A 57,671-nucleotide genomic window follows, 5' to 3' on the forward strand; every position below is an offset into this window, starting at 1 on the left:
TAGTGTAAAGACCAGATGTATGACCGATACCACCAATTTCAACCATTGTTACTGCTTGAGCAACTGCGTTCTCGAAAGAAGACGCACGGAACATACCTAGAGTTGGAGACAGTTTCTCATGAGCGAATTCGTCATCGTAAGATACTTCGCCAAGGCCTTCACCAACAAGAATCTTAGTATCAGCTGGAACTTTAACACCCGCCATTTCAGCGATTGCAGTTGCAGGTTGACCAACGATTTTTGCGTTTAGGTTGCCGTCGATAAGTAGAACTTTACGAACTTTATCTGCGTCAGCTTTGCTTAGTACGTGACCTTTGTGAGATGCGAAACGCTCTTTCACTTCGTCGTATACTTCGTCCATTACGATGACAGCTTGCTCAGAAGCACATACTACGCCGTTATCGAATGTTTTAGACATCAGGATAGATGCTACAGCACGTTTAACGTCTGCTGTGTCATCGATAACTACAGGAACGTTACCAGCACCAACACCGATAGCAGGCTTACCTGAAGAGTATGCTGCTTTAACCATGCCTGGACCACCAGTCGCTAGGATAAGCGCGATACCGTCGTGCTTCATAAGCGCGTTAGAAAGCTCTACAGATGGTTGGTCGATCCAACCGATGATGTCTTTTGGTGCGCCCGCTTTAACAGCAGCGTCTAAAACAAGTTTAGCAGCGTCGTTAGTTGAGTTCTTTGCACGTGGGTGTGGCGAGAAGATGATGCCGTTACGTGTCTTAAGAGAGATTAGAGATTTGAAGATTGCTGTAGAAGTTGGGTTCGTTGTTGGAACGATACCACAGATGATACCTACAGGCTCAGCGATAGTCATCGTGCCTAGGTTGTCATCTTCTTCTAAGATGCCACATGTTTTTTCGTCTTTGTATTTGTTGTAGATAAATTCAGATGCAAAGTGGTTTTTGATAACCTTATCTTCAACAATACCCATTCCAGATTCAGCAACTGCTTGTTGTGCTAGTGGGATACGAGCATGGTTAGCCGCAAGAGATGCTGCACGGAAGATTGCGTCAACTTTCTCTTGAGAGAATGTTGAGAATTCTTCTTGTGCTGCTTTAACGCGTGCTACCAGAGCATCTAGTTCAGCTAAGTTAGTTACAGGCATGGTGGATCTCCTAAAATAATAAATATTAAAAACTTTTTATTAAATTCGCTGCTTGCCTTTAACCTTAAACATCAGCGTTCTTAGTAAATTGCTTTCAGGACTGAGTATATTATTTCACAGTGTGAAAAAAATTGACCCAGATCAGTTAGCCAAAAAGAATTAACCAGAAAGTAGTAAGGCAATCGCAAAAATCAACTTAAGAGTATGATTTACATAGATTAAAATCACACTTTTCGTTCGAACAAAAAACAAGCAAACAGACAGCTTTTTTATACATAGCGTCATAAACTGTAAAAAAGTTTCATTTTTAGTCCGTTAAATTACATGTATACAGCTATATTCGTGCTACTGAGAGTATATCCATACCGTTGCAACGGGCTAGATTTAGACATAATTTTTATTAAAAGCGTGCGTAGGTTAACAATTGGTCAGAAAATAATTACAACATGAAACACTAATAATCAGCTCGTAACATGACGGAAGTCAGCATTTGGATTCAATTAGTTTTTCTATAAAAAAGACCCTATTTCAGGTTAGTTTTTTTCATTCGTGCAATTTAGATTTGTCACTTACATTACGCGCTCTGACTATTGACAGATCAACCCCTCTTCCTTAAGTACGCTATTTGGAGATCACCCACATGCAAGGTTTAGAAATCGCAATCTTTATGCAATTCTTCCTTGGGCTTGTTGCTGCCGTAAACCCTATCGGCATCATGCCTGTCTTTGTTTCTCTTACGGCCCATATGCCGCCAGAAGAGAGGAACAGGACCGCATTACAAGCCAACATTGCTGTTGCCGTTATATTGATTGTTTCTCTAGTTGCAGGACAATTGCTTCTCGACATGTTTAGCATTTCGCTAGATTCATTTCGTGTTGCAGGTGGATTGCTATTACTGAGCATCGCGTTTTCAATGATGAGCGGTAAACTTGGTGAAGATAAGCAGAACAAGCAAGAGAAGTCTGAGTACGTTAGTAAAGAACAAATCGGTGTTGTTCCTTTGGCGATGCCATTAATGGCAGGCCCGGGTGCCATTAGTTCAACGATTGTTTACGGCTCTCGTTATCCAGCCGCAATCGACACGGTAGGCATTGGCATTAGTATCATCGCTTTCGCAACATGCTCTTGGCTTCTGTTCCGTTCAGCGCCCGTTATCGTTCGCTTTCTAGGTCAAACTGGGATCAACGTTATCACGCGTATCATGGGCTTGATTCTTGGTGCACTAGGTATCGAATTTATAGCTAACGGGCTTCGCAACTTGTTCCCTGGCTTGGCATAAGACTCAGGGGCATTTAGCCCATTAAAAAAGTGAAACTAAAACTGATTATTGTGAGGCGAGTAAAGCAAATAGGCTTTCACTCGCCTCGTTATTATCAAGCTTGTATAATGACTGTTAATACCTTTAATAGAAGATGAACTTCTCCTTATGTCACGCAAGCCACTCAAGCATCATTTATACGTCATTATCTTTGGTACTCACACGCCGGCCGGCCGTGCATTTGATATATCACTGATCGTTGCAATCTTGGCTTCGCTGTTGGTACTTATTCTAGAGTCCATCCCAAATGTCATGACCGAATGGTCACAACAGCTGCGTTATATCGAATACACTTTTACAGCCCTCTTCACTGTTGAGTATTTGTTGAGGCTCTATTGCTCTCCAAAACCCAAATCCTACGCCACCAGCTTTTACGGTGTCGTTGATCTATTAGCGATTCTTCCAACCTACCTTGCGATCATCTTCCCTGGCGCTTCGTTTATGGGCGTGGTGAGACTGCTTCGTGTCATGCGTATCTTCCGCATCCTAAAATTAGTTCGCTACTTACAAGATTCCAATATCTTGCTGCGTTCACTATTAATGGCAAGACGAAAGATCCTCATCTTTTTCAGCACAGTAGGCATATTGGTCGTTATCTTTGGCGCTCTGATCTTTGTTATTGAAGGCCCAGAAAATGGCTTCACCAGCATTCCCCACAGTATTTATTGGGCAATAGTGACCATTACTACGGTCGGCTACGGTGACATGATCCCTCAAACCGCGCTGGGTAAAGCGATCGCTTCGCTTACCATGTTGTTGGGTTACTCCATCTTAGCGGTGCCAACAGGGATTATTACGGCAGAACTGAGCAATGAAATGAACTCTCATAAAGAGTTGGTTAAATGCCCAAACTGCAACCGCGCTGGCCATGATTCAGATGCGATGTATTGCAAGCACTGTGCAAGTGAATTGGCCGATCCGGACAAGCGTGTCGTCACTGAAGAGAAATAAAAGCAGATGCGAGATTAGAGTAGCGAGATGCGAAAAAGATTTAAGAGCAGTTTCGTGATTTGAGTATGAAACACAAAAATACTTAAAGGGTGGCGTTTATCGTCACCTTTTTTGATGTTGGTTCACTGAGCCAAAACGAGATTCCCGACTACGCTCCTTCGTCGTTATCGGGAATGACACAATTTAAGTTAGGAGAAAAACGTCATCCTCAAGAGTGAGGAACGAACGAGTTGGGGATCTCTTCCTTGTCCCATTCCAATGAGAAGATTTAAGTGAAGTCGCGAGTGAAATTAATCAACCTTCCGCGAACAAAAAAGCCGATGTATTAACACCGGCCTTTGTCTCTCACGAAGCTAAGCATTCACAAAGAGTGGCGCCTGCTTTAACTTCTGAATAGAAAGAGCTTTCGATTACGCTTTCTCAGCAAGGATAATACGCAGAGTACGACGTAGTGGTTCTGCAGCACCCCAAAGTAATTGGTCACCAACAGTAAACGCGTTTAGGAAGTCGTTACCCATAGACATCTTACGTAGACGACCTACTGGTACAGACATCGTGCCTGTTACTTTCGCTGGTGTCAGCTCTTGAGCAGTAATGTCACGGTCATTAGGAACCACTTTAACCCAATCATTGTGCGTCGCGATGATCTCTTCGATTTCGTCCATTGGAACGTCTTGCTTAAGCTTAATAGTGAGTGCTTGAGCATGACAACGCATCGCACCGATTCGAACACAAGTACCATCGATAGGAATTGGCTGACCATCTAGGCCAAGAATCTTGTTCGCTTCAACGCCCGCTTTCCACTCTTCTTTGCTTTGACCGTTTTCACGCTTCACATCGATCCAAGGAATCAATGAACCAGCAAGAGGAGCGCCGAATTGGTCTGTTGGGAATGAAGATGAACGGATCGTGTCAGCGACTTTCTTATCGATATCAAGAATAGAACTTGCTGGGTTCGCTAGCTCAGAACTGACGCTGTCGTTAATAACACCCATTTGAGAAATCAGCTCACGCATGTTCTTAGCACCAGCACCAGAAGCGGCTTGGTAAGTCATGGCACTCATCCACTCAATCATGCCTTTTTCATATAGGCCACCTAATGCCATTAGCATCAAGCTCACCGTACAGTTACCACCAACGAATGTATTGGTGCCACCGTGGATGCCTTGCTGGATTTGAGCCAAGTTAACCGGATCTAATGTGATGATGGAGTCAGCATCCATTCTTAGCGTAGAAGCTGCATCAATCCAGTAACCTTTCCAACCTGCTTGACGCAGTGCTGGGTAAACTTTTGAAGTGTAATCGCCACCTTGACAGGTAATAACGGCATCAAGTTGTTTTAGACTATCAATATCAAAGGCATCTTGAAGCAGACCCGCCTCTTTACCACCTAAAACAGGGGCAGGGATACCAATTTGAGATGTGCTGTAATAAACAGGCTCGATCAGGTCGAAGTCTTTTTCTTCAACCATACGTTGCATCAGTACAGAACCAACCATACCGCGCCAACCAACTAGACCTACTCTCATCTCTCACTCTCCATGTATAAATTAAAAATTGCTCTCCCCCATCTATAAGTTTTTCAGAAACAGAACTCAAGTGCTTTTTAGCAAAAAGTGTAACTTTTTCGTTTCTTTTAAGTGAACGCGATGAATAGTGCAGTTATCTATGAATCGCATTCGTCGCTTTTGCCACTGATAAAGCACGCAATATGGTTAGCATCAAAGGTTTAGCCAATAAAAACGCTCCAATTTCCATCCTGATAGAACCAAGCCTTAACAGCAATTACCACTATTTAACAATGGTTAATCAGAATAATATTTTACACAACGAAAACAACGTGCGACAAAAATCAACATGTAACAATCATGAATTTAACAAAATTTCAGACAATGAAACCATGGTTCATTGACTTAATAGTCAAATATCACAACTTAGGTGTATTTTTTCGATATAATAATCTAATTACTGTAGTGTCCACGTCGTACCCCAAACTATAACGAAGCACTATAAATGCTCGAAATAACCAGAGGCTTATATGAAGCAGAGTAAAACTCGCCTACCGAACCTATTGCAGGTAATCATCGCGTTAGGACTATTTCTATCCCTTGCTTTTTCATTTACAGCAAAGCTTGATCTTCCAATCCAACTTGCCTTGTACATTGGCTGGTTCATTATCATGGTGCTTGGTATTCGCCTTGGCCACGAATACAAAGACTTAGAAAAAGCAGCACTCAAAGGAATATCTAATGGCTTAGGTGCAGTTTTAATACTTTTAGCGGTTGGCGCTCTTGTTGGTACGTGGATCTCGGGCGGTATTGTACCCACTATCATTTACTACGGTCTGAAAGCTATCCACCCTTCTATCTTCCTTTTAGCGACTATGATCATCTGTTCTCTAACCGCTCTGGCAACAGGCACCTCTTGGGGAGCTGCTGGTACCGCCGGTATTGCGATGATGGGTATTGGTCAAGGCCTAGGTGTTCCAGCACCAATCACTGCTGGTGCAGTACTTTCGGGCTGTTACTTCGGTGACAAGATGTCTCCACTTTCTGATTCAGTGATTCTGGCTTCTTCAATGTCTGGTGTTGAAGTGGTTGAACATATCAAGGGCATGCTTCCAGTTGCGTTAATCAGCTACGTGATTACGGGCATCATGTTTACCGCGTTTGGTTTCCACTACGCGGGCAACGTTGACATGAGCCAAGTTGACTCTGTAATCAAAGCAATGGAAGTTCAGTTCTACATTACGCCTTACTCATTTGTACCAGTATTGATCGTGCTTGGCCTATTGGCTTTCCGCATGCCGTCATTCCCAGTGATCAGTTTTGGTTCTCTGCTAGGTATTATCTGGGCAGTGATGATCCAAGAGATCGACTTCCTTACTGCATTTAATACAGCATGGGCACCGTTCTCTATCTCATCTGGTGTCGAGTTCATTGATTCAATTCTTAACCGTGGCGGCATGTCTTCAATGCTTGGTTCGGTGGCGGTTATCGTGTTTGGTTTAGGTTTCGGTGGCTTGCTGGACAAAGTAGGCGTGCTAGAGACGATTGCTAAAGTGTTCGAGCGTCGTGTAAACAGCGCAGGCTCACTAGCAACCAGCACAATTGGTACAGCTTTCATGGGTAACGTGTTTGGTTCAGCAATGTATGTATCACTCATCCTTACACCAAAAATCTGTGCGAAAAACTACGACCGCTTAGGCTACAAACGTAAGAACCTGTCTCGTAACGCTGAGTTCGGTGGCACGTTGACGTCAGGTATGGTTCCTTGGAGTGATAACGGTATCTACATGGCGAGTATTCTGGGCGTTGCTACACTGTCTTACGCACCGTTCATGTGGTTAAGCTTCATCTGTATCATCGTGACTATCGTGACGTCTTACATGGGTTGGTTCGTTGATAAGTGTGAACCGACAGCGCCTGCGTTTGAAGCTGAAGAAGCGACAGAGTTAAGCAAGCAGCAAGCGTAAGTCATTAAAACGTTAATCATTTAAATACAAAAAGAGCGCCCTAGAGCGCTCTTTTTTTGATCTGCTTAGTTACTGAATTAGTAATTTACTTATTTGTTGGCGGTTCGTTTACCCAACCAATAACCGATGCCTAACGGTGCAAAGAACACCACCAAGATAAACAGGATGAAGTAGATAATCACACTTTTGATTAGCTCCATCAGCTTATCAATCGCAAGCACAACCACTTCTTGAGAAACACGGTCTAGATCTTGAGTGAACAACTCTCTTTCTGAAGTCACAATACCGGCAATCTCGATGCGCTCTTTCTCAACCATCTGTACTAGCGCTTCTCTCTCACGCGTCACCATCTTTTCTAGTGCCACACGTTCATCGCTCAGCATCGCTAATTTTTGGTCTGTCTTATCGCTAAGGTCGTTTAGCAAGGGCTGCATTTCTGTCGACATAATAGAAGCCAGCGTTTGCATGTACTCAGGATTGTTTTCGATAAAGTCCTGCATGCTTGCTGATGTTTGACGAAGGCTTTCCAGCGTCTTAGACAGGTCTTCACCCGTTAAAGAGCTGTTCAAAGCAACCAACTCAGCTTTCCACGACATTAGCTTTGGCGTCTGATCAGCCATTACGCTTAAACGGTCTGATGCATCACTCATTGCTTCTGGCATGGTTCCCAAATTTTGCACGATTTGAGATTCATCTTTCCCTAAGTAAGTTAACCAATCGCGGTAAGCTGGTGTACTTCTGAATGCGAGATCTTTAAATGGGTGGCTAGCGGCAAACTGCGCGACGAACGCTTGGCTCTTCTTAAAGTCACCAGAACTCAATACGCCTTTTGCCAGTTTTTCTACTTCTTGAGTAAGCTCATGAGCGGTTTCTACTGCATGGCCAGTTACGAATAAGTCAGCACCGTCGCCTTGCGTATAAAACTGGTCCATTTGAGCGGTAAACACCCACGAATCAATTAACGCTGACATTGGAGAAGTTTGGTAAGCCGCTTGTTGAAGTCCCTGCTCTGCGTGGATCTTCCAAAGCAGTACATAAGATTGATGTAGGGTATCGTCAGCAGGATAAGATTGAGCGATAAAATCAGCCGAATCTTCTACGCGAGTAAAGAAAATCTTAGCGTATTCACGCGTCATAATCCGAGCATTCAGCTCTTGTTGAGTCAATGGTGTTGTTTGGCTATCTAACTTAACTTCTAAGAGAGAACAACCACTTAGAACAATACTAAGTACCCACACCATCAAACACTTACTAGAAACACGCAACATATACACCTCTGACAAAGACTAATGGCGCGGATTGTATGAGCACTTCGTCAGAGTATTGTCAAAACTCTCGCAAAATTAGTGCGATAGATCTAAATACGCCATGGCAGATTCGACCGAAGCCTGGATTGCCTGTTCTAACTCTTCAAGATCGTATTCACTGATCGCTCGTGATTGCTTCATTGTCATCTCAATACTGGCGGCAATAATCGCCAATCTCGATGCTTTAATGCTTCCGGCAACGCCTTTTAAGCTATGTACGATTCGAGCAGCAGACGTCTCGTCTTTTGTCAGCAAGGATTTGAATTTTGCATAGTCATCAGCATGGTCTTGCACAAACACGCCTAATAGCAATCCTACAGATTCAGCATCACCATCAAGAGTCTCTAGCATCTCTTCGATATCAATAGCAGGCTTTGAATCCGTCACACTTGCGATGTGTTTCTCAGCTAAATGAGCCTCTGTCTCTTGATGATTTGTTGATATCGCTTGAGGTTCATTCATTACTGGATGCTGGATCGATGGCGCTCTTTCTGGAACTGCGGCAACATCATGGTTAGCCTGTTTTACATCAGCGAGCGTGTCCTTTGAATCTGTCGTTTCTACTTGGTTCGCCGTGGCGTTCGAACCGTTTGCTCGTTTTCCTAAGTTGCTCTCTAGTTCATGGTCCGGATCACCTTCAGCTTGTGATGCATTCTTTCTAAAACTCACTCCCCATAAAATCAGCGCGATCATAGCAACCAAACTCAAACCTAAAGCTGCGAGTAGTAAATTGAACTGACTCTTATGGAATTGAGCTTCAAGCTTGATGATCTGCTCATTGACTGAATTTTTCTTAATCTTATCAACTAAATAATTAAGCTGGGCATAATCACCTAACAGCGTAGAAGCATCAGCAAGTAACTGTTGAATGGCTTCCTGCTCTTTGGTTTTTAACGAATAAGATCGTTTGAGAATAGAGTCAAAAGAACGATACGTCGCCGAGGAACTTTGATTGTCAGAATACATGGCTTCAAACACCACGACGCCAAATTCGTTTAACAGAGGCTTTAACTTAGAAGAGGTCTTCTTGTCAGCGCGCAATGCCTTGATGTTATCGACTATCGCCTGCACTTGGCTTTCTATCGGGATAAATTCATCGAACTTTTCTAAGAATTGGTCTGCGACATACAGCAGTTGGTTGACGTCAGGGCGGAAAAACGCATGCTCAAAGTCCGATTCAATCTGCAATCGAATCGAATACACCAACTGCGCATCAAGGGCTAGGTCATTAATACGAGAGACTCGGAGCGGTTCAGAGAAGTAAAGCGACTGCCTTAACTCGTTAACACGAATACCAAGCTCTTCAATTTGAGCTAGGGAATTATTGTAAGAACGGCTGAGCTGAAGGATGGCCAACGAAGGAAGTAACCATAGAGCCAGAAGTACAACCAAGAAAGTTGCAGGCTTTTTAAAGCGATGGGGCGTTGCCACTGATTGTTCCATCAATATTCCTTGTGCATGTCAGCCTCACACCGGTTCAGTTTTCGAGAGTGTAAAGCAGAAAATAAGCGACAACATCCCGCTGCCGCTATTATCCGTTAACTTCGGACTATGACTTATTGCGAGTCAATTGGTCACGCAAGTTCGGCGGCGTTCCTTTAATCGTTAGTGTATCTGTCTCCGGATCGTAAAAAATACGCTCACCAAGAAGCAGACTATCAAAACTAACATTCAAACCACCACCCGCACCAACAAATTTTGTTAGTTTACGCATAGTTGCGCGATCGGCTGGGAAGCTATCTTCTAACTCATAGCCCTGCTCACTAGTATAGTCAAAGAAGCTAGTGCCATCAGTGCTTGCTGGTAATTCACCAGAAAGTTCACGAACTTGAACTTCATCGCCCGCTTTTAGCTGTTCGTTACAGTAATCTGCAACCTGCTTTTTATAGCTGATCGCTTCTTCTTTCTCTAACTTAGAATCAGAAACGAAATCTTCAACCGCTTGCATCAGCACTTGGTTTTGTTGCTTAGCATCCAAGCCAACTTCTGCTTGAAGGAAGTCTAAGAAGAAATCAGCAACTTTACGGCCAACACGTCCCTTAATATATGTAAGGTAACGGTTTGACTCTTTGTCTGTGTCGTATGTTGAAAGATCAAGGCGCGCCACAATATCCATCTTAGAGATATCAAGGTAATCAGTCGCACTGATGTCTAGCCCTTCTGTCACTTTCAAACTTTGGTTCGAAGGCAGTAAACCGATGAAAAGGTAATCTGTCGCCAATGATTGATATTCAGCAAGTACCAAAGTGCCTTCATCAGCAAAAGGATACTTTGAAAGCTCATCTTTTAGACGTAGCGCACTTTTTTGAGAGAAATCATAAAAACTTTGCTCTCCCGCTCGAAATTCATGCAACGACTGCTGGAATTCGCTGTCGGATTTGAAAGAACCAAACCCTTTACCTGCTTTTGAGTTGAACACTCGGTGAAGCTCAGCCACGAGGCTTTCAGACGAAGCATCGTTTTCTAGAGATTCAGCACGGTAGTTAACAATCAGTTCTTCCTGATCGTTCTTGCTTAACTGGTGTAAAATTACGTTGGAAAGGTGAAGGCTCATAGTGAAAATATTACCGTTCAGGTTTCAGTTGTCGTGCATAGTAGGTTATCATAAGCCGCTTTTACTATCATTATTAGAGTCCTTATGCCGATTATATCTAAATACACAGATGAACAAGTTGAAAAAATCCTAGCTGAAGTAGGTGCTGTATTAACAAAGCACAAAGCTTCACCAGAACTTTCACTGATGATCGCTGGAAATATCGCAACCAATGTCTTAAATCAGAACGTTGCTGCTTCACAACGCAAAGGAATTGCTGAAAAATTTGCCGAGGCGTTGGTTTCTTCTCTTGAAGACAAACAGTCTCACTAAATTTGATTGACGGAAAAAAGAATTATAAATGGTAGACAGCGCAAACTCTTATAGCGATCGTGTATCTCGACTGGTTGGTTGGGGTCACTGGTTTGCATTTTTCAACATCATTGCTGCGATGTTGATAGGTACTCGTTATATTACTCAATCTGCTTGGCCAGAAACCTTGCTGGGTCAATTCTATTTGGCTGCATCTTGGGTTGGTCATTTTGGCTTTTTAGTGTTCGCGCTCTATCTATTAGTGCTGTTCCCGCTCACTTTTATTCTTCCGTCGAGGAAGTTATTACGTTTGGTTGCCGTTATCTTCGCGACCATAGGTTTAACTGTCCTACTGATTGATACCCAAACGTATCAAAATATAAACCTCCACCTGACACCTGTCGTGTGGGAGGTTTTATTCAGTGGAGAGGAATCTGCATTTACTTCTGATTTGCAGCACCTCTTCATTGTTATGCCGTTTATCTTCTTATTACAGCTCGGCCTATCTGAATGGGTTTGGCGTAAACAGCGTAAACTGTCTCATAAACACATTGGCCGTCCGATTACTGCCGTCTTCTTCTTGTGTTTCATCAGCAGCCACTTGACCTACATGTGGGCTGATGCGTATTTCTATAACCCAATTACTAGCCAGAAAGCGAACTTCCCACTGTCTTACCCAATGACAGCGAAAAGCTTTATGGAAAAACACGGCCTATTAGACCGTGAAGAGTACCTTGAGCGTTTAGAAGCGAATAAAGAGAACGCAAACCTAGTTAGCTACCCGCTAGAAAAAATTCAATACAACCGCCGCAGTGATGATCTTAATATCCTGATGGTGAGTGTGAACAATCTTCGCTCTGATGCGCTTAATGCCACAGCGATGCCAAACAGCTATGCCTACGCACAGCAATCGATCAACTTTACCAACCACTACAGTTCAAGTAACGATATGTTTGGTATCTTCGGTTTGTTCTACGGCCTTCCGAGCAGCTACGCAAGCAGCATCGAAGCTCAAGGTTCAAGTGCAGTACTGTTGGATGTTTTAGATAATCACAATTATAAGTTTGCGGCTTTCAGTGGCGATAACTTTGACGATGCTCTTTACTCGGAAATCATCTTCCGAGGCCGTGATGTTATGCCAGAGCAAGCAACTTATGATGACAAAAGCGCGATACAAGCTTGGTCTAACTGGATTCAATCACCGCAAGCTAAACGCCCTTGGTTTAACTTCATAGAACTGACCACGCTGGATAACTTCGCTGGCTACGATTCTAGTTCAGAGTCTGACTCTACATTAAGCACAGCAGAACGCTTTGCTGCAGACTATCAAAAGTCAGCTCAAGCGGCTGATGCTCAGCTTGCGACAATTTATGCAGAATTAGAACGTCTCGATCTAAAAGACAATACTGTGGTTATCATCACGTCGAACCACGGTACTGAATTTAATGAAACCAAGACCAATAGCTGGGGTGCAAACTCCAACTACAGTCGCTACCAGTTGCAGGTTCCGCTGTTTATCAGCTGGCCTGGTAAGTCTGCTTCTGAATATACGCATCGTTCGAGTCATTTAGATGTATCCGTAACACTGATGCAAGAGTTATTAGGTGTATCTTCGAACCCGACTGATTTCAGTAGCGGTCGTAGTCTGTTTAACGAGCGTAAGAGAAAATGGATCCTAGCGGGCGACTCTCGCGAATTGGCTCTTGTTACTGATCAACAAACAACGGTGCTAGATAAATTTGGTAACTACAAATTGTACGACCAGAATTATCAACGCCTGAAAAATGTAAGTCCTCGCTTACCTGTGTTGATGCAAGGTCTAACTGAACTACAGCGTTTCTACACAAAAAATGACTAATTAGTCTCCAAACAAAAAAGGGAAGCATGCTGCTTCCCTTTTTTATTGCCGCGAATGACCAGAAAACAAGCAACCAAACAAGATTATGATAATTAAGGGTTTACAAGGCACTCTCCCCCTTATATTATTCACGCCACTGGAGGGATGGCTGAGTGGTCGAAAGCACCGGTCTTGAAAACCGGCAACCGTTAATAGCGGTTCTAGGGTTCAAATCCCTATCCCTCCACCACATTCGAAAAGCCGCTGAGAAATCAGCGGCTTTTTTCGTTTCTGGTGTCTCGTAAATTTTTAAATACTGCTATTTCTGAGATATTCTATTTCTGCGTTACATAAGCCTTTCGTTCGCCGTTCTTGGTCATCGTTCTCAGTGAGTTCTCTTCTGTCTAGAACCAATACCAATCAACACACTTATTGTTACGTGAAATTTTCATCAATATAGATAAAAAACGACCAAACCGTTCATAAACAAAGCAAACAGTGTTTGTGGGGGTTTACAAGCGAATCACACCACTATATTATTCGCGGCACTGGAGGGATGGCTGAGTGGTCGAAAGCACCGGTCTTGAAAACCGGCAACCGTTAATAGCGGTTCTAGGGTTCAAATCCCTATCCCTCCACCACATTAAAGAAAGCCGCTGAGAAATCAGCGGCTTTTTTGTATCTGAAAATCACGCAGCTCAACGGTTCAGCTATTCAAAGCCAATGCAGCGTTTAGTAACTGCATGTGGATCGGCACCAGGTCTTTATGTTCCGACCGATAACCACCGCCCACAACACACGCCATTGGAATCGCTTTACTCTTTGCTAAATTGAGCATCAAGCAATCGCGTTCAAATATCCCTTGTGTAGAAATATTCAAATACCCCAATTCGTCATCTTGATGAATATCGACACCCGCATCATAGATAATCAAATCCGGTTGATGATGCGCAATCGCCAGCTTGGTGACTTGTTCAAAGCAACGCAGAAACTCTTCATCTTCTGTTTCACGGCTTAGTGGCACATCTAAATCAGATAGAGGTTTTCGTGCGGGGAAGTTTTTATCGCAATGAAACGACAGAGTAATAATGTCGTCATTATTTTGGCAAAGAGTTGCTGTACCATCGCCATGGTGAACATCACTGTCGACGATCAGCACTTTATCTATATGCTCAAAGGTTAATGCGTGCTTGGCCGCCAAGACCAGATCATTCAACAAACAGAAGCCACTGCCAAAATCTCGGTGCGCATGATGATAACCACCGCTGAGATGAATCGCTAAACCACTTTCGATGGCCATTTCTGCAGCCAAGCAGGTTCCACCACTTGAATAGAGTGTTCTTTCTATAAGTTGTTCACTCCACGGAAAGCCGATACGTCTCATTTTTGCTGCAGGCAAATTTCCAGAAACCAGCAAATCGACATATTCACCATCGTGTACCTGCTTTACTTGTTCTACCGAAACGGGCATTGGCTGGAACATTTCGAATGCATTACCCCATTTTGGATCGCTGTCCATGTGGTGCTTCACCGCACTGTGCAACAGTTGGTATTTATGGATTGGATAACGATGCCCTTCTGGTAAAGGCAACTGAGAATAAATTGGATGGTAAATTAAAGGAGTCATAGATCGGGCGTATTACGTATCAGTCTCAAAATCATAACAGTCTCAGACTTGGCGACAACCTTAATTAATGATAATAATTATCATTACCTTTAATTAATTCCAGAGACAACAATGAAAAACGTAATACTCATCTGTGGTGTGATCTGCGGCTCTGTCGCAGCAGTAATGATTTTCGTGAGCATGCTGATGGTCAGTTGGTGGAGCGTTGATTTTCTCGCGTTAACCCATCACACTTAACTGATTGAACTAACAAGGAATCATTATGAGCGTTATTTTTATCACTGGTGCGAACCGAGGTATTGGCTTAAGCCTAGCACGGCACTACGTCAATGATCGCCACACCGTGTATGCCACCTATCGCAATGCTTCCACAGCACAAGAGTTACTTGCTCTCGCAAACGAAAACAACAATCTTTCGTGCATACATCTCGACATCACGGACTATCAATCGGTCAATGAACTTCCTTCAAAGCTTGAATCCATCGATATTCTCATCAACAACGCAGGCTACTATGGCCCTAAAGGTTACGGATTAGGTAATACCGATGTAGAAGAATGGCGTCGTGTTTTCGAAACCAATACCATCGCTCCTCTCAAGCTCGTTGAATCCTTACTGCCTCTGCTAGCAAAGAGTCCAATAAAAAAGATCGCCTGTCTTTCATCAAGAGTGGGCAGCATGTCTGAAAACACATCAGGCGGAGGCTACATCTATCGTTCCTCTAAAGCGGCTCTAAACTCGGTTGTGAAGAGTTTAAGCAACGACTTGACCGATAATGGCTTTACAGTGTTAGCGTTACATCCTGGTTGGGTACAGACGGAAATGGGCGGCCCTAATGCTCTTATTGATACAGAGACTTCAGCTAAAGGCCTTGTGACTGTAATAGAGTCATCGAATACTGAAGTGAGTGGTCACTTCTTTAATTTCGATGGTAGCGAAATAGATTGGTAGCCGTCACATGGGTCGTCGCGTTATCTCAAGCTTACTCGTACGTTCAACACTGTTGTGTCTAACAATGGTGCTCACTGGATGTTTCGATGACAGCCCACAGAACTATTTCGACGACTATCAGACCAAAATCGCCAACGTGCAAGATGCTGACGAGATACAGGAAGACTGGGAGCTCGAAAGCTTACCGAGAAAGCGAGAGCTGTTTATTGAAGTTCCTTCACTCTCTATCGGGCTTATCGACAGTTATCAACTTCGACAATGTGGATTATTCAACCTGATTGCAGAAAGAAACTCTGTACTTGGGAAAGTCGCCGACGAGTTTAGAAATTACGATTATCAAGTCGCTCTACTGGAAGGTGTTGGTCAATGTTTATCTAATAACGAATTAGATCCAGAGATCGTAGAATTACTTAGAGAAATCGAGCAACAGAAACTCGCACAATTTCCACTGCACCAATGGAATCTCATCTATGCCAGTGAAGCTATGCAGTCGCAAATGCGTGGTAGCCAGTGGTTACGTGCTGATATTGGCGATCAAGTTCGACAGACAAGTGACGCGCTAGAGCACATAAATCAAGCGTTAAACACACCGCTCGTTTCCGGCAAGGCTACTGAGGTTCAAGAAGGATTAGAGAAGAGTTCGACGCTTGGGGATTTGTACTACTCACTATCTCGTGCTTCGGCAGAGCTTGATACCATCACCCAGCAGCTGACTACTTTTGACGCCAACATCATCTGTGGGAAGCAACGAGACACGACTAAGTTTCGCTATCTCAACAATGTGTTCGAACAACAGTATATTGACAGGGTTCAGCCTTACATGGCGCAATTGGATGGCTACTATCAGCAGCTAGCCCCGCAACTTGCTATGTTTGACGCACAGCCTGAACTACACAGTTATTACTTTCCCATCAAAGATGCGCATCAAGCCTTTCGATCATCCACTCGTCGCCATGTCGACTATTGGCAACAGCTGTTTAAGCGCTGCGGACGCAAGGTTGGGCGTTAATTCTAATATCGCCAATAAACAGCGGTTTGCTCTCAGTGCCTAACTTTTAGTACCTTTCTTAGCATACGTCCCTTTTTTGGCATAAGACTTCGCACCACCACCTTTGCGGCGTTTAAAAGCCGGTCTTTCGACTTTAGGAAGATGGCGCAGGGATTCAGGAACTTCACCCGTTTTTACCTTGCCCATCAAACCATCAATCTTGCTTTCTAACTCTTGCATGAAGGGTTGATACGCTTGATTTCGTTCAGCCATGCCTTGCAACTGATGCTCCCAGTGAGCGGTCATGTCGGGAAAGGTCGAGTCCTCAGGCAAGGCATTAATCAAACCTCTTCCCGCCGGGCTACTGTGAATGCTTTTACCTTGTCGAGTTAGTAACTGCCTTTTGAACAAAGTATCTAAAATGCCCGCACGAGTTGCTTCTGTTCCAAGGCCATCGGTCTCTTTCAAAATAGCTTTAAGGTCTTTGTTCGCAACAAAGCGCGCAATACCGGTCATCGCTTGGAGCAATGTCGCTTCTGTGAAGTGTTTTGGCGGCTCGGTTTTCTTGTCGCCAATGACACCTTCACGACAAGTCAGCACCGTTCCTTTATCCAGTGGAGGAACCGTATCTGTGCCGTCGCCTTTCTCTTCGGTGTCCGTTTTACCCATCAACACCTTCCAGCCTGGATTAATCAATTGGCGCCCTTTTGCGATGAACACGCCACCAGCGATATCAAACACAAGCTTGGCATCGGCAAAAATGGCCGGCGGATAAAACTGCATCAGATACTGACGAGCGATTTGCTGATAGATTTTCATCTCATTAGCAGACAGGCCGTTCACCGATGATTTTTTCGGTGTTGGGATTATCGCGTGGTGAGCATCGACCTTACTGTCGTTCCATGCTTTGGATTTAAGAGAAAGATCCGCACCTTGAGCACCACTTTGCAGCTCTTTCGCATTATTAGCGATAGCATCGACTACCGACTCTCGTTGCGAGTAGTGATCTTTAGGCAGGTATCGGCTGTCAGAACGTGGGTAAGTGATGAGTTTGTGTTTCTCATACAATGACTGACAAGTATCGAGTACCTGTTGAGCACTCATTCCAAAACGCTTGGACGCGTCAATTTGTAGAGCTGACAGTGAGTAAGGAAGTGGCGCAGCTTGTTTGCTTTGCTTCTGCTCTGATTCCGTCACGGTTGCAGGTTGGTTCGTAATTCGCTGAGCCACGTTCTCAACCAGTTTTCGATTGAGCACCCGGCCTTCTTCATCTTGCCATGGCTTACATGCTTCGCTTGGTTTCCAACGCGCACGAATATCAAAGCTCTGGCCGTTATTTTGATATGGGATCAAAGCATGCAGCGTGAAGTAATCTTTAGGAATGAAGTTTTCGATCTCTTCATCACGCCTTACGACCAAACCAAGAACAGGCGTTTGTACTCGTCCTACCGACAACACGCCTTGGTAGCCCGCCTTTTGACCAAGCAAGGTATACGCGCGAGTCATGTTCATGCCATAAAGCCAATCGGCTCTAGAGCGCGCCAATGCAGAAATAGAAAGTGGAATAAAATCGCGGTTACTGCGCATTTGAGAGAGCGCACGCTTTACCGCTGGCAAGTTCAAGTCACTGATAAGCAACCTGTCCATCGACTCTTTCTTAGCCTTAGACACCTTGCAGTAATCAATCACTTCATCAACCAGCAACTGCCCTTCTCTATCCGGGTCACCCGCATGGACAATTTGGGTCGCGTCCTTCAATAGCTTTCGGATCACCGTAAGCTGTTTGCTTGAAGTTTTACGCGGTCTCAGCTGCCATTGCTCTGGCACAATAGGAAGATCGGCGAGGTTCCATTTCTTATAACGGTCGTCATAAGCATCCGGCTCAACCTGCTCCAATAAGTGTCCAATACACCAAGTCACCACATCCCCATTGCCACATTTAATAAACCCTTGGTCTTTCTTTTGTGGATTAGGTAGTGCGGCGGCGATCGCGCGGCCTAGGCTTGGTTTTTCAGCAATAATAAGGCGAGACATGTTTTTCCAGATGCTACAAACAATTAGGGCCACATTATCTAATGTGGCCCTAATAAATCAAGGAAAACTGGTTGTTTATACAGTTAGCATTCAAAAAACTACTGACTAGTAAATATGCACTGCTAAATACTTGCCTGATATAAGCTTTCGTTACTAGCTTCCTTGCTTTGAGTCTTCCAATAACTATTCGGCTACTACCTGCAATGACTCTAGAAAAAGCAACGATTTTGACACTATATTATTGGTTTTATTTATTTTTCCTAAAGAGAGAACTAACGTAATAATAATGAATTGATCTTGGTCAGCTTGGGGCTTTTATTGACCTAAATCAATACTCAAAGTTGGTGGTTCTCGTTAAATACGAGAAAATATAGCAGGTAAATAGTATAGAAAAGCACGCTATATTGTTCAGTTAAAATCAAGCAAGCACAACATATCGTGGTAAAGGAAAATCAACTTAAGAGAGGAATAGAATGACAATACACAGGCAATAAAAAAGCCCACACTAGTGTGGACTTATTTATCAGTATCACGCACGTTGCATTAACAAAGTTTGAATCCTTCTCCTACAAAGGGCACAGACTTCTGAACAATGATTACGATTACTAATTTCACGACGAATCATATCAAAGTTTGAGTTAAAGACAATGTGCAATTCTTGGCACAAAGCGAGAGCATAAAATATGTTTCAAAAACTAACTAATTTGTTAGATTTTATCGAATCAGTCTTAGCAATTATAGATTTCTTAGTTGCTGATGAATTTCAACTACCTACGGCTATTATAACTTTGATCGCAAGATTCAGTTTGTAAGTCGAATTGGGCTGCTTTCAAAGTATCTATAAGAACTCGACGAACTTTGAGAAGTCACGCTCTGGCACTTTCATTGGCGTACAGCCCGGAGTGCCTAGGTATAGGAAACCAACAATTTCGTCATCGCCTTCTAGGCCGAAAGCTTGGTGCACTTCAGGGTGGAACATCCATTTACCTGAACGCCAAAAACCTTGGAAACCTTGTGCGACTGCCGCCATTTGCATAGCTTGCGCAGCGCAACCTGCAGAAAGATGTTGTTCGAACGCAGGCACTTTTTCGTGCTCAGTTACCTTTGCGATGATAGTGATCACCATTGGAGCTCGGAACGGCGCTTTCTTTACTTTCTCAATCACCGCTTCTTCGCTTTTATCCGCTTCGGCAGCACGAACCAAGATATCTGAAAGTTTCTGTAACCCTGAGCCTTGTGCGATAACAAAGCGCCACGGTGTCAGAGCGCCATGGTCTGGAGCTCGTAAACCTGCTTTGATGATATTTTCTAACGCGACACCTTCAGGTGCTGGATCAGAGAGTTTTGCGATAGAGCGTCTGTTGAGCAATAGATCCAAAGCATCCATTTGAAGTCCTTACTAATTTTTATTGTTTGTATAGTTGAACTGTAGCACAGAATACAAACGATAATAAATCTCAACGGCTGTCCAACTGACACAATAGTTCAAACAATATTGGAAACAATAAAGGCTCCTAAATCTATGACTTAGGAGCCTTATTTACAGGTTTAGTTCAAGTTTATGAACGAGTGTATTCTGTTTGTTGTTAGAGTTTAATTGCTAACTCAACACCTTGGCGAATAGCACGTACCGCATCAAGTTCACCCGCGTAATCAGCACCACCGATCACGTGCAGTTTGCCACCAAACTCTTGCCACATGTCTTCAAACGGGCGAACAGAAACTTGACCCGCACACACGATAACGGAATCGGCATCGAGTACCTGCTCTTTCTTATCAATCGTAATATGCAGACCTTGGTCATCAATCTTGTTGTAGCTGACGCCACCTAATAGGTTAACGCCACGTTTTTCTAGAGTACGCTTATGAATCCAACCAGTAGTTTTACCCGGGCCTTTACCCACACGACCGGCTTTACGCTGCATCACCCAAACCGTTTTGTCACTGAACGAATCAGGGTAAGGATAAAGTCCACCTGGATGTTCCATGTTCTTATCAATGCCCCACTCATGCAGCCAATCGTCCAAGCTATGAGAAGTCGGCTCAGTGAGCATGGTTGCCACATCAATACCGATACCACCAGCACCAACAATCGCAACCTTTTCGCCTACAGGTGTCTTTTCACGAATTAAGGTTTGGTAATCGACTACCTTTTCTTGGTCAATCCCTTCGAGGTTAAGCTTTCTAGGTTCAACACCCGCCGCCATAACGACTTCATCGTACTTAAGCAGCATCTCAAACGTCGCTTCAGTATCGAGTTTAAGATTTACGCCAGCTGCATCAATTTGGTTCGCAAAGTAACGAATGGTTTCTCTAAATTCTTCTTTCCCCGGAATCTGCATCGCCAGTCTAAATTGGCCACCGATTCGGTCATTTTTCTCAATCAAGTCAACCGTGTGTCCACGCTGCGCTAACGTTGTCGCGCAAGCTAGACCTGCGGGGCCAGCACCGACTACGGCAATAGTTTTAGTGGCTTGAGCAGGTTGAACAACAATTTCTGTTTCGTAACACGCTCGTGGGTTAACTAAGCAGCTCGCTCTTTTACCTTTGAATACGTTATCAAGACAAGCTTGGTTACAACCGATACAAGTATTAATAAATTGAGCTTGGTCTTGAGCGGCCTTATTAACGAAATCGGGGTCAGCCAAGAATGGGCGAGCCATAGACACCATATCCGCCTGACCAGAGCTGAGAATGCGTTCTGCTTCTTCTGGCGTATTGATGCGGTTACATGTCACCACTGGGATAGACACATATGGTTTCACCTTTTCCGTCACCCAAGAGAAAGCACCACGTGGTACCTGAGTCGCAATCGTAGGAACACGAGCTTCGTGCCAACCGATACCCGTGTTGATAATGGTCACGCCCGCTTCTTCAAGCTTTTGAGCAAGCAATACAACATCTTCAAACGTGCTGCCTTGTTCAACCAAATCAAGCATCGATAGTCTGAAAATAATAATAAAATCGTCGCCAACGGCTTCACGAATCGACTTAACAATCTCTAATGGGAAGCGCATGCGTTTTTCATAAGAACCGCCCCATTCGTCGTAACGCATGTTGGTACGCTTACAGATGAATTGGTTAATCAAGTAACCTTCAGAGCCCATGATCTCGACACCGTCATAACCGGCAACTTGAGCAAGCTCCGCGCTATTTGCAAAGGCATCAATGGTTTTCTTAATCTGACGCGGGCTCATTTCGCTCGGTGCGAATTTAGCGATAGGCGCTTTAATGCCCGAAGCACTTTGAGCAAAAGGGTGCATCGCGTAGCGGCCAGCATGCAACAATTGAAGGGCAATTTTACCGCCATGTTTGTGCACGGCCTCTGTGACAACTTGGTGAGCTTTCGCGTGTTTAACCTTGCTGAACTCAGCACTGAACGGAGTTAATCTGCCACGTAGATTTGGAGAAAAACCACCGGTTACAATAAGGCCAACGCCTCCTCTAGCTCGCTCTTCGTAAAATGCGGCGAGTTTGTGTAGGCCTTCTTTATTTTCTTCTAAACCCGTGTGCATTGATCCCATCAATACACGGTTACGTAACTGAGTAAATCCAAGATCGAGTGGTTCGAGTAAATGTGGGTACATGGCAGACATCACTTCTATTATTTTATCCTTGTGGTCAGACCACAGTATAGCTCAATCACCAAAAGTTCAAACAACCGTTTACATTTTTGTAACACCGATCATAATGCAGGACGTATTAATCGTTCAAAAGTCCTTAATATGACTACACTTAATGAGAATATATATCGATTAACAATTCTTGGTGTAGTTTGAGCTAGGGAATTATCGTAGGATACTAAGCAGTTAATATTATTGAGATTAATGGTACTACGACTTGTTAAAGCGACGTAATCTCACTGTGGAGACAGAATGAAAAAAATATTCAAATTTATCGGTATGATCTTTAAAGGGATTTGGAAGCTCATTACGTTTGTGCGTCTTGCGCTTGTTAACCTATTCTTTTTGCTCAGTATCGCCATTATTTACTTTGTGTACTTTCACTCAGATACGACTCAACCAACCGTTCCGCAACAATCGGCATTGGTACTTAACCTTTCAGGGCCGATTGTCGAGCAAAGTCGCTACATTAATCCGATGGACTCCGTAACAGGTTCACTGCTTGGCAAAGACCTCCCGAAAGAGAATGTCCTGTTTGATATCGTTGAAACGATTCGCTATGCCAAAGACGACGAAAACGTCACTGGTCTGGTTTTAGCACTCAAAGAGCTGCCAGAAACCAACCTGACCAAGCTTCGTTACATTGCTAAGGCTCTTAATGAATTCAAAGCAACAGGTAAGCCGATTTATGCGGTGGGTGACTTTTACAACCAAAGCCAGTACTACCTAGCCAGTTACGCTAACAAAGTCTTCTTATCACCAGACGGCGGCGTGCTGCTTAAAGGCTACAGTGCTTACTCGCTATTCTACAAAACTCTATTAGAGAAGCTTGACGTAAATACGCACGTGTTCCGCGTCGGTACTTACAAGTCTGCAATCGAACCTTTCATTCGCGACGACATGTCAGACGCAGCGAAAGAGTCCGCTTCTCGTTGGTTAGGCCAACTGTGGGGCGCATACGTTGATGATGTCTCTAACAACCGTCAAATCGATGCGAAAACACTGAATCCAAGCATGGACACCTTCTTAAAAGAGCTTGAGTCTGTTGACGGCGATATTGCAAAACTGGCCGAGAAACTTGGCTTAGTTGATGAACTGGCAACACGCCAACAAGTTCGATTAGAGCTGGCAGATGTATTCGGCAGTGATGGCCAAGATAGCTACAACGCATTTGGTTACTACGAATACCGTTCAACCATGCTTCCAGACATGACCAGCGAATCACATGATGTGGCAGTTATTGTTGCTAGCGGCGCCATTATGGATGGTAAGCAGCCAAGAGGTACTGTTGGTGGTGATACCACTGCAGCCCTACTTCGCCAAGCTCGTAACGACGACAAAGTGAAAGCGGTTGTGCTTCGTGTAGATAGCCCGGGCGGCAGTGCCTTTGCTTCAGAAGTGATTCGCAACGAAGTCGAAGCGCTTAAAGAAGCCGGCAAACCGGTTGTGGTTTCCATGTCTAGCCTTGCTGCTTCTGGTGGTTACTGGATCTCAATGGGTGCAGACAAAATCCTAGCGCAACCAACCACGCTAACGGGGTCAATTGGTATCTTCAGTGTTATTACAACCTTCGAAAAAGGTTTGAACGACATTGGGGTTTACACAGATGGTGTCGGCACATCACCTTTCTCTGGCCTTGGTATTACTACAGGCTTAAGCGATGGCGCGAAAGATGCGTTCCAAATGGGCATTGAAAATGGCTACCGCCGATTCATTAGCTTAGTTGGAGAAAACCGTGGCTTGGAAGTCGATGCTGTCGATAAGATTGCTCAAGGTCGAGTATGGACGGGTCAAGATGCGATGCAGAAAGGTTTAGTGGATGAGATTGGTGACTTTGATGACGCAATTGAAGCGGCCGCTTCACTCGCTGAACTAGAAAGCTACAATATCTACTGGGTAGAAGAGCCTCTTACGGCGACTGAACAGTTTATTCAGCAATTTATGAACCAAGTACAGATGTCGATAGGTCTTGATATTCAATCGATGATACCAAGCAGTTTACAGCCTGTTACTCAGCAGTTAGCTCAAGATAGCCAACTATTAGGCAACTTTAACGACCCACAAGGACGTTATGCTTTTTGCTTAAACTGCCAAGTTCAATAGGTTAACCCAAAAGCTCAATGATCGAGAGGCGCCTCTGTGTGAGGTGCCTCTTTTTATTGCACGATAATTCGCTATAATCGCCCCCCTGTTCCCTACATCACACTAAGTAATCATCGCCATGGAAAGAAAACACATCTATATCGCGTACACCGGCGGCACAATTGGCATGCAAAAATCTGCAGATCACGGCTATGTTCCTGTCGCTGGTTTTATGGATAAGCAGCTAGCTGGCATGCCTGAGTTCCATCGCCCAGAGATGCCTGAGTACACCATTCACGAATATTCTCCACTTATGGACTCTTCAGATATGACGCCACTTGATTGGCAAACTATCGCTGATGATATTCGCGCGAACTACGATAAATACGATGGTTTCGTTATCCTGCATGGCACAGACACAATGGCTTACACCGCCTCAGCTCTGTCTTTCATGTTAGAAAACCTCGGCAAACCTGTGATTGTTACGGGCTCTCAGATCCCATTAGCAGAGTTACGTTCAGACGGACAAGCAAACCTACTGAATGCACTGCACATTGCAGCAAACTACCCTATCAACGAAGTGACACTGTTCTTCAACAACAAGTTGATGCGTGGTAACCGCAGCACAAAATCACACGCTGATGGCTTCAATGCATTTACCTCTCCAAACCTGACCCCATTGCTAGAAGCGGGTATCAATATCCAGATCAGCAATAACGTAAAGGTAAACGAACAACCTGAAGGTGCTTTCAAGGTTCATAACATCACACCGCAACCCATCGGTGTGATCACTATGTACCCTGGCATATCACATGAAGTGATCCGTAACACGCTACTACAGCCTGTTAACGCGATGATTCTGCTTACTTTTGGTGTTGGTAATGCGCCACAGAACCCAGAACTGCTTCAGCACCTAAAAGATGCCTCTGAACGTGGTGTGATTGTGGTTAACCTAACTCAATGTTTGGCGGGTAAAGTCAACATGGGTGGTTACGCGACGGGTTGTGCGTTAGCGGAAGCTGGCGTGGTGAGTGGTTACGATATGACACCAGAAGCAGCACTTGCGAAACTGCATTACTTGCTCAGCCAAAACCTTGGCTACGAAGAAGTAAAAAATAAGATGCAACAAGTGTTACGCGGTGAGATGAGCTTGTAAGTAAGCGGATATTTTAAAGCAAGTTATTTAGATTTATTGCTTACAAATAAACAGCTTAACATTAAAAAGGGGTGGCACAGTGCCTCCCCTTTGTTGTAATTTAAGCCTAATGATTCGGGTTAACCCTAACAATATCTTCTTGGTCTGATTTAAACTGTTTCTTGAGTTCAGCCTTTGATTTAAAGCTAATATCACCACCAGCCGCAATCGTCATATGCTGAGCTTCATCATTATGTTTAGATTGGTATAACATGACAGCTTGCATACACGAATCACGTTGTTCTTTGGAAAGCGCCGTACCTTCTGGCCATTTACCCGTTTCAACGGCATAAGTTAAACGCTCGTAGACCTCAGGAGTCATTGCGCTAAGAAGTTGTTCTGCATCCATGATAGAGCCCTAGTTTTAACAATTTTCACCAGAAAATAACCTGTAACAGAATTGAGTCAAGAACCTCACCGAAAATAAGTGTAATTGATCACAAGTGAAGGAATATGAAGATTATGAAATGGTTGGCTATTGGCATATTGCCTCTTGCGCTTGCTGGTTGCCTTGAAGGGAACAAGAACACGGATCAGCTATGCCAAAGCAATTCGGCATTACAATGTGAACAGCTCAATATGAACGACGGACAATGCCGTGTGGCACGTACCGATCTCATCTGGCATCGCTTCGAAGTTCTAAAACAACCAACCGAAATCAATAAGATCAAAGAATTTGAGTTGGTCGCCTCTTATAAGAAGTGTCTAGAGTTGGCTGCACAAATTGAAACCATCGATCAATCTAAACTTCAAGAACGTCGCTTCACGGCTTTAATGCATAGTATTGAAGAATCTGAACGAATCGTTAAAGAGCTGTCTCAATCGGATACACCAGAAACGCTCTACTTCTTGTGGTCACAAACCGGTGACACCAATGCCAGACGCAGTTTCTTGCAGCTAGAAGGAAAAGAAGCGTTAAACACGGCAGAAATGCAATATGCATTAGCCACCTTCTACACGACTCGTGATCATGAAAAAACTTTAACGCTGCTCAATAATGCTTTAACGCTTTCCAATGGTTCTGCCGTCAATACTGAAATTTTCAAATCCATGGCCAGTATTAATCACAGCTTAGGCCATTTAGAGAAAGCGTATTTATGGGCTATGGTCGCCAAAGATTTTGATGTACCCATCGCTTCAGAAGCAGAACTTAATGTGTTGTATCGTTTCGACAAACCTCAATACAAGCAATTCAATGATGATGCCGAAAAGATTGTCGAAGCCATTGAAGACGGCGTTTACACCGCATCCATAGTGCCGAACTATTAGCTTTTGATTTCTAAATGCACAAAAAAACAGCTACCTTCATGGTAGCTGTTTTTATTTGTACTAGAGTTAACCCTACCCACTTGGCTATTCATCCCTTTAAGTGCCTGAAAGCAACTTGTAAGGATTAGACAATAGTTACAAGTTATTTCGTAGTTTTGTCATTTTTGTTGAAAATTAACGACACTGAGTTAACACAAAATCGCTCACCGGTTGTCTTAGGTCCATCAGGGAAAACGTGACCTAAATGGCTATCACAGGCTGCACAACGGATCTCTACACGCTTCATTCCGTGACTTAGATCTTCTATATAGCGTACTGCTTCATCATTCACAGGGGCGTCAAAGCTAGGCCAACCGCACCCTGAATCATATTTGTTATCCGATATAAACAAAGGGGTTTCACAGCAGGTACAGCTATAGATACCCGTATCATGGTTATGTAACAACTTACCGCTATAAGGGGCCTCAGTACCACGTAGTCGACACACCTCATATTCATCATCAGTTAGGCGTTCACGCCAGTATTCATCAGGCTTTGTCATATTTTCTTCCTCGTGAATCACGTTAATATCCGTCCACATTCTCTTTTATTATATTTACTTTTTTCTATAAAGGCTTGCATATGAGTCGTTTTGTAGCACATACTTTCTCACCAGGAAACATTGTACATATACACTCATAAGTGAATCATCATTTAGGGGTATTTTACCCAACTGGAAGGGTTCAGAGCCAGTCGCAATGGTCAAATTTCAACCACTTACACCCAATTGTTAAGAAAAGCGTCGCTTTTTTTTGACATTAAACAAGTTAAGTCGGATTATCTATTGCAGATGTATACTGGATTCTGTAATTTTACTACCAGTTATCTTTAATCAGAAATTAAGTTGTGGAGCAACTACAATGACTATCAAAGTAGGTATTAATGGTTTTGGCCGTATCGGTCGTTTCGTATTCCGTGCAGCGCAAGAGCGCAATGACATCGAAGTTGTTGGTATCAACGACCTTATCGACGTTGAATACATGGCATACATGCTTAAGTACGACTCAACTCACGGCCGTTTCAACGGTACTGTTGAAGTTGAAGGCGGTAACCTAATCGTTAACGGTAAAACTGTACGTGTTACAGCTGAGCGTAACCCAGAAGATCTTAAGTGGGATGCTATCGAAGTAGACGTAGTTGCTGAAGCAACTGGTCTTTTCCTAACTGACGAGACTGCACGTAAGCACATCACTGCTGGCGCTAAGAAAGTAGTTCTTACTGGTCCTTCTAAAGATGCAACTCCAATGTTCGTAATGGGCGTTAACCAAGCATCTTACGCTGGTCAAGACATCGTTTCTAACGCTTCTTGTACTACTAACTGTCTTGCACCTATCGCTAAAGTACTTAACGATAAGTGGGGCATTGAGTCTGGTCTTATGACTACAGTTCACGCTACTACAGCAACTCAAAAAACTGTAGATGGCCCTTCTGCTAAAGACTGGCGCGGTGGCCGTGGTGCTTCTCAAAACATCATCCCATCTTCAACTGGTGCTGCTAAAGCTGTAGGCGTTGTTCTTCCAGAACTAAACGGCCTTCTAACTGGTATGGCTTTCCGTGTACCAACTGCTAACGTATCTGTAGTTGACCTAACTGTTAATCTAAAAGAAGCTGCATCTTACGAAGAAATTTGTGCTGCAATGAAAGAAGCTTCTGAAGGCGAAATGGCTGGCGTTCTTGGTTACACTGAAGACCAAGTAGTATCACAAGATTTCATCGGTGAAGTTCAAACTTCAGTATTCGATGCTAAAGCTGGTGTTGCTCTAACTGACAAATTCGTTAAAGTTGTATCTTGGTACGACAACGAAATCGGTTACTCAAACAAAGTTCTAGACCTAATCGCTCACATCTCTAAGTAATTTCTTTTTAGAAATCGCTTTAGATAAGCATTAGCGAAGACTGTTTTGAGCAGACTTTGAAAAAGGCGACCTTAGTGTCGCCTTTTTAATACCTGCTATCTTTTAAACGACTTCCGACTTCAATCCCGATCACCAAAACACTGAAATTCAATTCCAATACTGACTCTGCTTGTCACTCATAAAATCACAAGCACCCTAGTTCTTGTCAGCATTTGAATTCAATTTCCTTAGAAGGATCATGTAATGGATTTATCTACTCTACCTGCACTGACTGTACTTTCTGACAACGTCACTATCGTTGAACACGAAGGTGTAAAACTGGTTCGCGTTATCCACGATAAAGCAAACGCAGCGATTTCGTTGTTTGGCGGTCATGTGGTGTCATTTCAACCACAAGGTCAAGAAGACCTGATTTGGATGAGCCAACAAGCTAAATTCGACGGAAAAACAGCCCTACGTGGCGGTATTCCAGTATGTTGGCCTTGGTTTGGTCGTATTGCAGCACCTGCACATGGCTTTGCACGTTCAAGCGAATGGCAATTGGTTGAGCACCGTGAAAGCGAAGCTGGCGTAATTGTTAGCTTAGGCCTAAAACCTAGTGAAACGACTCTGGCAGTATGGCCTCATCAATTCGATGCTCGATTGAACGTTGAGATTGGCGACCAACTAAAAGTAACTTTGGATGTGAAGAACATAGATTCGCAACCATGGACTTTCTCTGGCGCACTGCACACTTACCTAAATGTCGGTGATATTCACAATACTACGACAACAGGTATGGGTGCTGAGTACATAGATAGCCTACAAGGTGGCAAGATCTGCCAAGGTGGTACTGAGCTAGTACTGACTGACACTATTGACCGTGTTTACACACAGCCAGAAGCTCAAATTCTTGTTGCCGACAAAAAATTGGATCGAACACTAACGGTTGAGAACCACGGTCATAACTCTGCAGTATTGTGGAACCCGTGGGCGGAAGGCGCTGCAGGTATGGGCGATATGCAAAACGACGGTTACCTAACCATGATGTGTGTAGAATCAACACTACACGCACCAAGCCTAGAAACAGGCAAAACGCTACAGCCTGGCGAAAGCCACCAGCTGATTACGGTGATTTCTTCAAACTAGGCCTCTAGCGAATTTAATTAGACAAAAAATGCAGCTCATAACGCTGCATTTTTTATTGCCCCTAACCTCACACGTACCGTCCAGTAATCAACGTCTTAACACAAGCCAGTAGTCCATCGCCTCTTCGTTTAAACCCACGCCACATGGTTCCCATCACTCTAGTTTATAAATATAACCATCAATTCATTAATTATTATCAATTACTGCCGATAAATAAGTACCTATGATAGAAAGCTCAATAACAAACTTCCTTAAAACCACTTAACAACACCTCAATGAAGACAGGATAGTGAATTCATGTTCGAGAAATACAAAAATCAAAGTGTTGGCTTCCAACTTAAGTTGGTCATTTTGCTGTGCTTGCTTATTGCCTTTGGCTCCATTGCAGCACTCGTGTACCGCAATGCCTCACAGGTATTATTAGACAACACGTTAAAAGAACACCAATCCAAAGTAGAAGCGATGGCCAAAACCATCTCTGGTCAGTTTGATGCTTACCTGCATACCGCTAAAGTTTTAGAATCCACTTTTCGTAACGGTTACCTAGCAGGTGTTTATGTTGAAAGTTATGACGTTGAGTTCAACGGTCATTCAATTCCCAACATGACTCAGTATGGTGAGAGCCTAATCAATGACACCAAACTCGTCGATAGCTTTACCCGCGACACCGGCGCCGTAGCGACCCTATTTGCCCCATTTGGCGACGACTTTATTCGTGTCTCTACTTCTCTTAAAAAACCTTCAGGCGAACGAGTCGTTGCGACCACGCTAGGGAAAAATCATCCAGGCTATAGCAAGCTCAAAAATGGCCAGCCTTATTACTCTCAAGTTAAGCTCTTCGGTCAACGTTACATCACCTACTATGCGCCTTTGACCAATGCTCAAGGCAAAGTCAACGGTATCTCTTTCATTGGCCTACCAGTAGAAGACGCGACTCAAAGCCTGTTTGAATCTTTACGCTCGGTTTCTTGGGGTGATACGGGATACACCATCATTGTTGATAACGAGAAAGAGCATCAAGGCCAGTACTTACTGCACCCTACCAACGTTGGTGGTGGTAAATCGATTGTTGATGTTGCTGACTACGATGGTAACAAACCTTTCTATCAGATCTTTGAACAGCAATCCGGTTTGATTCTCTACCCTTTTGAGTACCAAGGAACGGTAGGTGAAAAATATCTCGTCTACACTGAAGTTCCTGGGTGGGATTGGAAATTACTTGGCGGTACTTTTATCAAGGAAGTGACCAAGGGCAGTGATGAACTGTTGAAGCTCATCGCTATTATTGCCACCTTGATTGCTGCCGCTACCATCGTCGCGTTAACCTTCGTGTTAAACCGTACACTGACGCCACTAACGACCTTAAACGAATACATGCTCCGTTTAGGTAAAGGCGAAGTAAGCTTACATATTCCAAACAATGGTAAGCAGACTAAGAACGAAATCAGCAACCTAAACACTGGCGTGGCGAACATGGCAGCCCAATTGAATACACTTGTGGGCGAGATACGCGCGACCAGTGACCAAGTTCAAAATAGCTCGAGCAGTGTGTCACAAGATGCCAGCCACAACTTGAGCCAATCTGATCGCCAACAAGCACAGGTTGAGCAAGTCGTTACAGCTATAGAAGAGATGGCTACCTCTGCAGAATCAGTGGCTCAGCAAGTGAACAGCATTGCTGAAAATGTTCGACTAGCCAATGAAGACAGCCAGAAAGGTTTAGAAGTTGTTGAAGGTGTCTGCATTGATGTGGCCCAACTGAATGATCAATTAGACAAATCAGCATCGGCCATCGAGCAAGTAAGTTCTGATAGCGAAAGCATTCAAACCGTGACCAAAATGATTGACGACATTGCAGAACAGACCAACTTACTTGCGTTGAACGCTGCGATAGAAGCAGCACGTGCAGGAGAACAAGGTCGTGGTTTTGCCGTTGTTGCTGATGAAGTAAGAACGCTCGCTCATAGAACACAAACATCAGTACAAGATGTAGTGAGCATCATAGAGAAACTGAAGTCGTCGACCCACAATGCCGTGAACCTGATGACACAAAGCCAATCAAATGCCAACCAGGTACTCGATAAAGCGCAAGAAGCAGGCACAGCTCTAGAGTCGATTGCCTCTCAAGTTGAGTCTATTGCTTCCCAAGCAGAAACCATTGCTGCAACATCAGAGGAACAAGCTCAGGTTTCTCAAGAAATCGCCGCAAACGCGCATGCGATTAGCGATCTCAACCAGCAGAGCCGTGAAACCAGTGCTAAGACTTCCCACAGCGCTGACGAACTTCAAAAACAAGCCGAGTCGTTGAAGAATCAAGTTAACTTCTTTAGCTAACCGCTCTCGTTAACGTTTTCGATCAATGAGCAGCTAACAACCAATAGAGCCAGCCATCTGCTGGCTCTATCTATTTCACTAGTCTCGTTAGTTATACTGCTGCGGTTTATTCTAGCGCCCCTCTATGCTTCCTGTTAAAATTTTGGCCTTGAAATTTCTACCTCGAGTTTGCAATGACTTACCAATGCCCTTTGTGTCACCAACCTTTATCTCAAAACGATCGTACGTTTAAGTGTGAAAAGAACCATCAATTCGACCTAGCGAAAGAAGGCTATGTCAATTTGATGCCAGCGCACCACAAACGCTCAAAAGATCCAGGTGACAACAAAGAGATGATGCAGGCACGTCGCCGCTTCCTTGAAGGCAACCATTACGATCCAATGCGCCAAGCGGTTGTTGGATTATGTTCTCGCTATCTGCCAGAAGAGGCACCTAGCCTATTAGATATTGGTTGTGGTGAAGGTTATTACACCAACGAAATTGCGGTAAATCTTCAAGAAAAGAACGGCGCTACTTTTGGCCTAGACATTTCTAAGATTGCTATCAAATACGCGGCTAAACGCTACCCTGCGGTCGATTTCTCTGTTGCTTCGAGTCATCGCCTACCCTTTGCTGAAAATAGCTTAGACGGCATTCTGCGCATTTATGCACCATGTAAGGCTGAAGAGTTACAGCGCACAATCAAAGACAATGGCGTCGTGATCACCGTGACACCAGCCAGCCGACACCTCTATCAGCTGCGTGATGCGATTTATGATGGTGTTCGTTTGCACGATGAAGACCCAGAAGTGATCGAAGGTTTTACGCTTGAACACCAAGAGCAACTAAACTATATGATGGAACTATCGGGGTCGGATGCATTTGACCTGCTACAGATGACGCCGTTTGCTTGGAAAGCGAGTGAAGAGTTTAAACAACAACTCATCGATACCGAGCTATTCAACTGTGAAGCTGACTTTATGCTGCGAGTGTACCGCAAACAACTTTAATTGATATTGATTATCGTTTGCATTGAAATCTCACCTTGCCTCCTTTAGTATGCGTGTTCTTCAAGGAGGCATTTCATGCAACGTATTATTCTTATCGGATTAGCTACCCTGCTTACAGCTTGTGCTAATCAACCTTCAAACAGCACTTCTCAAAAAGTAGCTAACACGCAGACGCAAGTCGTTTCTACATTCTATGACTACCAATTTGCTTCTCCACAAGGCAAAACGCTTTCTCTTGAGGCTCTCCCTCAACAGTTGATTGATGCTGATGTGGTTCTTATTGGCGAATGGCACACTCACTCGGCAATCCATCGCTTTCAAACCGACTTCTTAAAAGCGCGCCGCAATGCCACATCAAACATCGCGCTTTCAATGGAACAATTCACTCGAGAACATCAGGACACATTAAACCAATATCTAAATGATGAGATTGGCGAACAAGTTCTTATGTCTCAAGCGGCTGCTTGGCCAAACTACGAAAGTGATTACCGCGCGTTAGTTGAGTTCGCTAAAACCAACGACGTCGATATCATTGCGGCCAACGCACCAAAGCCGTTTGTACAGTGTATTGGCCGTAAGGGTTTAACTTATCTAGATCAGCTATCTTCAGAGCAACGAAACTGGGTTGCATCCCAAGTCGATACCGGCGATAGCCTTTACAAAGAAAAGTTCATGGCTTCGATGCATCACGGCACACCAGAGCAAACAGAAAAACAGTTTGCTGCTCAGGTAACGTGGGACGAAACTATGGCTGAATCGATTGTTGATTACCTAGCATCGAACCCTGAAAAACAGTTGATCCATATAGCGGGTAAATTCCACACCGAAGGTGGTTTAGGCACTGCAGCATCAATTCTACGTCGTAACCCTGATTTGAAAATTGCCATCATCAGCCCAGTTGAAGAAATCTCATCGGATAGCAGTGACTATCAGCTTGAAGTGCTTTCGCCACCGGCTCGCTTTGTTAAAAAAGAGAACCGAATGAAGGCATACAAGCACCTATCTAAGCGCGGATCCGATCTCAAATGCGATTAAACTCGCTCTCCAGACTTAAGCTTTATTTGAGTTGAAGTCTGGTAAGCTAGAAGCCTGGTAAGCGGGGAAACCTAGTACGCTAAAGGCTTCTTCAATCGCGCCCTAAGATAAATATTGTTATCGGCATAGGAATTGCTTAATTACCAAGCAGTTTGACTAAGCAGACGAAAATGTAATGTGCGAATAAAAAATCATCACCACGGTGATTAATTGCACAAGTTTTTCACACCTCTGCCGATACTATATTTAAGGATAGGTAAGGAGAGCGATATGACGCCAGTAGGAACGAGTAACACTCAGCTGTATTCACCTTCGCAAATGAACGCACAAGCTAAAAGCACTGAAGCTGAAAAGCCTGCACCTCTTAAGGTTGAGCAAAATACCGTTAAGCTTTCCGATGAAGGCAAAGCCCTATTATCTGCCCTTAAAGAAATCGATAAAGAAGCGAAGAGAGTTGCAGCAGAGAATGAAACCGTAACGGATAAGGTTGAGTCATTTGCTCATGGTGCGCTTGGTATGGATCACCCAGATAAGATTGAAGAAGAGGAAGATAACTCTTATTCAGCAGGGCAATACTTATCCGCAGCGGCAACGGTTGGTGGCATTCTTCTCGCTCTGATTTAACCTTACCTCCCTTTACTGTATTCCTTTCACTGCATCGCTTGCAGTATCTATTGCACTGAGCCTCTTTCATTGCAAAAAACGATTTGTCGTCACGACAACAGACCCGATTTGTCCTAAAAAACGAGTTCACGACATAATTCCGCTCTCATTTTAATGGAATAATACTCGTGAAAAACTCTTTTGCGCTTATTGATAAGCCAACCTTTTTTGGTGCGATAGCACTCCTACTCACGATCGTCTTCCCGCTGATTATGTTCCCGACGCAAGGAGCAGACTGGATTGCGGTAGCTAAAACATTTATGACAGACCAACTTGGTTTCTTGTACCTAGCGCTTGGACTCGCAGCTTGTGCCTTCATGGTTTACGTTGTGTTCAGTGACATGGGACAAATTAAACTGGGTGAAGCTGATGAAGAACCTGAGTTCAAAACCGCATCATGGGCAGCAATGCTTTTCTGTGGTGGTATCGGGGCAAGTATCTTGTACTGGGGTTGTATTGAGTGGGCTTACTACTATCAATCACCACCTTTCCAACTAGAACCTGGCAGTGAAGAAGCCGTTCGTTGGGCTGCGACCTATGGTTTATTCCACTGGGGTCCGATTGCTTGGTCTATTTATCTAATCCCTGCAATTCCTATTGCCTACTTTTTCTATGTACGTAAACAGCCTGTACTAAAAATTTCTAGCGCATTAATGCCTGTACTAGGTGAACACCATAGCCGCGGTGTTGCCGGTAAAGTGGTAGATATCCTATTCATTTTCGGCCTATTAGGTGGCGCTGCGACAACGTTAGGTTTAGCTGCTCCTCTTATTACTGAAGGTCTTAACCACCTATTCGGTTTACCAAAAAATAACCTAACTCAAGTTATGGTGCTTTTGGTTTGTACTGCAATATTCGCGTACTCATCGTATGCGGGTTTGGAAAAAGGCATCAAGATCCTCAGTAACATCAACTTCTGGGGTGCGATGGGATTATTGGTATTCGTATTAATCGCTGGCCCAACGATTTTCATGCTTGAAACGGGCTTAGACTCGATTGGTCGCCTATTGTCTAATTTCTTCGTGATGGCTACGTGGGCTGAACCATTCGGCGGCTACGGCACGTTCGAAAACACACATTTCCCACAAGATTGGACCATTTTCTACTGGGCGTGGTGGCTAGTTTTCGCACCAAGTATGGGCCTGTTTGTTGCGCGTATCTCTCGCGGCAGAACCATTAAACAAATGGTGTCAGGCTCAATCTTCTTTGGTTCATTAGGCTGTTTCTTATTCTTCATGATCTTAGGTAACTACGGTTTATCCCTGCAGTTATCTGGTGAACTCGATGTCGTCGCAATCCTAAACGAAGAAGGCGCTACCAAAGCGATTTTCTCAATGCTGGCACAACTGCCAATGAGCACGTTAGTGATCGCCGTATTTACACTGTTGTGTATTATTTTCACTGCGACAACCTTTGACTCGATTTCTTACATTTTGGCTTCTGTGGTTCAGAACAACGTAACCGAAGAGCCAATGCGTTGGAACCGTATGTTCTGGGCATTCACACTGTCGTTCTTACCAACGATTCTAATGTTCCTTGGTGGTTTAAGTACGCTTCAAACAGCTGCGATTGTTGGTGGTTTACCGCTACTGGCTATCTCTGTGATGTTGATGATCTCAGCCGTTCGTGCAACGAGCCTCGATTTACGTCACCAAGAGAGTTACATCGAGCCAACGATTAACATCGAAGAGCTGCCAGACATGGACCCATGGTCGGCAGAAGGTATGGCACTGGCACAGTTCGAGAAAGAGAAAGATGCAGCACAAGATGCCGCAGAACTTGAACGTGAAGCTTACAAAGCCCTTGCCGACGTGAAGAAAGAAATCCGCGCTTATGTTCTTGAACAAGGTGCGCAAATGGAAACACATGAACTTCCTGAAAACCTACAACAAGCACTTGAGCAGGCTGAAAACAGCCTAAGTACAGCTCAAGCGAAAAAAGTTGAGTTATCAGAGCAAGCTCAGAAAGCTCGAGTCGCGTTCAATCAGGTGGTTGCTGAACTGCCACTTGCTTGACATTAGCCATGACACAGTCCATTTATTTGGACTCTCCTAAATACGACAAAGGCTCACAGAAATGTGAGCCTTTTTTTATGCATTTCTAAAAACTTGAGTTATTGCTCAATTTCATATTGATGAAACAAATATGAAACGACTTTGACACAAATCGGTGTTCTAATCATCCCGCTTATATAAAAAGGGATAACTAATGAAGCACTTTATGAAACCAATTGTTACCGCAGTGGTAACTTCTACACTCTCATTCAACGTACTTTCAGCAGAAATCAAAAATGTCATTCTAATGATTGGCGATGGTATGGGACCTCAGCAAGTTGGTTTATTGGAAACCTACGCAAACCAAGCGCCAAACTCCATCTATGAAGGGAAAAAAACGGCCCTTTATCAACTTGCTCAAGAAGGGGTTATTGGTTCATCCCTTACACATCCGGAAGACGCAATCGTAGTGGATTCAGCTTGCTCTGCGACCATGCTTGCAACGGGTATTTACAGCGGTTCAGAAGTGATCGGTATCGATTCCCAAGGTAACCATGTTGAGACAGTACTTGAGAAAGCGAAAAAAGCAGGCAAAGCGACCGGCTTGGTTTCAGACACGCGCTTAACTCACGCGACTCCAGCTTCTTTTGCCGCTCACCAACCTCACCGTTCTTTAGAAAATCAAATTGCATCCGATATGCTAGCAACGGGCGCTGATGTGATGCTATCTGGAGGGCTACGTCATTGGATTCCTAAATCGACCAACGACAAAGGTGAAACTTATAAGCAACTTGAGCAACTGACTCAAGGTGACGTTTACCTAAAATCAAAGCGTAAAGACGACCGTAACCTTCTTACTGAAGCAGAAAAAGACGGCTACCAATTGGCGTTTAACCGCAACATGCTAGACGACGCTAAAGGCGATAAACTACTTGGCCTATTCGCCTACTCAGGCATGGATGATGGCATCGCTTACAGCAATAAGAAAAAGAGTGGCGAACGAACTCAGCCAAGCTTGAAAGAGATGACACAAAAAGCACTCAACATCCTATCCAAAGATGAAGACGGCTTTTTCCTCATGGTTGAAGGCGGCCAAATAGACTGGGCAGGCCACAGTAACGATGCTGGCACCATGCTGCATGAATTACTTAAGTTCGATGAAGCAATCCAAACTGTGTATGAATGGGCGAAAGATCGTGAAGACACGCTCGTGATTGTGACCGCAGACCACGAAACAGGTTCTTTTGGCTTCAGCTACTCTTCTAATGAGCTTCCAAAACCACAGAAACGTTCTGGCGAAGCCTTCGCTGATCGCGACTATGCACCCAACTTTAACTTTGGCGCATTCGATATTCTTGATGGTTTGTATAATCAGAAGCAAAGCTACTACGGCATGATCAGTGAATTTCAGAAACTGGATAAAGCGCAGCAAACACCTGAAAAGCTCGCTGAAATCGTCAACGAAAACAGTGAGTTCCCTATCACAGCGGAACAAGCGAAAAATGTGTTAGCGAGTAAGCCGAACCCATACCGATTGGCTCAACACAAATATTTATCGGCAGAAGAAGTGCCTGCTATCAACGATTTCGATGCATTCTTCCCTTATAACGACCGTGGCAACTTGCTTGCTCGTGAACAGGCAACAAGTCAAAACATCGTTTGGGGTACAGGTACACATACTCACACACCAGTGAACGTGTTTGCTTGGGGCCCTGCAGAGAAGATATTGCCAGTTTCGAAAATCATGCACCACTCAGAACTGGGTGAGTACATTAAACAACAAGTAAACTAGCCTGAATCTTTTTTGCTCATTTCACTTAGCGCCCTTCGGGGCGTTTTTTGTTTTAATTTTTAAGGCTTTAAATATTTAAGTCTTTAAGGCTTTAAATATTTAAGTCTTTAAGTCTTTAAGTCTTTAAGTAAGTTTTAAATTTAGGCGACGCCAAATAGCAAAACAGCCGCTAAAGAGCGGCTGTTTTTTATAATAACTAGCGATTCGGATGATTCAGGATGTGGTCTTCCCAATCGACAACATCGATTTCGTATACCACTTTGTTACGAACGCTTTCACCAGCAGCATGCATCTCTGATTTAGAGCCCGTAATCAATGGGTGCCACTCTGGAATCGGCTTAGATTCTGATAGAAGACGGTAAGCACAAGTGTCTGGTAACCAGTGGAATTCATGAATCTTGTCACGAGTCAGCTTCAAACACTCTTCACCTGAAGTAAAGCGGTTCGGGTAGTCTTTACACGAACATGTTTTGTCGTTTAACCAGCTGCACGCCACGTTGGTGTAGTAAACTTCATCGCTATCTTCATCCATTAGTTTATGTAGGCAACACTTACCACAACCGTCACACAGTGATTCCCACTCGTTCTCGGTCATTTGCTCTAGTGTCTTTTCTTGCCAAAATGGATTCGTCATAGGATTACTTCTTACTCTTTTACTGGGGTGCGTGTTATACCGCTAGCCCATAAAAAGTTCAAGGATAATAATTGTTCATTCTTTGATTCAATCAACAGCTGTCACTCTCATCATTTTTTGCTACTATCGCGCACCCTGTTATTTAGTGAGTTTAATTTGATGGAATGTCGCCTAGGTTGTGGAGCATGCTGTGTCGCTCCAAGTATTACATCTGCTATTCCTGGAATGCCAAATGGCAAGCCTGCTGGCGTGCGCTGCATTCAATTAAATGAGCAGAACCTCTGTAAGCTATTTGGTCAGTCTTCACGCCCCAAGGTGTGTCACCAATTTAAAGCTTGTCCTGTCATCTGTGGAAAAACAGATCAAGAAGCACTTGATAACCTTATTGAGCTCGAAGCAATAACCTAAGAATACTTTTCTTTTTATATATGCCCAAGATTTCACAACTTTGATAAATTTAAACTATCTTATTGATACTGGTAAAGATTAATAAGGATAGTTATGAATAAATATATCGCAGAAATGTTCGGTACATTTTGGTTGGTGTTAGGTGGTTGTGGTAGTGCAGTCTTGGCCGCCGCTTTCCCCGATGTGGGAATTGGTCTACTCGGAGTTTCCCTCGCCTTTGGTTTAACCGTACTCACCATGGCCTTTGCTATTGGGCATATATCAGGTTGTCACCTCAACCCAGCTGTCACCATAGGTCTATGGAGTGGTGGTCGCTTTGATGGCAAAGATGTTGCGCCTTACATTATTGCCCAAGTGATTGGCGGTATTATCGCGGGTGGTGTGTTATTTGTCATAGCTTCCGGCCAAGCAGGTTTTGACGTTGTCTCATCAGGCTTTGCTTCAAATGGTTATGGTGAACACTCTCCTGGTGGTTATTCACTTACCGCTGCACTCGTCTGTGAGGTCGTCATGACCATGGTGTTCCTGTTCGTGATTATGGGCGCAACCGATTCAAAAGCACCGGCTGGATTCGCACCTATCGCTATCGGTCTTTGTTTGACCCTAATTCACCTTATCAGTATCCCTGTAACCAACACCTCAGTGAATCCTGCGCGAAGTACTGGTGTAGCTGTGTTTGTCGGTGATTGGGCTGTTTCGCAACTATGGTTATTCTGGGTTGCACCGATTATTGGAGCCGTGATTGGAGCCGTGATTTACAAAGCAATACGTGGGAAGGATTAAGCATTAAATAGATAAGAGTTTAGAACAAATAAAAAGCCGCTCAATGAGCGGCTTTTTTAGATCTTATGACGACCGAGTAAGGAGTGCGAAAGCGTGGTGCCATCCACCAGCTCTAGCTCACCACCAACGGGAACACCATGGGCGATACGACTTGCGTTCACGTCATGGGCATTACATAGCTCAGCAATGTAATGCGCTGTTGCTTCCCCTTCAACTGTCGGGTTGGTCGCTAGAATTACTTCAGTGATATCACCACGACGTAAACGGTAATCCAAAACATCGAGACCGATATCACTTGGACCGATACCATCAAGTGGTGAAAGATGCCCCATAAGCACAAAGTAACGACCTGAATATTGGCCAGTTGCTTCAATGGCTGCAATGTCTGCAGGGCTCTCAACTACACAGATTTGACCGTTATCCTGACGTTTAGGATTGGTACAAATGTGGCAAGTATCTTCTTCAGTAAAAGTACGGCACTCATTACAATGACCAATTTCAGTCATTGCTTGGCTAAGAGCTTCAGCCAACTGTAGGCCGCCTTTTCTATCGCGCTGTAACAAATGAAAGGCCATACGCTGCGCCGACTTGGGGCCAACCCCAGGTAGACAACGTAAGGCCTCCATCAAATGCTCCAGCATATGACTGGTACGCATATTTAACCGTTCTAACTTTTAAAGTAACGGCCTATTCAAAATAGGCCGTTGATAGAGACAAGTCTCTTATAAATAAGTCGCTTAGAAAGGCATTTTCATACCTGGTGGAAGTTGCATCCCACCAGTTACGCCAGCCATTTTCTCTTTTTGAGTCTCTTCAACACGACGAGCTGCATCGTTGAAAGCGGCTGCGATAAGATCTTCAAGCATCTCTTTATCGTCTTCCATTAGGCTTTCATCAATATCAACGCGACGAACACTGTGACTACCAGTAATCGTAACTTTTACAAGGCCAGCACCTGACTCACCTGTAACTTCCATATTTGCGATTTCTTCTTGAAGCTTTTGCATGCGCTCTTGCATTTGCTGGGCTTGCTTCATCATGTTGCCCATACCGCCTTTACCAAACATGTTATTACTCTCTGGTCTAATTGGTTTATATAAAATCATTTAAGCTACTAAGGGCTTAAATGGGGGTTAAAGCTCTGTGATTCAACCCCACGAGTTCAGTTCTCTGATTTGCTTTCCAAGGATGATATGCCCATCACTAAATGAAAGATGTCTCTATCCTGATAGAACGTTGCATTGTAGGAACGTTATATTGGACGAACGCTATCTCTATCAAGCTCGGCAGCAAAACGTCTTTCGATAAACTGTACGTTGGCATCGTTCTCCAAACTGGAAAACGCGTCTTTCAACTTGCTTTGATACAGCCTTTCTCTTAATTCTAGTGGCGTTTCCCCACCATCGCCGATTTCCACACTCAAATGACACTCTTCTCCGAGCACAGCATTGAGCGACTGTAATAGCTCGCTTTGTGCACGGTCGGTATTCAAGTGAGCTTGGCTCGCTCTCAACGTTAAGGCAATCGAAGTGCCATTTTTATCAAACACTGAGTTCAACGCTAACTGTTCAACAAGCTTCGCGGTCTCTAGCTTTTGAATCGTGGCGGACCAGTCATCTTGAGCAATAGATTCTTTGAGCAATTTCTCGACCATTTCTGGTGTCTTAATATGCTCAAGCGCGCGCTTGATCTGAGTAGGTGTAAGCTCTTTGCTGACTTCTTTTACTACAGGTTTAGACGGTTTCCAACGATAAGGTTCATTATCATTGGTAACATTTTCTGTCGAAGAGGTCTTTAAAGAAGCTGGCGACACCCGCTCAGAACCACCGTGTTGCTGAGCAACTCGGTCAAGAACTGAAGTTTTAGCTGGTGTCGCTTTAGCCTTTTTTGGCGTTGAACCTTTACTTTCTGGAGCTGCACTGCCTCTGCGTTGAGAACGCAGTTGGTGACGTAAACCACTCACTGGCGATGAAGAGCGTGCTGGTTGTTCTTGTTGCGTCGGTTCAGCGCTTGCCTGTTGAGGCTGGCTCTGATTCGTCGCTTGATTCTGCTGTGGTGGCATTTGCTGAGTCGCAGGACTCATCGCTTGCTCTGCACCGTAGCTAGGACGTTCGTCATAAGTAGGTGGCGCATCATACTGACTGTGCGGGTAATCCTGTTCTGGATAACCTTGGTTGCCTGAATGATCAGCGTAACCTTGCGAATCTGAATATTGCGCCGGGTTCTGTTGTTGATGTTGTTGCACAGGCTGCTGAACAGGAGCTTGTTGAGGCGCTTGTTGCTTTACTTGAGGCTGCGAAACCACAGGAGCCTGAACTGGTTGTCTCGAAGCTGCCATTGGCGCTGGCTGGCTTACAGGCTGAGCAACGCTTTGAGCTGGAGCTTGTCCTTGAACTGCTTGCGCTGGGCGAGTCGACTCAGTTGAGATAGCCGTCGCACTAACTTGCTCTGCAGGTCTGAATGCCAACATACGCAGAACCACCATCTCAATGCCAACACGAGCGGTTGGTGATAATGGAAGGTCTTGACGCCCTTTCAACACAATCTGATAGTACAGCTGGATATCTTGTGGGCTCAACGCTTTGCTAAGCAGTTCTAGACGTTCAGCATCAGGCTGCGCTTTATCTAAGGTTGATGGCAGCGCTTGGTACATGGCCAGACGATGCAATTGGGTCGCAAGTTGACTCAACAAGCCATCCCATTCCACGCCATTCTCGGCAAGACCTTGGATGCAAGCCATCGCTACTTGTGGCTGCTTACTGCTGATAGCTTCAAGTAGATGAATCGCTTGGTCAGTGTCCAGCGTACCGAGCATATGAGCTACAGTGTCTGTCTCAACATTACCGTTACCCAACGCAATAGCTTGATCCGTTAGACTCAGTGCGTCACGCATACTGCCGTCAGCAGCATGAGCAATCATACCTAACGCACGAGACTCCGAGGTCACACTTTCTTGTTCAAGAATATGATCGAGTTGCTCGTGGATATTATCGACGCTAATCGGCTTGAGATGAAACTGAAGACAACGTGAAAGAATCGTAACCGGAAGCTTTTGTGGATCGGTCGTTGCGAGCAAGAACTTCACATACTCAGGCGGCTCTTCTAAGGTTTTTAGAAGCGCGTTGAAACTGTGCCTAGACAGCATGTGTACTTCATCGATCAGGTAAACCTTGAAGCGACCACGTGCAGGCTTGTACTGGACGTTGTCCAAAAGCTCGCGGGTATCCTCTACCTTAGTTCGAGATGCAGCATCGATCTCAAGAAGATCAACAAAACGACCTTCATCGATCTCTTTACAGGTTGCACACTCACCACAAGGTGTTGAGGTAATGCCTGTTTCACAGTTTAGACCCTTAGCAAATAAACGGCCGATGGTCGTTTTACCGACACCTCGAGTCCCGCTGAACAGGTAAGCATGGTGCAACCTGTTCTGGCTAAGTGCATTCTCTAATGCTGTTAAAACATGGGCTTGACCAACCACTTCTTTGAATTTGGTTGGTCGCCATTTTCGCGCTAACGCAAGATAGCTCATGAATAATTCCGAAAGGATTAGTGACCGTCGAATTCGCAGATGCTAAACACTTCAAGATCTAAACCTTGTAAGCGTTTTTCACCACCGATTTCTGGAAGGTTAATAACGAATGCAGCGTGCTCTACCACACCGCCAAGTTGACGGATCAACTTAGTTGTTGCTTCAATCGTACCGCCAGTTGCTAGCAAGTCATCAACCATAAGTACTTTATCGCCTTCAACAATTGCATCCGTATGGATTTCTAACGTATCAGTGCCGTACTCAAGCTCATAAGATTGTGCCACGACTTCACGAGGTAGCTTGCCCGGTTTACGAACAGGAACAAAACCAACACCTAGCTCTAAAGCTAAAGGTGCACCAAACAAGAAACCACGAGCTTCAGTGCCCACGATCTTAGTAAAGCCCATGTCCTTATAAGTTTCCGCTAACAGTTCGATCGTCGCTTTGTACGCGGCTGGATCTTCCATCAAGCTTGTCACGTCACGGAATAAGATACCCGCTTTTGGGTAATCAGGAATGGTTTTGATGCTTGCTTTGATCAGAGCGATTTTTTCTGTGTTCATAATCTTATGCACTTCATTAGGCCGCTTTCCAAACTCTCATTAACGAGTCGAACACGTTAATGCACTGGATTAAGGAAAGGTACGATTGGTATTCATTGCAACGAGAGTCATAACTCTGATTGCTGAAATAATAAACGCCCGCTATTGAAGCAGGCACACTGGCTTAATGGTAGTGATTTTCTTTGCTGTCAGCAACCAACTCATGGGTTGGAAGTCGCATAAACCATGTGAGAAGAATAACAAGTACACAAATTAGGAAGGCCTTGACCCAAATGATCGGGGCAAAGTAGATCGATAACGCAAAACTCAACAAGATAAAGAATACGCCACGCGTTTTAACTTGTTTGGTCACAGCACCATGTTGATACCAATTGTTCAGTAGCGGGCCGAGCGTTTTATGCTCATGCATCCATTTGTGAACTTTAGGATTACTTCGCATGAAGCATGCGCTAGCAAGAAGGAGGAAAGGTGTTGTGGGCAGAACAGGTAAAACAATACCTAAAACCGCGAGGAATATACAAAGGCCACCAGCAATATTCAGGCTTAGAACTCGAACGCTAATTGTGGCCTCCTTGAGTTGGCTATCATAGATTGACTAAAATAACTTAACTAGAATGTTGCGTAACCATTGAATACACGAATCAACGTTAGTGTTGCTGGTAGCAATGGAATCATTAAAAATGCGGCTAAAAAACCGAGAAAATAGAATACATTAAACGGGTCTTTAAAGTCTTTGTTATCTGCCATGATTGCTTCTTATTTTTGTTAGTAAAGGTAAGTATCTGGCGAACCAAACCCTCTTTGCTAAATCGACATTTAACAAAAAAGGCATAGCCACACCATTTGCGCAACTATACCTTAATCAATTATTCACAAAAACCGAGGAAAAATAGGGTTAATCGGTTGACCCTTGGTGGATATCTAAGCTGAAACTCGCAGAACCCAGTAGGCTTAATGTCAGCTGACAGCCCTGTTGAATGGGCAAGTCACGAGTAATGAAGTTCTTCTTACAATTTTCTCCCAAACGCTCACCAGCAGCAATGTGTTGATTCAATTCACCATTTGACCACTGCCCGTCTAAGCCCGCAGGCAAAATAGAAATAGTACCTTCAGCGAGATCAGCGACGCCGAACAAAGCGTTAACCGGTGTTGCACATTTGGAGCATTGAATGCCTTTCTCTAAAATCTCAGCAATATCTTTGAGATCAACGTTAAAATCTTTTCTATTGCGTATGTAATCATGGAATAGCGCTCTCACCAACAGGGTACTGGCTGAGCTGCCATTATCGGAAGAAGCCGAGTCGACGAGGTAAAAAGCAAACTGTCCGTTCATCATCCACGCGTAATCAAAAACAAGCGGCATCATTTCTGTCGACTGTAACAATCGATAGCTACAACGCCATGAGCCTTGTCGTGTGTCTTTCTCTGGAAGCAGCGCGTGCAATAAGTCTCTTGCAGCACTCGGGTTCTCTTGCAGGTAATTTAAATGCCAATGTAGCTCTTGGTCTTCAGGGATCTCGCCACCGTCATCAACGCAGAACCATTGGCTTGAAAAATCTCGTTGGTCTGAAATGTTATCGAACGAATCTGTCAATGTATTCGCAATTGCACTTCCTAAGTGACCGTGATCCTCTAGAGGTTTCGCTAAAAAGTCTTTGATACCAAAACGCAGTGCTTTTGCGACATCAGACATATCATCGGTGCCAGACACAACGATCATAGGCAATGACGGGTACTCCAAGCTTAGCTCTTCTACCAACTCTATGCCGTCCAAAATCGGCATTGATAAGTCACACACAATTAAATCTGGCGCTGAGTCTCTAAGCTTTTGCAGAGCGTCCAGTCCATTTTCAGCCTCAACCACTTTATAACCAATCTTGTCTAAATAGGCGCTGGTTATACGGCGAAAAATAGGATCATCATCAACCAACATAACGCATTTCTGGTTGGGAACTTCCTGAGCCGAGGTCATTACTGGCTGACTGTGAGTTTTGTACATAATCTCTAACCTCACAAAACTAAGTCGAATTATTATTGTTATCTGTTCTAAGAACTAATATAAAACTTAGTAATAAAATGCTAAATACACAAATGTGCACTCTTTACTGGTAATTCGTGACAAGGGTTGGAATACTGGTAAATAGTGCAACGAGTTGACTTAACGCAAACATTGATCTCAATATTACGTATAAATTAGATGAGATTGTAAACAAATGTGTCTGGATTTATGAAATTAGATGATTTAAACCTCTTTCGACTCGTCGTTGAAAATGGGAGCTACACCGCAACATCGCGCAAGACTATGATTCCGGTTGCGACCATTACACGACGCATCCAAGCCCTAGAAGACTCTTTGAACCTAAGGCTTCTCAATAGACACGCGCGTAAACTCTCTTTAACAGAGGCTGGCGAACGTTTTTTCAATGAATGCTCACCGTTACTACAACGTCTGTCTTCTACAGCAGAAGAACTCACTGACGTGTGTAAAGGTGCTTCAGGGAAGATTCGCATTACCGCTCCCTCCAACCTGACCAAGCGCATGATGATGCCGATGTTCAGCGAATTCATGACTCAATACCCTGATATCAATATTGAGTTAATGATGAATAACCAAGCTGATCAGCTCGACCCAACAGAGTGGGATGTCATTTTCAGAGTTGGCCCGCAGCGTGATTCAAGCTTAATCGCCAGAAAGATCAGTGAAGTAAAAGACATTCTGATCGCGAGCCCTGACTACTTAGCGAAGAACCCCGCTCCAAGCCACGCAGAAGAACTGGCGAATCATTCTTTACTCAAAGGTTACCCGCTGATTAAGTGGCAGCTGAGTAATTCGAATGACGAAACAGTTGTTAATAGCGAGAAAGGCCGTTTCAACGCCAATGCGCTTAATGTCGTGAGGCAAGCCTGTTCAGAGGGCCTAGGTATCACCCTAATGCCTGATGTCATGATCCGTGAATACATTGAAGATGGCAGCTTAGTGCAAGTCCTAGAAGACTGGAGTGCTAACCCTCGTGATATTTACATGCTTTATAACCACAAAGACCACCTGCCAGAGAAGGTTAGATTGTTTATCGATTTTGTAATCGCATACCACATTCACTAAGATTCAATCCCCTTTCCCGCAAACAAAAAAACCAGAGCCGATGCTCTGGTTTTTTATTACTCATGTTTTATGAGTACGCTAAGCGCCTTCGTTATGTAACTCTAGGTTAGCGAGATCTTGTTGAATCTCACGCTCAACCTTCGAGTCGTCATTACGTAAAGAATCTAGGAAATCTAAGTACGCTTGGTCGATATCGCCTGTTACATACTCACCGTTGAATACAGAAGTATCAAAACGAGAGATGTCTTGATTACCCATACCTACAGCAGAGATTAAGTCTGGTAGCGTTTGGAAGATCAAAGCGTCTGCGCCAATCTGCTTACAAATCGTTTCGTTATCACGGCCATGAGCAATAAGCTCCGTCGCGCTTGGCATATCGATACCGTAAACATTCGGGAAACGAACCTCAGGAGCAGCAGAAACCATGAAGACTTTGCTTGCACCAGAATCACGAGCCATCTCAATGATCTGCTCTGATGTTGTACCACGAACAATCGAGTCATCAACCAATAGAACGTTCTTACCTTTAAACTCAGAACGAATCGCGTTGAGTTTACGGCGAACCGACTTCTTACGTTGCTGCTGACCAGGCATGATAAACGTTCGGCCAACGTAACGGTTTTTCACGAAACCTTGACGATATGGCTTATCAATCGCTTGAGCAATGCGTAACGCGATATCATTTGATGTTTCAGGAATTGGAATAACCACGTCAATGTCTAGGTCTGCGTACTCTTCTTTAATACGCTTACCTAACATCTCACCCATCTCAACGCGTGCGCTGTAAACCGAAATTTTATCGATGAATGAATCAGGACGAGCAAAGTAAACAAACTCAAAAATACATGGGTTTAGTTGTGGGTTGTCTGCGCATTGTTTAGTGAAAAGCTCACCATCGAATGTTGCGTAGATAGCTTCACCAGGAGCAACATCGCGCATAAAATCAAAACCAACAGCATCTAACGCTACTGACTCAGACGCAACCATGTACTCTGTTTTACCGTTAATTTCACGCTTACCAAGACACAGTGGACGAATACCATGTGGGTCACGGAATGCGATCATGCCGTGGCCGATGATCATCGCTGTCACTGCATAAGCACCACGAATAGTACGGTGCACGTTTGCAACGGCGCGGAACACATCTTCTGAAGTCACATTACCTTTAACCGTATCGATCTCATGAGCCAATACGTTCAGTAGAACTTCAGAATCAGACGTTGTGTTGACATGACGGCGGTCTTTTTCGAACAACTTCTCACGAACTTCACTTGCATTCGTTAGGTTACCGTTGTGCGCCAACGTGATGCCAAAAGGAGAGTTTACGTAGAAAGGTTGCGCTTCAGAAGCACTCGAACTTCCCGCTGTAGGATAACGAACATGACCAATACCAACGTTACCTTGGAGGCGCTGCATGTGTTTTGCTTCAAAAACATCTTTAACTAAACCGTTCGCCTTACGCAGACGGAAACGATTGCTTTCTATGGTACAAATACCAGCGGCATCTTGGCCACGATGCTGCAATACCGTTAAAGCGTCATAAATAGACTGGTTTACAGGTGTTGAACCCACGATTCCAACAATACCACACATGTCCTAATCCTCGATTTTCGACATTAACTGGCGCTAGAGCGCGCCAGATAAGAAACTAGATGTTGCTTGTAAATGCTCAAAGAACGGCGCAATGATTCGGCTAAACTCCGGAACCAACTGCGAATTCTTCCACCACTCAGAACTTGGGAATGCAGTAAACGCATCCATGAAAAACAACACTGCTGAGACAATCAGAACACCACGTAAACCGCCAAAAACGACACCGAGGATTCTGTCTGTACCCGACAGGCCTGTTTTCTGAACTAGTTGACCGATGACATAGTTAACTAAGGCACCAACAACTAACGTTGCAACAAACAATGCTGCTATCGCAGTTCCGTTACGAAACATCTCATCTTCGATATTGGTGAAGTACATTGCTAATTTAGCGTAGTACTGGCTAGCAATAAAAAATGCTCCAAACCAAATAACTAATGACAACGCTTCTTTAGCGAAACCACGAACTAAACTGATCACGGCAGAGAAGCCGATCACGCCTAAAATGACAAAATCTAACCAATTCATGAATTCTTCATCTTAAGTTGGCGCGCATTTTAACAGAAAAAATGCTGACGCAAACGTTTTCTTATGGATTTAACGGTTTAAATTTGAGCAATTGGCCTTTTGAACCCGTAATTTTTTCTAATTCCTTAATTTGTCGCTCAAGTTTGGATTTAGAGACATCGGGACCAATAATCACTCGCGTAAAAGTTTTTTCTTGCTTCGTGTGGGCTTGATAACCGCGCTTTTGTAAATCCTTAACCATGCTTTTTGCATTGTCAGCATTCTTCAAAGCCATCAATTGAATGAGCCAAGCACTGTCTTGATATTCATTTTTTTCAGGTACCGGTTTAACCACCACTTTCACTTTATCTGCTTCTTTATTATTTGAAGCCGACGCAGTTTGGGTTTCTGAATCACCACTTTCAATCACTTGCTCAACCGGAGAGTCCGGTAATGCAATCTGATCTTCCACAGGATCAAGAACCTCAAACACCTCTACATTACTATCAAGCTCAGGCTTAATCGGAATGCTTGCAAACTCCTCTTTATAGTGGAGCTTCTTACCATCAAGTACATCTGGCAATACGATAACGCCAATCGCCACTAAAATGATGGTGCCGACTAATCGGCTTTGGAATTTACTTGCCATTTAGTTTCCTTTTTTCTGCCAATGCTCCAAGACTTCACCAACAGTATGGAAAGAACCAACCACCAACACAACATCATCACCCTTAACAGAAGCTAAAGCTGCCTCAAACGCCGTTACAGGGTTTGTATGCTGCTCTACGCCTTCAGGCAAGCTCTCACATAACTCGGCAGCGGTTGCCGCACGAGGGCCTTGCAGTGAAGCTGGGTACCAATGAGTTGCAACTGGTGCTAATACTTCCAATGTCGCGGGAATATCTTTGTCATGAAGCATGGCGACTACAACGTGTAAATTTTTTCCGGCATACTTTTGAGTAACTTGTTGTGCAAAATACTCAGCAGAATGTGGGTTGTGCGCCACATCTAATACTATTACGGGCTGGTCGCTAATTTGTTGCATACGCCCTGGAAGCTGCGCGTTATTCAAACCGTTAACGACGTTCACATCGCTAATGCTAAGATCTGAAGTCCCTAGCGCCATTAATGCGGTTGCCGCGTTCGGTAGCGGTAAGCTAGGAATAGGCAATGCGTCCAGTCGAAATGCACCGCTGTTCCAATTCCAGCTATCGCCATTAACTTCGTAGGTATATTGAATACCCACTTGGTAAAACTCAGCCTTAATGTCATCGGCATGTGCAGCAACCGTTGCTGGCGGCTTAGGTTGACCACAGATAGCTGGCTTACCACTGCGATAGATACCCGCTTTCTCAAAACCAATCACATTAATGTCATCACCTAGCCAATCAACGTGGTCGACAGCCAAACTGGTGATCACAGACACATCATGCTCAACAATGTTCGTCGCGTCTAAACGCCCGCCTAGGCCCACTTCTAACAACACAACATCAACCGCTTCGGTTTGAAACGCACGTAACGCCGCTAAAGTACCGTATTCGAAGAAGCTCAGGCTGATTTCACCACGCTCTTTCTCAATGAAGTCGAAAGATTGAACCATCTTTTCATCAGACAGATCTTGGCCGTTAATACGAACGCGTTCGTTATAGCGAATTAAGTGAGGAGAACTGTAGACACCAACGGAGTAACCAGCGTCCAATAGAATTGCTTCCATTAGGGCACATGTTGAGCCTTTGCCATTAGTTCCGGCAACGGTGATCACGTGTTTAGCAGGTTTGGTGAGGTTTGCCTTAGAGGCGACGGCCTGAACTCGGTCTAACCCAAGGTCAATAGCGCTTGTGTGGATGTTTGATAAATAATCAAGCCACATCTCCAAAGAGGATGTGGCTTGAGGAATAGGTTGTTGACTCATCTAACTCATAACCATGATTAAGTAGGTTTGTTAGATGGTACTTTACCCTTTTTCTGGCGCTTCTGGTACTTCATAAGTAGCTTCATTCGGTGAATCGTTCACAGAAACTACTAATGGCGAAGGCTGATTGGTCATTTTAGCAACAAGGCTTGCAACGCGCTGACGCATCTCACGACGGTCAACAATCATGTCGATAGCACCGTGGTCAAGTAGGAACTCACTACGCTGGAAACCTTCAGGAAGGTCTTCACGTACTGTTTGTTCGATTACACGACGTCCAGCGAAACCGATCAGTGCTTTTGGCTCACCAATGTTGATATCACCAAGCATTGCCAAACTTGCAGAAACACCACCCATTGTTGGATCAGTCATGACTGAAACAAACGGTAGGCCTTTCGCAGATAAACGCTCTAGCGCTGCACTGGTTTTTGCCATTTGCATTAGAGACATAAGCGCCTCTTGCATACGTGCACCACCACTTGCAGAAAAACAAACTAAACCACAGTTGTTCTCGATAGCAGCATCTACCGCTTTCACAAAACGAGCACCAACAACAGAACCCATTGAACCGCCCATGAATGAGAATTCAAAAGCACACGCTACGATAGGTAAACCAAGCAGTTCGCCTTTCATTGCAACTAATGCATCTGTCTCACCACTGTTTTTCTGAGCAGTAGAGATACGTTCTTTGTAACGCTTAGAATCTTTAAACTTCAGTTTGTCTTGTGGCTCAAGATCAGCACCTAGTTCAACACGCTCACCTTTGTCTAGGAATGTATCCAGACGACGACGAGCTTTCATGCGCATGTGATGATCACATTTTGGACATACTTCTAGGTTACGTTCAAGTTCAGCATGGTAGAGAACCTGCTCACAAGAAGTACATTTAGTCCAAACACCCTCAGGGATAGACGCTTTACGAGATGTAACGATGTTGCTTTTTTCTAAAATCTTTTCAAGCCAACTCATGGAAGACCTTTTTGTTTCGATTCCTCCGCTTGATTGCGAAAGAAATAAATTTGGGAATTATGCGTGGGAATTAAAGCACATAAAACAGCGACTGTAGATAAAAAACTGGTTGTACCTATTTTCTCACGCTATTTTACGCACGAAACCGTAATAATTTTTGAACCTAAGTCTCACATTTAGTTCAAATTATCCGGTAAAAATAGAGGACCAATTGGCTCTCGTGGTAGCTCAAAATGTTCAGGATAATCAACATCAACCAAATACAAACCTTCCGCTTTTGCGGTCGCGCCTGCTACTTTTCGATCTTTAGCCTCTAAAAGCCACTGGATCCATTCTGGTTTCTGCTCACCTTTACCTACCGCAATTAAGCTGCCAGTAATATTCCTCACCATGTGGTGAACAAACGCATTCGCTTTAATATCAATCACGATGTAGTGTCCGTGACGAGTCACATTTAAGTGAATCATATTTCGCCATGGGCTACGAGATTGACAATGTGTCGCTCTGAATGAAGTGAAGTCGTTCTCGCCTAACAAGTACTGACCCGCTTCATGCATTTTTTTCTCATCAAGGTGACCATGATAGTGGCTCACTCCTGAATTAAGAATGCCTGGGCGCAGTGCATGGTTAAAGATAATGTAGCGGTAACGACGAGCGGTAGCAGAAAAGCGAGCATGAAAATCTTCATTCACTTCTGTCGCCCAACGAACAGCGATATCTTTCGGCATGTTGGCATTAGCGCCCATAGTCCATGCCACCATTTTACGATCGACATTAGTTTCAAAGTGAACGACTTGTCCCGTACCGTGAACACCGGCATCCGTTCGGCCTGCGCACATAACTTCTACAGGGTGATTCGCGACAACAGAAAGAGCCTTTTCCAATTCTTCTTGGACACTTTTCACGTCTCGTTGGCGCTGCCAACCAAAGTAGTGGGTACCGTTGTATTCAATACCTAAAGCAATTTTCATGTTCTTGTTCTCTTTGAAAATGGGCGAGAAGTATATACGGAAATCAGTTCTACCCCAAATCGGATGGGGTCAAATCTTCAATATTAAAAGAAAGGTCTGCAAAAAATAAAGGGTAGCTAATGCTACCCTTTACGTATCGTTTAATTTATCGGCCGTTGATCGTATCGATAAGGTTCTTAGCTTCGCGGCGAATATCATCACTGCCGTCGACTATCGCTTCCTCTAAGAGCTTTATCGCTCCTTGTGAGTCACTCATCTCGATATAGATTTTAGCTAAATCAAGCTTGCCTGCGGCTTCTGCATTGCTGTCGACATCATAATTACCAATGTCACCGATTACATCTGGGAACTCGTTAAGGCCAACATCCAGTTTTAGCTCTTCGTCATCTGGATTAATCGCGTCTTCGCCTTCTTGTTCCACTTGAGCCATCAGTTCATCAATCGTCATGTATTGCTTATCACGACTGCTACCCGGTTCAGTTAGGTTGTCTTGCTGAGCCCAATTCTCTTCTTTGATTTTAGGTTCAGCTTGTTGCTCAGCTGACGCCCAAATCTCTTGTTGATCATCAGGCACATCATTGTGCATGCTCGATTGCTGCTCTGGTGCTAAGTTAAAACCTTTCCAATCTTCACCACCGACTTCAAGCATCGCATCAATATCAAGCCCTGCGCTATCAATCGACGTTGCATCCAATGGTTTATCGAACATGTTGTCAACAGAGTCTTGAACATCTTCTGAAAGCAACTCAGCCAGCGCTGTTTCATCAAAATCATCAAACCCTTCTAGAGGTTCGTCTTGCACCGCAGTCGGTGCTGAGTTTGATTCTGCAGGCGCTAATTCTGAAGCCGAACCCGGTAACTCATCGGATTGTCCGAAAGCCGCCAGTTCAGGCTCTTTTGCATCTGATAAATCGTCTACGTCCGAGAAAGCGTCTGTATCCGAGAAATCATCAGCATGACTGAAGCTTTGCGGGTTTGAGAACAAGTCATACAGCGCGTCTTGCTCTTCACCTTGCGGGCTGAAAGACGTTAATGGTGTTGGCTTCTCAGCAAACGCATCAGAGATAGCTTCATCTTCACCGTATTCTGGCAGATCAAGCACATCCAGCTCTACGCCTTGGTCTTCCGCTACCGGTTCTGCACTGCTTTGTTCAATATCATCTAAAACAGAGTCCGCTTTGGCACTCTCTTCATCGTATTCTGGCAGGTCAAGATCATCGAACTCAAACTTCTCTGTACCATCAGATAGGTCTTGCTCTAACTGAGCTTCGTCGGGTTCGCTAACCACTTCCGCTAACGCATCGTCTTCACCAAACTCTGGGAGCTCGAAATCGTCGAAAGAGAACTCTTCTGATTCCACTGTCGGCTCTTCAGCTTTAAGCTCAGGAGCAACAGCACTTGCTTCAGGGGCTAACGGGCTGACTTCAGGCTCAAGGCTATCAGGAGCGTCTACAGACGTTGGTGTTGGCTCTAACGCAGCTTGTGTATCAGCCTCAGCTAATGCGTCTTCCTCGTCAAACTCAGGAAGCTCAAAGTCATCAAACGAAAATTCTTCTTCGTCTTCTTGCTCAACCTCTTCAACTTGTTCCGCCACTTCAGCTTGCGAGGCAGCTTCAACTTGCGGCTCAGCGTTTAATTGAGGTTCAGCATCTAAAAGAGGCTCAACAGCAGGTGCTACCGGTTCTGGTGTTACTTCGGCATCAACGTCTGCCAAGGCGTCTTCTTCGTTAAACTCAGGAAGCTCAAAGTCATCAAAAGAGAATTCTTCTTCGCCTTCTTGCCCTACCTCTTCAACTTGTTCTGCCACTTCAGCTTGCGGTTCAGCGTCTAATTGGGTTTCAGCATCTAACAGAGAATCAACAGCAGGAACCACAGGCTCTTCCGCTACTTCATCAGCTTGTGCCAATGTTTCTTGTTTAGCCGTGTCTTCTTCAATCAGCCAATCATCGTCTTCTGGCACACCGAATTCATTTGGAATGATTTCAGGCATATGCGCGGCACGAACTGGCTCTGGCTCTGGCTCTGGCTCTGGCTCTGGCTCTGGCTCTGGCTCTGGCTCTGGCTCTGGCTCTGGCAAGGATTCAACAACATCGTCGAGTTGATCGCTACCTTGAATTTTAGGTTCGAAGTCAAAATCAGAATCAATGTTCGCTGGAGACTCTACATCATCGATAGCTTCCGCTAACCAATCTTCAACCGTCTCTTCATCGCCTTCGGAAATATCACTTAAAGAGGATGGCGAAACTTCACTTTGTACGCTTGAAGCGGGTTCTAGAGCTTCATCTGATGGCATCTCAACGTCAGACATTGAGTTATCAGATAGCAGAGAATCAATATCCAGTTCATCGACGTCATCAGGTGACATTGCTTCAGGTGATGGAATTGCTTCATCTGCAGAAGACTGGGTCGGTTCTGAAGGAGAATCGAATTCATCTTCTAAAACAAGATCTTCAGAACTTGAAGCTGGCTCTTCAACCGATGTTAATGCGTCGCTATCAGAAGACATCAACTCATCAATCAACGCTTCGTCTGTTGTTTCTAGTGAATCGTCTAGCAGCGCATCCGTTGCAGGTGCAACACCAAATAGATCATCGATGAAGTCATCGCGATTAAAGTCTTCATCTTTTTCTGATTTAACATCAGCACTGTCTTGCGTCAGCTCCGAATCTAACAACTCTTCGTTAGCTTGTTCTAGCTCAACTTCAGAAGGCTCAAGCGTTAACTCAGTAAGCTCAGCATCTGAATCATTGTCATCGCTGGTTTTGTCTAAATCTAAGGCAGCGTCTAACTCTTTATCAAACGCTTGTTCTTCAGATTCAACTTCGTCTTCAATACCGCTTGTCAGTAAGTCATCAAACGGGTCTAAAGATTCCGATTTTTGTGTCTCGGTTTCATCCGTTGAAAGCGCATTATCTGACAATTCACTATCAAGGAAGTCATCTAGTAAGTCAGTACTCTCAGCGTCGAGTTCGAAGTCATCATCAGAATCCCCGATTAGTTCATCCAAGGTTTCTGTGCTGTCTTCGCTGATATTCAACTCATCATCAGTCGACAAACCTGAAAGCTCTTCCAGTTCAGATAGAGTATCGAAACCAAGCGGTTCATCTTCAGACTCTTGGTATGATTCACTGTCCAACATTTCGTCAAGCAGATCGGTAGAATTGCTTAAATCAACGTCGTCCCCTTCAAGTTGCTCATCAAGCAGATCAAGATTAGGAATATCAAGTGATGGTTGTTCTGAAGCTGGCGCGCTCTGAGGTTGCTCAGATAGAGCGGATTCATCTTCGTTTTCTAGTGGCTGATCAAACTGAGCCAAAATATTTTCGATGTCATCATCAGACGCTAAGCCGCTATTCAGGCTTGAGCCAATCTCATCATCGTTATCAAGGTTAAACGGGTCATTACCTTGTTCATTTTGAGCCGCAACTTGAGCAAAGATATCGTCAATATCATCTTCTACGCTAGGAGCTGAAGGTTGAGGGGCTTGCTGTTCCGAGATAAGAGCATCGATATCAAATTCGTCGTTGCTCAAATCAGCAGGGACAGCATCGCTCTGCTGTTCTGAGATAAGCGCATCAATGTCGAAGTCATCCGTCGCTGACGTGCCGATGGCTGGAGTCGCATCGTTTTGTTCTTCAGATATCAAGGCATCAATATCAAAGCTGTCATCATCTTCGTCATCAAGCGCGAACAAATCATCCAATAATGATTGGTCTAATTCATTCGAACCTAAGTCTTCTGTTGCTGATTCTTGAGCGAGTAACGCTTCAATATCATCGGCAGACATTGGATTATCATCAGAAAGATCGAAATCGCCTTCATCGGAATCCAGCGCGCTTTCAACCGTTTCGTCTAATGCACGCTCCATCTCTTCAAGGCCAAGTGCTTTATCTTCGCCATTAACGCTGATGCCATTGCTGCTGTCTAAATCAAGATCATCAAAGTTTGTGTCTAAGTCGCCGTTTTCTCCGATGCTCGCAAATGGGTCATCATCTTCACCGTCTAAGTTGAAATCAAGATCCGATTCATCTAAGCCTGCAAAGACATCGTCTTCTTCTGCCAATGCTTGGTCGTCGAACAACTTATTCGCGTCATCTTCGGTACCAAACAGTTCATCATCGAGAGACAGTTCATTATCAAGATCGTCCATTTCATCACCTAAGGTGATTGGCGCGACACTGCTCGGTTGAGGCTGAATAGGCTGTTCTTGAGTCGTTTGTTGCGGATCATCATTTTTAGAACGACG

General features: G+C 44.2%; 48 protein-coding genes and 2 tRNA genes (2 of these 50 running past the window's edge). 24 read left to right on the forward strand and 26 right to left on the reverse strand.

The window, feature by feature from the left end; all coding sequences use genetic code 11:
• A protein-coding gene (gene adhE, locus QWZ07_RS17355; protein WP_017105552.1) for a bifunctional acetaldehyde-CoA/alcohol dehydrogenase crosses the window boundary here: on the reverse strand, positions 1 to 1,123 show its start. 1,586 nt of this gene lie to the left of the window's left edge; 1,123 of the gene's 2,709 nt are visible here — the first part of the coding sequence; its start codon is at positions 1,121 to 1,123; its stop codon lies beyond the left edge, outside the window.
• 640 nt (positions 1,124 to 1,763) lie between these two features.
• Here adhE and QWZ07_RS17360 point away from each other — a divergent pair.
• Together QWZ07_RS17360 and QWZ07_RS17365 are read left to right on the forward strand one after the other, a co-directional pair.
• Positions 1,764 to 2,402 carry a YchE family NAAT transporter gene (locus QWZ07_RS17360; RefSeq protein ID WP_017105553.1) on the forward strand — a complete coding sequence of 213 codons (639 nt, stop codon included), beginning with the start codon at positions 1,764 to 1,766 and terminating at the stop codon, positions 2,400 to 2,402.
• Positions 2,403 to 2,549: 147 nt separating this feature from the next.
• Positions 2,550 to 3,392 carry an ion transporter gene (locus QWZ07_RS17365; RefSeq protein WP_017111121.1) on the forward strand — a complete coding sequence of 281 codons (843 nt, stop codon included), beginning with the start codon at positions 2,550 to 2,552 and terminating at the stop codon, positions 3,390 to 3,392.
• A 410-nt stretch (positions 3,393 to 3,802) separates the two neighbouring features.
• Here QWZ07_RS17365 and asd read toward each other — a convergent pair whose 3' ends face one another.
• Complete coding sequence (gene asd, locus QWZ07_RS17370; protein WP_017107353.1) at positions 3,803 to 4,921, reverse strand: aspartate-semialdehyde dehydrogenase; 1,119 nt, start codon at positions 4,919 to 4,921, stop codon at positions 3,803 to 3,805.
• A gap of 509 nt (positions 4,922 to 5,430) precedes the next feature.
• Between asd and nhaC the strand changes: the two genes are divergently transcribed.
• Positions 5,431 to 6,867: a Na+/H+ antiporter NhaC gene (nhaC, locus tag QWZ07_RS17375; RefSeq protein ID WP_017107354.1), complete on the forward strand. Its 1,437-nt coding sequence runs from the start codon at positions 5,431 to 5,433 to the stop codon at positions 6,865 to 6,867.
• Between the two features lie 89 nt (positions 6,868 to 6,956).
• Here the strand turns inward: nhaC and QWZ07_RS17380 are convergent, their stop codons facing one another.
• The 3 genes from QWZ07_RS17380 to yejK form a co-directional block, all read right to left on the reverse strand.
• A complete protein-coding gene (locus QWZ07_RS17380) occupies positions 6,957 to 8,135 on the reverse strand; it encodes a chemotaxis protein (protein WP_192852159.1) in 1,179 nt (392 codons plus the stop codon).
• Between the two features lie 75 nt (positions 8,136 to 8,210).
• Positions 8,211 to 9,617 (reverse strand): Hpt domain-containing protein, encoded by a 1,407-nt coding sequence (locus QWZ07_RS17385; RefSeq protein WP_192852160.1) that lies wholly within the window; start codon positions 9,615 to 9,617, stop codon positions 8,211 to 8,213.
• A 106-nt stretch (positions 9,618 to 9,723) separates the two neighbouring features.
• On the reverse strand, positions 9,724 to 10,728 hold the full coding sequence (gene yejK / locus QWZ07_RS17390) for a nucleoid-associated protein YejK (protein WP_017111125.1): 1,005 nt from the start codon (positions 10,726 to 10,728) through the stop codon (positions 9,724 to 9,726).
• An 84-nt stretch (positions 10,729 to 10,812) separates the two neighbouring features.
• Between yejK and QWZ07_RS17395 the strand changes: the two genes are divergently transcribed.
• The 4 genes from QWZ07_RS17395 (at position 10,813) to QWZ07_RS17410 (ending at position 13,497) form a co-directional block, all read left to right on the forward strand.
• Complete coding sequence (locus QWZ07_RS17395) at positions 10,813 to 11,040, forward strand: YejL family protein (RefSeq protein ID WP_017107358.1); 228 nt, start codon at positions 10,813 to 10,815, stop codon at positions 11,038 to 11,040.
• Between the two features lie 28 nt (positions 11,041 to 11,068).
• Positions 11,069 to 12,877 carry a DUF3413 domain-containing protein gene (locus QWZ07_RS17400; RefSeq protein ID WP_192852161.1) on the forward strand — a complete coding sequence of 603 codons (1,809 nt, stop codon included), beginning with the start codon at positions 11,069 to 11,071 and terminating at the stop codon, positions 12,875 to 12,877.
• 138 nt (positions 12,878 to 13,015) lie between these two features.
• Positions 13,016 to 13,106 (forward strand) — tRNA-Ser (locus tag QWZ07_RS17405).
• A 300-nt stretch (positions 13,107 to 13,406) separates the two neighbouring features.
• Positions 13,407 to 13,497, forward strand: a tRNA-Ser gene (locus tag QWZ07_RS17410).
• Positions 13,498 to 13,562: 65 nt separating this feature from the next.
• Here QWZ07_RS17410 and QWZ07_RS17415 read toward each other — a convergent pair.
• The gene (locus QWZ07_RS17415) at positions 13,563 to 14,483 is read right to left on the reverse strand and encodes a histone deacetylase family protein (RefSeq protein WP_192852162.1); all 921 of its coding nucleotides are present in this window, start codon (positions 14,481 to 14,483) and stop codon (positions 13,563 to 13,565) included.
• Between the two features lie 111 nt (positions 14,484 to 14,594).
• Between QWZ07_RS17415 and QWZ07_RS17420 the strand changes: the two genes are divergently transcribed.
• From QWZ07_RS17420 to QWZ07_RS17430, 3 genes are read left to right on the forward strand one after another with little or no spacing between them, the layout of a single operon-like run.
• A complete protein-coding gene (locus QWZ07_RS17420) occupies positions 14,595 to 14,720 on the forward strand; it encodes a hypothetical protein (RefSeq protein ID WP_261891219.1) in 126 nt (41 codons plus the stop codon).
• A 25-nt stretch (positions 14,721 to 14,745) separates the two neighbouring features.
• A complete protein-coding gene (locus tag QWZ07_RS17425; RefSeq protein WP_192852163.1) occupies positions 14,746 to 15,432 on the forward strand; it encodes an SDR family oxidoreductase in 687 nt (228 codons plus the stop codon).
• A 7-nt stretch (positions 15,433 to 15,439) separates the two neighbouring features.
• Positions 15,440 to 16,441 (forward strand): DUF3080 domain-containing protein, encoded by a 1,002-nt coding sequence (locus tag QWZ07_RS17430; RefSeq protein ID WP_192852164.1) that lies wholly within the window; start codon positions 15,440 to 15,442, stop codon positions 16,439 to 16,441.
• Positions 16,442 to 16,480: 39 nt separating this feature from the next.
• Here QWZ07_RS17430 and QWZ07_RS17435 read toward each other — a convergent pair whose 3' ends face one another.
• The 3 genes from QWZ07_RS17435 to QWZ07_RS17445 form a co-directional block, all read right to left on the reverse strand.
• Positions 16,481 to 18,454 (reverse strand): DNA topoisomerase III, encoded by a 1,974-nt coding sequence (locus tag QWZ07_RS17435; RefSeq protein ID WP_192852165.1) that lies wholly within the window; start codon positions 18,452 to 18,454, stop codon positions 16,481 to 16,483.
• An 838-nt stretch (positions 18,455 to 19,292) separates the two neighbouring features.
• The gene (locus QWZ07_RS17440) at positions 19,293 to 19,841 is read right to left on the reverse strand and encodes an NAD(P)H nitroreductase (protein WP_012603510.1); all 549 of its coding nucleotides are present in this window, start codon (positions 19,839 to 19,841) and stop codon (positions 19,293 to 19,295) included.
• 199 nt (positions 19,842 to 20,040) lie between these two features.
• The gene (locus tag QWZ07_RS17445; protein WP_029223573.1) at positions 20,041 to 22,050 is read right to left on the reverse strand and encodes an NADPH-dependent 2,4-dienoyl-CoA reductase; all 2,010 of its coding nucleotides are present in this window, start codon (positions 22,048 to 22,050) and stop codon (positions 20,041 to 20,043) included.
• A gap of 279 nt (positions 22,051 to 22,329) precedes the next feature.
• On the opposite strand from QWZ07_RS17445, the gene sppA reads away from it, so the two are divergent.
• Together sppA and ansA are read left to right on the forward strand one after the other, a co-directional pair.
• On the forward strand, positions 22,330 to 24,180 hold the full coding sequence (gene sppA / locus QWZ07_RS17450; protein ID WP_192852166.1) for a signal peptide peptidase SppA: 1,851 nt from the start codon (positions 22,330 to 22,332) through the stop codon (positions 24,178 to 24,180).
• Positions 24,181 to 24,298: 118 nt separating this feature from the next.
• Positions 24,299 to 25,315, forward strand: a complete 1,017-nt coding sequence (ansA, locus tag QWZ07_RS17455) for an asparaginase (RefSeq protein ID WP_017111133.1) — start codon at positions 24,299 to 24,301, stop codon at positions 25,313 to 25,315.
• A 106-nt stretch (positions 25,316 to 25,421) separates the two neighbouring features.
• On the opposite strand, the gene QWZ07_RS17460 is transcribed toward ansA, so the two are convergent.
• The gene (locus QWZ07_RS17460) at positions 25,422 to 25,703 is read right to left on the reverse strand and encodes a YeaC family protein (RefSeq protein ID WP_017107368.1); all 282 of its coding nucleotides are present in this window, start codon (positions 25,701 to 25,703) and stop codon (positions 25,422 to 25,424) included.
• 113 nt (positions 25,704 to 25,816) lie between these two features.
• Between QWZ07_RS17460 and QWZ07_RS17465 the strand changes: the two genes are divergently transcribed.
• Positions 25,817 to 26,623 carry a DUF2989 domain-containing protein gene (locus QWZ07_RS17465; RefSeq protein WP_029223574.1) on the forward strand — a complete coding sequence of 269 codons (807 nt, stop codon included), beginning with the start codon at positions 25,817 to 25,819 and terminating at the stop codon, positions 26,621 to 26,623.
• 142 nt (positions 26,624 to 26,765) lie between these two features.
• On the opposite strand, the gene msrB is transcribed toward QWZ07_RS17465, so the two are convergent.
• Positions 26,766 to 27,164, reverse strand: coding sequence for a peptide-methionine (R)-S-oxide reductase MsrB (gene msrB / locus QWZ07_RS17470; RefSeq protein ID WP_029225933.1), 399 nt, complete (start codon positions 27,162 to 27,164; stop codon positions 26,766 to 26,768).
• A gap of 358 nt (positions 27,165 to 27,522) precedes the next feature.
• Here msrB and gap point away from each other — a divergent pair, with 358 nt between their 5' ends.
• The 8 genes from gap (at position 27,523) to QWZ07_RS17510 (ending at position 38,453) form a co-directional block, all read left to right on the forward strand.
• A complete protein-coding gene (gene gap, locus QWZ07_RS17475; RefSeq protein WP_029223576.1) occupies positions 27,523 to 28,518 on the forward strand; it encodes a type I glyceraldehyde-3-phosphate dehydrogenase in 996 nt (331 codons plus the stop codon).
• A gap of 243 nt (positions 28,519 to 28,761) precedes the next feature.
• Positions 28,762 to 29,646: a D-hexose-6-phosphate mutarotase gene (locus QWZ07_RS17480; protein WP_192852167.1), complete on the forward strand. Its 885-nt coding sequence runs from the start codon at positions 28,762 to 28,764 to the stop codon at positions 29,644 to 29,646.
• A 297-nt stretch (positions 29,647 to 29,943) separates the two neighbouring features.
• Positions 29,944 to 31,980, forward strand: coding sequence for a methyl-accepting chemotaxis protein (locus QWZ07_RS17485; protein WP_192852168.1), 2,037 nt, complete (start codon positions 29,944 to 29,946; stop codon positions 31,978 to 31,980).
• A 173-nt stretch (positions 31,981 to 32,153) separates the two neighbouring features.
• Positions 32,154 to 32,969 carry a 23S rRNA (guanine(745)-N(1))-methyltransferase gene (gene rlmA, locus QWZ07_RS17490; RefSeq protein WP_102299583.1) on the forward strand — a complete coding sequence of 272 codons (816 nt, stop codon included), beginning with the start codon at positions 32,154 to 32,156 and terminating at the stop codon, positions 32,967 to 32,969.
• Positions 32,970 to 33,044: 75 nt separating this feature from the next.
• Positions 33,045 to 34,004: a ChaN family lipoprotein gene (locus tag QWZ07_RS17495; protein ID WP_192852169.1), complete on the forward strand. Its 960-nt coding sequence runs from the start codon at positions 33,045 to 33,047 to the stop codon at positions 34,002 to 34,004.
• A gap of 270 nt (positions 34,005 to 34,274) precedes the next feature.
• Positions 34,275 to 34,628, forward strand: coding sequence for a hypothetical protein (locus QWZ07_RS17500; protein ID WP_076669034.1), 354 nt, complete (start codon positions 34,275 to 34,277; stop codon positions 34,626 to 34,628).
• 167 nt (positions 34,629 to 34,795) lie between these two features.
• The gene (locus QWZ07_RS17505; RefSeq protein ID WP_017111140.1) at positions 34,796 to 36,682 is read left to right on the forward strand and encodes a BCCT family transporter; all 1,887 of its coding nucleotides are present in this window, start codon (positions 34,796 to 34,798) and stop codon (positions 36,680 to 36,682) included.
• Positions 36,683 to 36,875: 193 nt separating this feature from the next.
• On the forward strand, positions 36,876 to 38,453 hold the full coding sequence (locus QWZ07_RS17510; RefSeq protein WP_192852170.1) for an alkaline phosphatase: 1,578 nt from the start codon (positions 36,876 to 36,878) through the stop codon (positions 38,451 to 38,453).
• A gap of 196 nt (positions 38,454 to 38,649) precedes the next feature.
• Here QWZ07_RS17510 and QWZ07_RS17515 read toward each other — a convergent pair whose 3' ends face one another.
• Positions 38,650 to 39,087: a YcgN family cysteine cluster protein gene (locus tag QWZ07_RS17515; protein WP_017067609.1), complete on the reverse strand. Its 438-nt coding sequence runs from the start codon at positions 39,085 to 39,087 to the stop codon at positions 38,650 to 38,652.
• 159 nt (positions 39,088 to 39,246) lie between these two features.
• On the opposite strand from QWZ07_RS17515, the gene QWZ07_RS17520 reads away from it, so the two are divergent.
• Positions 39,247 to 39,495 (forward strand): YkgJ family cysteine cluster protein, encoded by a 249-nt coding sequence (locus QWZ07_RS17520; RefSeq protein WP_017106172.1) that lies wholly within the window; start codon positions 39,247 to 39,249, stop codon positions 39,493 to 39,495.
• A gap of 93 nt (positions 39,496 to 39,588) precedes the next feature.
• A complete protein-coding gene (gene aqpZ / locus QWZ07_RS17525) occupies positions 39,589 to 40,278 on the forward strand; it encodes an aquaporin Z (protein WP_102314862.1) in 690 nt (229 codons plus the stop codon).
• A 56-nt stretch (positions 40,279 to 40,334) separates the two neighbouring features.
• Here the strand turns inward: aqpZ and recR are convergent, their stop codons facing one another.
• The 7 genes from recR to QWZ07_RS17560 form a co-directional block, all read right to left on the reverse strand.
• Positions 40,335 to 40,934: a recombination mediator RecR gene (gene recR, locus QWZ07_RS17530; protein WP_192852171.1), complete on the reverse strand. Its 600-nt coding sequence runs from the start codon at positions 40,932 to 40,934 to the stop codon at positions 40,335 to 40,337.
• 81 nt (positions 40,935 to 41,015) lie between these two features.
• Entirely contained in the window at positions 41,016 to 41,345 is a 330-nt protein-coding gene (locus QWZ07_RS17535; protein ID WP_009848672.1) for a YbaB/EbfC family nucleoid-associated protein, read from the reverse strand.
• Between the two features lie 185 nt (positions 41,346 to 41,530).
• On the reverse strand, positions 41,531 to 43,810 hold the full coding sequence (dnaX, locus tag QWZ07_RS17540; protein ID WP_192852172.1) for a DNA polymerase III subunit gamma/tau: 2,280 nt from the start codon (positions 43,808 to 43,810) through the stop codon (positions 41,531 to 41,533).
• A gap of 17 nt (positions 43,811 to 43,827) precedes the next feature.
• Positions 43,828 to 44,373 (reverse strand): adenine phosphoribosyltransferase, encoded by a 546-nt coding sequence (gene apt, locus QWZ07_RS17545; protein ID WP_017106168.1) that lies wholly within the window; start codon positions 44,371 to 44,373, stop codon positions 43,828 to 43,830.
• Positions 44,374 to 44,536: 163 nt separating this feature from the next.
• Positions 44,537 to 44,908 carry a YbaN family protein gene (locus tag QWZ07_RS17550; RefSeq protein ID WP_029225617.1) on the reverse strand — a complete coding sequence of 124 codons (372 nt, stop codon included), beginning with the start codon at positions 44,906 to 44,908 and terminating at the stop codon, positions 44,537 to 44,539.
• A gap of 74 nt (positions 44,909 to 44,982) precedes the next feature.
• On the reverse strand, positions 44,983 to 45,120 hold the full coding sequence (locus QWZ07_RS17555) for a hypothetical protein (RefSeq protein WP_017106167.1): 138 nt from the start codon (positions 45,118 to 45,120) through the stop codon (positions 44,983 to 44,985).
• A gap of 148 nt (positions 45,121 to 45,268) precedes the next feature.
• The gene (locus tag QWZ07_RS17560; RefSeq protein WP_017111151.1) at positions 45,269 to 46,372 is read right to left on the reverse strand and encodes a response regulator; all 1,104 of its coding nucleotides are present in this window, start codon (positions 46,370 to 46,372) and stop codon (positions 45,269 to 45,271) included.
• 228 nt (positions 46,373 to 46,600) lie between these two features.
• Here QWZ07_RS17560 and QWZ07_RS17565 point away from each other — a divergent pair, with 228 nt between their 5' ends.
• Positions 46,601 to 47,476 (forward strand): LysR family transcriptional regulator, encoded by an 876-nt coding sequence (locus QWZ07_RS17565; protein WP_029223580.1) that lies wholly within the window; start codon positions 46,601 to 46,603, stop codon positions 47,474 to 47,476.
• A 78-nt stretch (positions 47,477 to 47,554) separates the two neighbouring features.
• On the opposite strand, the gene purF is transcribed toward QWZ07_RS17565, so the two are convergent.
• The 7 genes from purF to QWZ07_RS17600 all read right to left on the reverse strand — a co-directional run.
• On the reverse strand, positions 47,555 to 49,069 hold the full coding sequence (purF, locus tag QWZ07_RS17570; RefSeq protein ID WP_017106165.1) for an amidophosphoribosyltransferase: 1,515 nt from the start codon (positions 49,067 to 49,069) through the stop codon (positions 47,555 to 47,557).
• Positions 49,070 to 49,102: 33 nt separating this feature from the next.
• Positions 49,103 to 49,594, reverse strand: a complete 492-nt coding sequence (locus QWZ07_RS17575; RefSeq protein WP_009848678.1) for a CvpA family protein — start codon at positions 49,592 to 49,594, stop codon at positions 49,103 to 49,105.
• A 61-nt stretch (positions 49,595 to 49,655) separates the two neighbouring features.
• Positions 49,656 to 50,222 carry an SPOR domain-containing protein gene (locus tag QWZ07_RS17580; RefSeq protein WP_017106164.1) on the reverse strand — a complete coding sequence of 189 codons (567 nt, stop codon included), beginning with the start codon at positions 50,220 to 50,222 and terminating at the stop codon, positions 49,656 to 49,658.
• Positions 50,223 to 51,485, reverse strand: a complete 1,263-nt coding sequence (gene folC, locus QWZ07_RS17585) for a bifunctional tetrahydrofolate synthase/dihydrofolate synthase (protein ID WP_017106163.1) — start codon at positions 51,483 to 51,485, stop codon at positions 50,223 to 50,225.
• Positions 51,486 to 51,527: 42 nt separating this feature from the next.
• Positions 51,528 to 52,454 (reverse strand): acetyl-CoA carboxylase, carboxyltransferase subunit beta, encoded by a 927-nt coding sequence (accD, locus tag QWZ07_RS17590; RefSeq protein ID WP_017106162.1) that lies wholly within the window; start codon positions 52,452 to 52,454, stop codon positions 51,528 to 51,530.
• Positions 52,455 to 52,630: 176 nt separating this feature from the next.
• The gene (gene truA / locus QWZ07_RS17595; RefSeq protein WP_004734161.1) at positions 52,631 to 53,425 is read right to left on the reverse strand and encodes a tRNA pseudouridine(38-40) synthase TruA; all 795 of its coding nucleotides are present in this window, start codon (positions 53,423 to 53,425) and stop codon (positions 52,631 to 52,633) included.
• 145 nt (positions 53,426 to 53,570) lie between these two features.
• Positions 53,571 to 57,671: the 3' portion of a FimV/HubP family polar landmark protein gene (locus QWZ07_RS17600; RefSeq protein ID WP_192852173.1), read on the reverse strand. The gene runs 897 nt beyond the window's last position; 4,101 of the gene's 4,998 nt are visible here — the last part of the coding sequence; the start codon falls outside the window, past its right edge; its stop codon occupies positions 53,571 to 53,573.

The organism is Vibrio lentus, assembly GCF_030409755.1.
Taxonomy (GTDB): Bacteria; Pseudomonadota; Gammaproteobacteria; order Enterobacterales; family Vibrionaceae; genus Vibrio; species Vibrio lentus.

Bases quoted from the DNA above. Each gene is read 5' to 3' on its own strand.
- QWZ07_RS17565 (WP_029223580.1), top strand. From the start codon at position 46,601: ATGAAATTAGATGATTTAAACCTCTTTCGACTCGTCGTTGAAAATGGG.
- aqpZ (WP_102314862.1), top strand. From the start codon at position 39,589: ATGAATAAATATATCGCAGAAATGTTCGGTACATTTTGGTTGGTGTTA.
- apt (WP_017106168.1), bottom strand. From the start codon at position 44,373: ATGAACACAGAAAAAATCGCTCTGATCAAAGCAAGCATCAAAACCATT.
- accD (WP_017106162.1), bottom strand. From the start codon at position 52,454: ATGAGTTGGCTTGAAAAGATTTTAGAAAAAAGCAACATCGTTACATCT.
- nhaC (WP_017107354.1), top strand. From the start codon at position 5,431: ATGAAGCAGAGTAAAACTCGCCTACCGAACCTATTGCAGGTAATCATC.
- sppA (WP_192852166.1), top strand. From the start codon at position 22,330: ATGAAAAAAATATTCAAATTTATCGGTATGATCTTTAAAGGGATTTGG.
- QWZ07_RS17420 (WP_261891219.1), top strand. From the start codon at position 14,595: ATGAAAAACGTAATACTCATCTGTGGTGTGATCTGCGGCTCTGTCGCA.
- QWZ07_RS17480 (WP_192852167.1), top strand. From the start codon at position 28,762: ATGGATTTATCTACTCTACCTGCACTGACTGTACTTTCTGACAACGTC.
- QWZ07_RS17365 (WP_017111121.1), top strand. From the start codon at position 2,550: ATGTCACGCAAGCCACTCAAGCATCATTTATACGTCATTATCTTTGGT.
- QWZ07_RS17435 (WP_192852165.1), bottom strand. From the start codon at position 18,454: ATGTCTCGCCTTATTATTGCTGAAAAACCAAGCCTAGGCCGCGCGATC.
- QWZ07_RS17555 (WP_017106167.1), bottom strand. From the start codon at position 45,120: ATGGCAGATAACAAAGACTTTAAAGACCCGTTTAATGTATTCTATTTT.
- QWZ07_RS17535 (WP_009848672.1), bottom strand. From the start codon at position 41,345: ATGTTTGGTAAAGGCGGTATGGGCAACATGATGAAGCAAGCCCAGCAA.
- QWZ07_RS17500 (WP_076669034.1), top strand. From the start codon at position 34,275: ATGACGCCAGTAGGAACGAGTAACACTCAGCTGTATTCACCTTCGCAA.
- QWZ07_RS17440 (WP_012603510.1), bottom strand. From the start codon at position 19,841: ATGGATGCTTTGGATCTATTGCTCAACAGACGCTCTATCGCAAAACTC.
- QWZ07_RS17580 (WP_017106164.1), bottom strand. From the start codon at position 50,222: ATGGCAAGTAAATTCCAAAGCCGATTAGTCGGCACCATCATTTTAGTG.
- QWZ07_RS17445 (WP_029223573.1), bottom strand. From the start codon at position 22,050: ATGTCTGCCATGTACCCACATTTACTCGAACCACTCGATCTTGGATTT.
- QWZ07_RS17495 (WP_192852169.1), top strand. From the start codon at position 33,045: ATGCAACGTATTATTCTTATCGGATTAGCTACCCTGCTTACAGCTTGT.
- dnaX (WP_192852172.1), bottom strand. From the start codon at position 43,810: ATGAGCTATCTTGCGTTAGCGCGAAAATGGCGACCAACCAAATTCAAA.
- msrB (WP_029225933.1), bottom strand. From the start codon at position 27,164: ATGACAAAGCCTGATGAATACTGGCGTGAACGCCTAACTGATGATGAA.
- QWZ07_RS17485 (WP_192852168.1), top strand. From the start codon at position 29,944: ATGTTCGAGAAATACAAAAATCAAAGTGTTGGCTTCCAACTTAAGTTG.
- gap (WP_029223576.1), top strand. From the start codon at position 27,523: ATGACTATCAAAGTAGGTATTAATGGTTTTGGCCGTATCGGTCGTTTC.
- QWZ07_RS17520 (WP_017106172.1), top strand. From the start codon at position 39,247: ATGGAATGTCGCCTAGGTTGTGGAGCATGCTGTGTCGCTCCAAGTATT.
- QWZ07_RS17575 (WP_009848678.1), bottom strand. From the start codon at position 49,594: ATGAATTGGTTAGATTTTGTCATTTTAGGCGTGATCGGCTTCTCTGCC.
- folC (WP_017106163.1), bottom strand. From the start codon at position 51,485: ATGAGTCAACAACCTATTCCTCAAGCCACATCCTCTTTGGAGATGTGG.
- truA (WP_004734161.1), bottom strand. From the start codon at position 53,425: ATGAAAATTGCTTTAGGTATTGAATACAACGGTACCCACTACTTTGGT.
- QWZ07_RS17360 (WP_017105553.1), top strand. From the start codon at position 1,764: ATGCAAGGTTTAGAAATCGCAATCTTTATGCAATTCTTCCTTGGGCTT.
- QWZ07_RS17510 (WP_192852170.1), top strand. From the start codon at position 36,876: ATGAAGCACTTTATGAAACCAATTGTTACCGCAGTGGTAACTTCTACA.
- QWZ07_RS17385 (WP_192852160.1), bottom strand. From the start codon at position 9,617: ATGGAACAATCAGTGGCAACGCCCCATCGCTTTAAAAAGCCTGCAACT.
- QWZ07_RS17515 (WP_017067609.1), bottom strand. From the start codon at position 39,087: ATGACGAATCCATTTTGGCAAGAAAAGACACTAGAGCAAATGACCGAG.
- ansA (WP_017111133.1), top strand. From the start codon at position 24,299: ATGGAAAGAAAACACATCTATATCGCGTACACCGGCGGCACAATTGGC.
- QWZ07_RS17460 (WP_017107368.1), bottom strand. From the start codon at position 25,703: ATGGATGCAGAACAACTTCTTAGCGCAATGACTCCTGAGGTCTACGAG.
- recR (WP_192852171.1), bottom strand. From the start codon at position 40,934: ATGCGTACCAGTCATATGCTGGAGCATTTGATGGAGGCCTTACGTTGT.
- asd (WP_017107353.1), bottom strand. From the start codon at position 4,921: ATGAGAGTAGGTCTAGTTGGTTGGCGCGGTATGGTTGGTTCTGTACTG.
- QWZ07_RS17425 (WP_192852163.1), top strand. From the start codon at position 14,746: ATGAGCGTTATTTTTATCACTGGTGCGAACCGAGGTATTGGCTTAAGC.
- QWZ07_RS17560 (WP_017111151.1), bottom strand. From the start codon at position 46,372: ATGTACAAAACTCACAGTCAGCCAGTAATGACCTCGGCTCAGGAAGTT.
- QWZ07_RS17380 (WP_192852159.1), bottom strand. From the start codon at position 8,135: ATGTTGCGTGTTTCTAGTAAGTGTTTGATGGTGTGGGTACTTAGTATT.
- QWZ07_RS17395 (WP_017107358.1), top strand. From the start codon at position 10,813: ATGCCGATTATATCTAAATACACAGATGAACAAGTTGAAAAAATCCTA.
- rlmA (WP_102299583.1), top strand. From the start codon at position 32,154: ATGACTTACCAATGCCCTTTGTGTCACCAACCTTTATCTCAAAACGAT.
- QWZ07_RS17415 (WP_192852162.1), bottom strand. From the start codon at position 14,483: ATGACTCCTTTAATTTACCATCCAATTTATTCTCAGTTGCCTTTACCA.
- purF (WP_017106165.1), bottom strand. From the start codon at position 49,069: ATGTGTGGTATTGTTGGAATCGTGGGTTCAACACCTGTAAACCAGTCT.
- QWZ07_RS17430 (WP_192852164.1), top strand. From the start codon at position 15,440: ATGGGTCGTCGCGTTATCTCAAGCTTACTCGTACGTTCAACACTGTTG.
- QWZ07_RS17400 (WP_192852161.1), top strand. From the start codon at position 11,069: ATGGTAGACAGCGCAAACTCTTATAGCGATCGTGTATCTCGACTGGTT.
- yejK (WP_017111125.1), bottom strand. From the start codon at position 10,728: ATGAGCCTTCACCTTTCCAACGTAATTTTACACCAGTTAAGCAAGAAC.
- QWZ07_RS17465 (WP_029223574.1), top strand. From the start codon at position 25,817: ATGAAATGGTTGGCTATTGGCATATTGCCTCTTGCGCTTGCTGGTTGC.